This window comes from Sphingobium bisphenolivorans (genome assembly GCF_000412635.1).
GTDB classification, from domain to species: domain Bacteria; phylum Pseudomonadota; class Alphaproteobacteria; order Sphingomonadales; family Sphingomonadaceae; genus Sphingobium; species Sphingobium bisphenolivorans.
In genome coordinates this window covers 56313-109906 of sequence record NZ_ASTG01000010.1, presented here as the reverse complement: position 1 = coordinate 109906, position 53594 = coordinate 56313, and the positions used below count along the sequence as shown (strand labels likewise).

Here is a 53594-nt window from a genome sequence, read left to right as displayed (position 1 = left end):
GTATTTCGACGAACTGTATCACTTCCTGTTCGTCAAGCCTGCCTTCGCCATCGGCCGCTTCTTCTGGAAGTTCGGTGACGTCGGCTTCATCGACCGCTTCGGGCCAAACGGCCTCGCCGCGCTGGTCGTGCAGGGCAACAAAGTCACCCGTCGGCTTCAGTCCGGCTACCTCTATACCTACGCGCTGGTGATGCTGATCGGCCTCGCCGCGGCCGCAACCTGGGCGATGACACGATAATGGACGGCTTCCCCATCCTTTCCCTGATGATGGCAGTGCCGATGGCGGGGGCCATCGCCTGTCTCTACGCAGGTGCTTCGCAGGCGCGCCTGATCGCGCTGGTGGCGACGCTGGTCGATCTCGCGCTCGGCGTCATCCTCTGGATCAATTTCGACCAGTCGGCGGGCGCGGCGCAATGGCAGTTCCAGGAATATGCGCCGATCTTCGGCCGCTTCGCCTGGGCGCTCGGCATCGATGGCATCGCGCTCGTGCTGATCGCGCTCACCGTCTTCCTGATGCCGATCTGCATCGGGGCGAGTTGGCTCGCGATCGAGAAGCGCGTCGGCGAATATATGGCGGCCTTCCTGTTCATGGAGGTGCTGATGATCGGCGTCTTCACGGCGCAGGATCTCTACCTCTTCTACATCATGTTCGAAGCCGGCCTGATCCCGATGTATCTCATCATCGGCATCTGGGGCGGCGCGGATCGCATCTACGCTTCGTACAAATTCTTCCTCTACACGCTGCTCGGCTCGGTGCTGATGCTGATCGCGATGATGTGGATGGTGCATGAAGCGGGCACGACCGACATTCCGACGCTGATGGCCTATCATTTCGATCCCAAGATCCAGACCTGGCTGTTCCTCGCCTTCTTCGCGAGCTTCGCGGTCAAGATGCCGATGTGGCCGGTCCACACCTGGCTGCCCGACGCGCACGTCCAGGCGCCAACGGCGGGGTCGGTCATTCTGGCGGGCGTGCTCCTGAAGATGGGCGGCTACGGCTTCATCCGCTTCTCGCTGCCGATGTTCCCCGAAGCCTCGGCGCAGCTAGCGCCGCTGGTCTGGGGCCTGTCGATGGTGGCGGTGGTCTATACCAGCCTTGTCGCGCTGGTGCAGTCCGACATGAAGAAGCTGATCGCCTATTCCTCGGTCGCGCACATGGCGATCGTCACCGTTGGCCTCTTCGCCTTCAACCAGGCGGGCATCGAGGGCGCGATGATGGTGATGCTGGGTCACGGCCTCGTCTCGGGCGCGCTGTTCCTCTGCGTCGGCGTCATCTATGACCGCCTGCACACCCGCGAGATCGCGCGTTATGGCGGCCTTTCCATCAACATGCCCAAATATGCGGTGCTGTTCCTGCTGTTCACCATGGCCTCGGTCGGCCTGCCGGGCACCAGCAACTTCGTCGGCGAGTTCCTGTCGCTGATGGGCATCTATCAGGCGTCGAGCTGGGTCGCGCTGGTCTGCACGACTGGCATCATTCTGGGCGCGGCCTACATGCTCTACCTCTACCGCCGCATCGCCTATGGCGAGCAGAAGAATGCCGACGCAGCCGCGATGCCCGACCTGTCAGGCCGCGAAATGTGGCTGCTCGCGCCGATCGCCGCAGCGGTGCTGTGGATGGGCGTCTATCCCGAAAGCTTCCTCAGCCCGATGCGGTCCGACATTCGTGCGCTGGAAGCGCGCATCGCCTCGGCCGCTCCGGCCGGAGACTCCAGGATCAAGATGGGCGCGGTCGTTCCGGCTGCCGAGGCGCATCACACCGAAGAAGCAACTGCGCACGGGGAGGCGCACTGATGATCGACTCCGCTTCCCTTCTGGCCGTTCTGCCGGAGCTCATCCTGACCGCAGGCGGCCTCATCCTGATGCTGATCGCGGCTTATGGCGGCGACGCCACCGCGCGCGTCGTCAACTGGCTCTCGGTCCTGACGCTCGCTGTGGCCGGCGTCGCGCTCAGCTGCTCGCTGGCCCACGGCCCGCTCGCCTTTGATGGCCTTGTCCGTGCTGACGCCTTCTCGGTCTTCGCCAAGGCGCTGATCTATGCCGCGGCGGCAGGCGCGATCCTGCTCGCGCCGCGCTACTTCATCGTCGGCGGCGCGCTGCGCCCCGAATATCCCGTCCTGATCCTGTTCAGCAGCATCGGCATGGGCATGATGGTGTCGGCGGGCGACATGCTGACCCTCTATGTCGGCCTCGAGATGCAGAGCCTCGCCGCCTATGTTCTGGCCAGCTTCATGCGTCAGGATGAGCGTTCCTCCGAAGCGGGCCTCAAATATTTCGTCCTCGGTTCCCTCGCCAGCGGCATCCTGCTCTACGGCACGGCGCTGCTCTACGGCTTCACCGGCAGCACCAGCTTCGACGGCATCGCCGTCGCGCTGGGCGATGGCGTCGGCAAGGGCGAGCTGTTCGGGCTGGTCTTCGTGCTCGCGGGCCTTGCTTTCAAGATCAGCGCCGTACCGTTCCACATGTGGACGCCCGACGTCTATGAAGGCGCGCCCACGCCCGTCACCACCTTCTTCGCCAGCGCCCCCAAGGTTGCGGCGATGGGCCTCACCGTCCGCGTCGCGATCGAGGCGCTGGGTCCCGCCGGGCTCGACTGGCAGCAGATCGTGATCTTCGTCGCGCTGGCCTCCATCCTGTTCGGCGCGGTCGCGGCGATCGGCCAGAGCAACATCAAGCGGCTGATGGCCTATTCGTCGATCAACAATGTCGGCTTCGCGCTGATCGGCCTCGCCACCGGCACGCCTGCCGGCGTCGCCGCGACGATGAGCTATATGGCGATCTACGTGGTGATGACGATCGGCGCCTTCGCCTGCATCCTCCAGATGCGCGACGCGCAGGGCCGTCCGGTCGAAACCATCGCCAGCCTTGCGGGCCTGTCGCGCTCGCGCAAGGGGCTGGCGGCGGCGCTTGCCATCTTCATGTTCTCCATGGCCGGCATCCCGCCGCTCTTCGGCTTCTGGGCCAAGTTCCTTGTCTTCGATGCAGCCGTCGCAGCGGGCCTCACCGCGCTCGCCGCCTTCGGCATCGCAGCCTCGGTGATCGGCGCCTTCTATTATCTCAAGATCATCAAGACGATGTATTTCGATGAGCCGGCGGAGGCCTATGAGGCGCGCGGCGGCGCTGTCGAAAATATCATCCTCACGGCCTGCGCCGCAGTGATCGTCTTCGGTTATCTGCTCAATCCTGCGCTCGACAAGGCGAGCGCGGCGGCAGCGGCGTCGCTGTTCTGAGCGAGATCCGCTTCGTCGAGGAAACCGGCTCCACCAACGCCGACATGCAGGCACTGGTGGGGCAGGGTGTTCCGGAGGGAACATGGCTGCGCGCGGGGCGGCAGACCGGCGGACGCGGGCGGATGGGACGCTCCTGGGAGAGCGTGGACGGCAATCTCTATTGCTCCACGCTTGTTCGCCTGAGCGCCGCCGATCCCCCGCCGCATAGCCTGGCGCTGGTCGCGGCCAATGCCGTACACGCCTTAATCGCGCCGCTCTGCACGGGGCAGGCCCAGATCAAATGGCCCAATGACGTGCTGGTCGACGGTGCCAAGATCGCGGGCATCCTGCTGGAGCGCAGCGGCGATGCCGTTGTCGTGGGCATCGGCGTCAATGTGGCCAGCCATCCGCAGGGCCTCGATCGCCCCGTTACCAGCCTTCACGCGCAGAAGGCCAGCGCTGCGGAAGCCGGCGCCTTGCTCGAACGGCTGGCGGAGCTTTTTGCGCACTGGCTTGCCATCTGGCGCGCGCAGGGGCTGGATCCGGTCCGCACCCATTGGCTGCTCAATGCCCACCCCACCGGCACCCCGATGCGCGTGGTGCCGCCCGATGGCGACGTCATCGAAGGCACCTTCGACACGCTCGACCGCCAGGGCATGCTGATCCTGCGCTTGGCGAATGGCGAGAGCCGTGCCATTCATGCCGGTGACATCCTTCTCATCTGAAATCCGGGGGACCGGCCATGCTTCTCGCGATCGACGCGGGCAATACCAATGTGGTTTTTGCGCTTCTGGAGGGGCAGGATATCCGCGCCCGCTGGCGGATCGCGACCGATCCCCGGCGCACGGCGGATGAATATGCCGTCTGGCTCAACCAGCTGCTGATGCTGGAGGGCTATACACTCAAGGATGTTGACGCGGTCATCATCGCCACCGTTGTTCCCCGCGCGCTGCATAATCTTCAGGTGCTCGCCGAGAAATATTTCAGGACGACCGCGCTCATCGCCGGGCATGCGCCGGTCTATTGGGGCATCGAACTGGACGTGGCGGAGCCTGCCTCGGTCGGCGCGGACCGGGTTGTAAACGCGATCGCCGCCCACCATCTGTATCAAAGCGACCTGATCGTCATCGATTTCGGCACGGCGACCACCTTCGACGTGATCGACTATCATGGCGCGTACAAGGGCGGGATCATCGCGCCGGGCATCAACCTGTCGCTCGACGCGCTGGTCGCCGCCGCCGCCAAGCTGCCCAAGATCGCGATCGCTCCGCCGGAAAACCGTTCGGTGATCGGCCGCACCACCGAAGCGCAGATGCATATCGGCGTCTTCTGGGGCTATGTGGCGATGATGGAGGGGCTGGTAGCCCGCATGCGAGCGGAGATCGGCCGTCCCGCCAAGGTGATTTCGACGGGGGGCCTTGCGGTCCTCTTTGACGACAACAGTGATATTTTCGATGCGATTGCGCCCGACCTTACCATCCTGGGCCTGGCGCTGCTGCACGAACGGAGTTCAAAAGCATAATGACACCCGGTGATGAGCTGATTTTCCTGGCCCTTGGCGGGTCGGGTGAAATCGGCATGAATGTCAATCTCTACGGCTGCCAGGGCAAATGGGTGATGGTCGATCTCGGCCTCACCTTCGCCGATCCCGCCTATCCCGGCGTCGAACTGATCCTGCCTGACCTCGCCTTTATCGAGGAGCGGCGCGATGACCTGCTCGGCATCGTGCTGACCCACGGGCATGAGGATCATATCGGGGCCATTCCCTATCTCGCCGCCGATCTTGGCGTGCCGCTCTATGCGACCCCTTTCACCGCCGGCCTCATTCGCCTGAAGCTGGAGGAGGAGGGCCTCACGCGGGAGGTCGAGCTCAACGTTATCGACAATGAGGGCAGCTTCGCGCTCGGCCCCTTTGGCTTCCGCTATGTGCCGCTGGCGCACTCGATCCCGGAGGGCAATGCCGTCCTCATCGACACGCCCTATGGCAAGATTTTCCATACCGGCGACTGGAAGCTGGACGAGACGCCGGTGCTCGGCCAGCCCTCCACCCCGGAGGAACTGACCGCCATCGGCGACGAGGGCGTGCTGGCGCTGGTGTGCGACAGCACCAATGTCTTCAACCCCGAAGCCAGCGGTTCCGAAGGCGACGTGCGCGAAGGGCTGATGTCGACCATCGCCGGCGCCAAGGGGCGGGTGCTGGTGACCACCTTCGCGTCGAACGCGGCGCGGCTTCAGACGCTGGGCGAAGTCGCCAACGCGGTCGGGCGCAAGCTCTGCGTCGCCGGCCGCTCGCTCGACCGCATTATTTCGACAGCCAGGACGGCAGGCTATCTGAAGGACTTTCCGCCCACCGTGGACTGGGAAGACGCGATGGCGCTTCCGCATAATGAGGTGATGATCATCGCGACCGGCGGGCAGGGGGAGGCGCGTGCCGCGCTCTCCCGCATCGCTTTCGACAGCCACCCGATCAAGCTGACCGAAGGCGACCTCGTCGTCTTCTCCTCCAAGCAGATCCCCGGCAACGAGATCGCCATCGGCCGCATCCAGAATGCGCTCGCGGCCAAGGGCGTGCTGATGGTGACGGATCGTCAGGCGGAGGTCCACGTTTCCGGTCACCCCGGCCGACCGGAGCTGGAGGCGATGTATCGCTGGGTCCGCCCGCAAATCCTGCTGCCCGTGCACGGGGAGCGCCGCCACATGGCTGAGCAGGCGCGGCTCGGCCTTTCCACCGGCATCCCGCATGCGGTCGTCCAGTCCAACGGCGACCTGCTGCGCCTCGCGCCCAATGGGCCAGAGATTATCGGCAGCCAGTCCACCGGGCGGCTGGTGCTTGACGGCGACGTCATCCTGCCGGCCGACGGCGCGACCATGAACGAGCGGCGGAAGGTGGCGCTGCACGGGCAGATCAGCGTCGCCGTCGCACTGGACGGAAAGGGCCGCCTGATCGGCCGTCCGGCGCTGCGCACCCAGGGCGTGCCCGTCGAGGAAGACAAGGCCGCTTTCCTCGAGGAAGCGGCTGAGGAAGCCGCCGGGGTCATCGCCAAGGGGTCGCAGGAGGAGGAAGCGCTGCGCGAGCGTGTGCGCCTTGCCGTTCGCCGCACCGCCACCCGCTGGACCGGAAAGAAGCCGGTGGTGGACGTGCTGCTCATTCGCGCTTAAAGCGCTTGCCATGAACTGGTACGCCATCTTCGCCATCTATGTGCTGTTCTGGGTGATCAGCGCGTTCCTGGTCATGCCCTTCGGTATCCGCACGCCCGACGAAACCGGGGAAGTGCTGCTCAAGGGGCAGGCCGACAGCGCGCCCAGCAACTTCCGGCCGGGCGTGGTGGCGTTGCGCGCGACGATCCTGTCGGCGCTGCTGTTCGGCCTATACTATGCCAATTACGTGCAGGGCTGGCTGACGCTCGACAGCTGGAAGCATTTCGTCCCGCGCTAAGGAAAAAGGCCCGGCAGCATCAGCTACCGGGCCGAGCAGCTTCTCACATCGTGAAAGCTTCGGGTCGCCGCGCTGCGATTAGAGCAATGGCGCGCGGCGTCCAGAGCGAGGCGAGGGACTTTCATCCATAATGGATCAATCTGTGCGTCGCGCCTGCGCCGCGAACCAGGGGATCATCCGCGCGATCGCATCCTCCACCCGGTCGGTCGAGACGGCAAAGCTGAAGCGGATATGCCGCCGCCCCTCGACGGGATCGAAGTCGATCCCCGGCGCCGTCGCCACGCCCGTCTCGCGCAGCAGCTTCTGGCAGAAGGCAAGGCTGTCGTCCGTCAGATGCCCCACATCGGCATAGATGTAGAAGGCCCCATCGGGCGGCGCGATCTCCTTCAGCCCCAGCGCAGGCAGCGCCGCCAGCAGCAGCTCGCGGTTCCGCCGATAGGTCGCGACATGCCCCTCCAGCTCCTCAACGCAGTCGAACGCCTTGAGGCCCGCATGCTGCGCGAGGGAAGGGGGCGTCAGGAACAGATTGCCCATCCGCGCCCGCGCCGCGTCGATCAGGTCCTGTGGCACGACCACCCAGCCGAGCCGCCACCCCGCCATCGAGAAATATTTGGAAAAGCTGTTCACCACCACCGCATCGGGCGCGAACTCCAGCATCGATCGCGCCGGCGCGCCGAACGACAGCCCGTGATAAATCTCGTCCGACACGATCCTGATGCCCCGCGCCCCGCAGACCGCTGCGATCCGCGCCAGTTCTGCCGGAGGGATGATCGTGCCGGTCGGGTTGGCCGGACTGGCGATGATCACCCCGTCGGGCGCCGGCTCCAGCGCCTCCAGCGCCGCCGCGCTGATCTGGTAGCGCTCCTCCGGCCCGCAGGCGACTTCCTCCACCTCCAGATACAGCGCCTTCAGCACGTTGCGGTAGGCGACATAGCCCGGCCGCGCCGTCGCCACCCGCGCGCCGGGCGCGAACAGGCAGCCCAGCCCCAGCACCAGCCCAGGCGACGCCCCGCAGGTCAGCAGCACCTGCTCCGCGTCCACCGCCACGCCATAGCGCTCGCGATAATGCCCTGCGATCCGCGCCTTGAGCGCCGCGCTCTCCCAATAGCCCATCGGATCGCTGTCCAGCACCTGATGCGCCGCGGCGATGGCGGCGGCGGGCGCTCCGGTCGAGGGCTGCCCGAATTCCATGTGCAGGATGGAGCGCCCCTCCGCCTCCAGGGCATGGGCTTCGCGGCTGATGGCAATGGCGTGAAAAGGGTCGATCTGCGCAATCATGATGCCGCTTCTTACGCGCGCCGCAACCTTGTCACAATTGCCGCGTTAGCGCCGTGATGAATGAAACCATCCTCGACGCCCTCCAATATTATGGCGCCGGAGCAGCCACGCTCGCCGCCCTGATAGTCTCCCTCAACCTTGGCCGCCGCATCACCGGCTGGGCCTTCGTGCTGTTCGTCACCTCCTCGATCGCCCTGATCGGATGGGGCTTCTTTCAGGAGGACAGCGAAGGCATCGGCTATCAGAATATCGCGCTGCTGTTCATCAACCTGGTCGGCGTCTGGCGCTATCTGATCTCGAAGCACAAGCCGAGAGACTGAGGGTCACTCGGAGATCCAGACCTCCACCGACACCTTGTGCTGGCACAGCGCCAGCCGGATCGGCAGTTCCTCCATCGCCTCGCCCGCCAGCGCGCGATCATAGACGGCTTTCTTCGCGGCGCCCCCGATCTGAAGAAAAATATGCCGGCTCTTCAAGATCGCCGCAGCGCTCAGCGACAGGCGCTGATGCGGCGCGGCGGGCGGCGTCACCGCCAGTGTCAACGCCTGCGTCGATAGTCCCTTCGGCAATTCCGCCGCGCCGGGAAACAGTGAAGCCGTATGCCCATCCTCGCCCATGCCCAGCAACATGATGTCGAGCGGCCAGGGCAGCGCCGCATAGGCCGCCTCGCACGCCGCTTGCCCCCCATAGGCATCCGCCGCATCATTCTTCATCGGCACGAATCGAGCGCCCGCCGCCGCCCCCTGAAGCAACGTCTCCCGCACCAGCCGCTCATTGCTGTCCGCATCGTCGGGCGCAACCCAGCGCTCATCGACCAGTGTCACGATCACCTTGGCCCAATCGAGCGCCGCCCGCGACAGCGTCTGCAGCATCGGCCGCGGCGACCGCCCGCCCGACAGCGCAATCGTCGCCACGCCGCGCGCCGCTATTGCCTCGCCCAGCAGCGCCGCGATTCGCCGCGCCATGTCCGCCGCCGCCAGTTCGCCATCAATGAAAAGATGTTCCGTAGGCATGTCGCTCAATCCTCGTCAGGCAGCGTGCAAATGTCGATCCACCGCGCACCCGTCAGCTCCGCCAGCCGGGCAGGGGTCAGCTCCATCGACGTCGTCCGCGACCCCGCCGCCGGAAACACCGTCTCGAACGCCTGCAAGCTTATATCGCAGTAGACGGGCAGCGGAGAGGCGAGGCCGAACGGGCAGACCCCGCCGACCGGATGCCCGGTCAGGGCCTCCACCTCCTCCAGTCCCAGCATGCGCGGCTTCGCGCCCAGCGCAGCCTTCGCCTTGCCATTGTTGATCCGTGCGTCGCCCCGCGCCACGACCAGAGCGACCTCATCCGCGATCCGCAGCGACAGCGTCTTGGCGATCCGCGCCGGAACGACGCCCAGCGCCACCGCCGCCTCGGCCACGGTGGCGACACTCACCCCCTGATCGATGACCGCGACGTCCGGAGCATGGGCAGAGAAGAAGGCCCTTACGGACTCTTCGCTCATGCCCCGCGAATCTCGGTCAGCTTGCGCTCCCAGGCGAGCGCGTGCGTCACGATCTGATCCAGATCGGCATAGCGCGGCTCCCACGGAAACTCACCCATGATCGCCCGGTTATCGGAAATCAGCGAATCCGGGTCGCCCGCGCGACGCCCTTCCAGCCGCCGCTCGATCTTCATGTTCGTCACCCGATCGACCGCGTCCAGCACCTCCAGCACCGAAAAGCCGCGCCCATAGCCGCAGTTGAGCAGATAATTCTGCTCGGGTTTCGCCATCAGTGCCTCCAGTGCCAGCACATGCGCCGCCGCCAGGTCGGTGACATGGATATAGTCGCGCACGCCCGTGCCATCGGGCGTGTCGAAGTCCGTCCCGAACACCGACACCGCCGACCGCTTGCCCAGCGCCGCCTCGACCGCCACCTTGATGAGGTGCGTCGCGCCCGCCGTTGATTGCCCCGTCCGCCCCTGCGGATCGGCGCCTGCGACGTTGAAATAACGCAGCGCGCAGAAATTCATCGGGTGCGCCGCGCTCACGTCGCGCAGCATATATTCGGTCATCAGCTTCGACATGCCATAGGGATTGATCGGCCGCTGTGGCGTCGTCTCCCTGACCGGGCTTTCCTCCGGAATGCCATAGGTCGCCGCCGTCGAGGAAAAGATGAAATGCGGCACGCCGACGGTCACCGCGCTTTCGATCAGGTCGCGGGTCTTGGCGCTGTTGTTGTGATAATATTTCAGCGGATTCTCGACCGATTCCGGCACGACCACTGACCCTGCGAAATGCATGACCGCCTTGACGTCATGCGTCCGCAGGGCCTTCTGCACCAGTGGCTGATCGGCAATGTCGCCTTCGACGAACGCTACGCCGTCCGGTACTGCCCAGCGAAACCCGGTCACCAGATTGTCGATCACTACCACGCCATAGCCCGCGTCACGCAGCGCCAGCACCGCATGGCTACCGATATAGCCCGCCCCGCCCGTCACCAGAACCGTCGGCTTTTCGCTCATATATTATGGCCTTACCTATCTGAATTGTGCTTCTGCGAAAGCGGGAGCCCAGTCCGAACGGTGGAACTGGACTCCTGCTTTCCCAGGAGCACGTTGTTTGGCTAAGGCCTAACCCACTGATCGTCCGAAGGACACCCCATTCACGCCGCAGCGCGAGACGAAGCGGGGTGATAGAAAGTCGCGCCGCTCGCGGCCATGTCCTGCAGCTGCACCGTGGGCGCGAAGCGATCGCCATGCCGCTCCGCCAGCCGCTCCAGCACGGCGACGACATGGCCGATCCCGACCGTGTCCATGTGGCTGAACGGCCCACCGGTCCAGGGCGCGAAGCCCCAGCCGAAGATCGCGCCAATATCGCCATCCTCCGGCGTTTCCAGCACGCCCTCCTCGAAGCAGCGCGCGCATTCCACCAACTGGCGGTAGAGCAGCCGCTCCTTCACCGCCTCCACATCCGGTTGCACGGCGGCATGGGGGAACATCTCCTGCAGCCCCGGCCACAGATGCTTCTTCCCGCCCTCGGGATAGTCGTACCAGCCCTTGCCATTCTTGCGTCCCAGCCGGCCCAGTTCGACCATCCGCTCGATCACCGCGTCGGACGCCTGCGCGACATAGGCGTCGCCCAGTTCCTTTCTGGCCGCCACCAATATCTTGTATCCCAGTTCGATCGACACCTCGTCGCCGACCGCCAGCGGTCCGACGGGCATGCCCAGCTGCCGCCCGGCATTCTCGATCAGCGCCGGATTGACCCCCTCGGCCACCATCTCGATCCCCTCCTGCACATAGGTGCTGAAGCAGCGCGAGGTGTAGAAGCCACGCGAGTCATTGACGACGATCGGCGTCTTCCTGATCTGCGAGACGAAATCGATTGCCTTGGCGATGGCGGCGGGGCCGGTCTGCTTGCCCAGGATGATCTCCACCAGCGGCATCTTCTCCACCGGGGAGAAGAAGTGGATGCCGATGAAATTGTCCGGCCTGGACCACGCTCCCGCCAGCTTCGTGATCGGCAGGGTGGAGGTGTTGGAGCCGAAGATCACATCCGCGCCCAGCACCTCCTCGACCTTCTTCGTCACCTCGGCCTTGATCCCGACATCCTCGAACACCGCCTCGATCACGAAGTCGGCTCCGGCGAGCGCGCCATAGTCGGTGGTCGGCGTCACCCGTGCCAGCACCTCCGCCACCTTCTCGGGCGTCATGCCCCTGCCGATGCGCTTCTTCAGCTGCTCCTCGACATGGGCCTTGCCCTTATCGGCATAGGCCTGATCGCGGTCGAACAGCACCACCTCCATGCCCGCCTGCGCGGCGACGGTGGCGATACCCGCGCCCATCATGCCCGCGCCCAGCATGGCGAGCTTGCGGGTAGGGGCCTTGGGCTGGCCCTTGGGCCGCCGCGCACCGCGCTCCGCCGCCTGCTTGTTGACGAACAGGCTGCGGATCATGTTCGCCGCCTGCGGATCCGCCGCGACCTTCGCGAAATATTTGCTCTCCACCCTGATCGCGCGATCGAAGGGCAGGGACGTGCCCTCATAGACTGCCGACAGCAGGGCGATCGGCGCGTTCATGTTTTGCTGGGCCTGCTTCAGCGTCATCGGCAGAGCGCCCGCCATGGTCTGCACGAACGCCGGATTGAACCCGCCCGCGCCGCCGGGAAATTTGAAGCCCTTGACGTCCCACGGCTGCACGAAGGCCGACGGATTGGCCTTCACCCATTCCTTCGCCTTTGCGACCGCCGTGCCCTGCGGCACCACCTCGTCCACCACCTTCAGCATCGCCGCTTCGGCCGGGCGGAACAGCTTGCCCTGCAACATATACATCAGCGCCGCCTGCACCCCCATGATGCGCGGCAGCCGCTGCGATCCGCCGCCGCCGGGGAACAGGCCTATCAATATCTCCGGCAGGCCCAGCTGCGTCTTCGGACTGTCCCCAACCACGCGCCGATGGCAGGCCAGCGCCAGCTCGAAGCCGCCGCCGACGCAGGTGCCCTCGATGGCGCAGGCCACCGGCTTGCCGCAGGTTTCGATACGTCGGAACAGCTGGTTCAGCACGAAGACCTTGTCGAATATCTCGGCAAGAGCAGGGCGCCTGCCGCTCTCGCTCGCCAGCATCGAGCCGAAAAATTTCAGGTCCATGCCAGCCATGAACGCGCTGTCCTTGCCCGAAGCGATCACCGCCCCCTTGATCGCCTCTTCCGACGCAATGCGCGTGACCGCCGCGTCCAGATCGGCCAGAAAATCCGGGCCGATGACGTTCATCGACTGATCCGGCACGTCGATGGTCAGGGTGGCGATACCGTCGGCGTCGACGTCGAACTTGATGCTGTTCATGATCTTTCTACCTCTCAACCGCCTGCTGCGCCCAGCCCAAATTCTGCCCTTGGTAAAGCCGTCATCCCGGACTTGATCCGGGATCCCGCTTTTCTTCCGGCAAGGCGAACAAGGAAGCGGGACCCCGGATCAGGCCCGGGGTGACGGAATGAATGAACGTTGCTCCAACACACGGCATGCCTTCCCCGATCTCCGTTCGTACCGAGCCTGTCGAAGCACGCGCGCGCCCATCGACCTGCTCCCCTCAAACCCGCTCGATGATGATCCCGGTGCCCATCCCCGCGCCGACGCAGAGATTGACCAGCGCGGTGCCCTTGCCGGTCCGCTCCAGTTCATCCAACGCCGTGCCCAGCACCATCGCGCCGGTCGCGCCCAACGGATGCCCCATGGCGATCGCGCCGCCGTTCACATTGATCTGCTGATGGTCCAGGTCCATCGCCTGCATGTAGCGCAGCACCACGCTGGCGAAGGCCTCGTTCAGTTCCCACAGGTCGATGTCGGCCTTGCTCATCCGCGCCCGGTTGAGCAGCTTGCCCGCGACATATTCCGGGCCGGTCAGCATGATCAGCGGCTCCGACCCGATCGATGCCATCGCCTTGATCCGGGCGCGCGGCTTCAGGCCATATTTCTCGCCCATCTCCCTGTTGCCGACCAGCACCGCAGCGGCGCCATCGACGATGCCGCTGCTGTTGCCGGCATGGTGGATATGGTTGACCCGCTCCAGTTCCGGATAGCGCAGCAAAGCGACCGTATCGAAGCCCGGCATTTCCTCGCCCATCGCGGCAAAGCTCGGCTTCAGCGCGCCCAGCGACTGCATCGTCGCGTCCGGCCGCATATGCTCGTCATGGTCCAGCACCACTTGCCCGATCACGTCCCGCACCGGCACGATCGACTTTGCGAACCGCCCTTCGTCCCAGGCCGTCTTGGCCCTTCGCTGGCTCTCCACCGCATAGGCGTCCGCATCGTCGCGGCTGATGCCGAACTTGGTCGCGATCACATCGGCCCCGATACCCTGCGGCGCGAAATAGGTCTTGTAGGCGACCGCCGGGTCCATCGCCCAGGCGCCCCCGTCGGACGCCATCGGCACCCGGCTCATCGACTCGACCCCGCCGCCAATCGCGAGGCCCGCTTCGCCCGAATAGATTTTCGCCGCGGCCATGTTCACGGCCTCCAGCCCCGACGCGCAGAAACGGTTGATCTGCACCCCCGGCACGGTTTGCGCATAATCTGCGTTCAGCACCGCGACGCGGGCGATATCCGCGCCCTGTTCGCCGACCGGGCTGACGCAGCCCAGGATCACGTCATCCACGTCGGCGGTGTCGATCTCCGTCCGGTCGCGCACCGCCTCCAGTACCTGAGTCGCCAGTTGGATCGGGGTAATCTCGTGCAGCGACCCGTCGGACTTGCCCCGACCCCGCGGCGTCCTGACAGCCTCGTAGATAAAAGCTTCCATGCCTCGTTCCTCTCGCTGGCCGTCAATGTATTTACGTTAACGTAAAGTGCAAGCCCCATTGCTCTATCCCATATTTTACCTCGCCATCTTATTCATGGAATTGACGCTCCGCCCCAATTCCGCTTGATGGCTCCCGTGTCAGAGGCCGACCCAAACCGCGCTCCGTCGCCTTTCTCCATCCCGATCTTTCGCGCGGTATGGTTCGCCAGCCTTGCTTCGAATTTCGGCGGCCTGATCCAGTCGGTCGGCGCCAGCTGGATGATGACCTCGCTTTCAGGTTCGCCCCAGCTGGTCGCCCTGGTTCCGGCCGCGACCACCTTGCCGATCATGCTCCTTTCCCTCTGGGCTGGAGCGGTGGCCGACAATCTCGACCGCCGCCTCGTGATGCTCTCCTGCCAAGTGGCGATGCTCATCGTCTCAGCGACACTCGCTCTCTTCGCCTGGTGGGGTATGCTCACTCCCTGGACCTTGTTGAGCTTCACCTTCCTGATCGGCTGCGCCACCGCCATCAACGGCCCGGCGTGGCAAGCTGCGGTCGGGGACATGGTGCCGCGTTCGTCCCTGCCGCACGCCGTGTCGCTCAACAGCATGGGCTTCAACCTGGCGCGAAGCCTGGGACCGGGACTGGGCGGCATCATCGTCGCAGCGGCTGGTGCGGCGGCTGCCTTCCTCACCAACGCCGTGACCTATATCGGCCTTGTCGTGGTCCTTCTGCGGTGGAGTCCGGACCGGACACCCAAACTACTGCCCCGCGAAAAGCTGGGGGAAGCGATGCGCGCAGGCCTCCGCTATGTCGCGATGTCGCCCAAGATTCAGTTGGTCCTGCTTCGCGCCGGCGTCTTCGGGTTTGGCGCCAGTGCGGTCTCCGCCATGATGCCGCTGGTCGCACGCGATCTTCTGGGCGGCGGCGCGCTGACCTTCGGCGCCCTTAGCGGCGCTTTCGGCTTCGGCGCAGTGCTGGGCGCGCTTTCCACCAGAAAACTGCGCGAGCGCTATTCGATCGAGACCATCGTGCGCTGTTCTTCGATCGCGGTCGCTGCCGGTGTCGCGTTGATGGGGTTCAGCGGCTTGCTGCTGCTCACCCTTGCCGGCCTGCTGCTGGCAGGGGCGGGCTGGGTCATCGCTCTTTCGACGTTCAACGTCTCCGTCCAAATGTCCGCGCCGCGCTGGGTGGTCGCCCGCGCGGTGGCCCTTTACCAGATGGTGGCGTTCGGAGGCATGGCGGTCGGGGCCTGGGTGTTCGGGCACTTGGCAGAGCGCTACGGTGTCGCGGAAGCATTATATGTCGCGAGCGGGGTGCAAGTGGCGGCAGCGGCTATCGGCTTTGTCCGCCCATTGATGCAAGCGGGCGACGAGAATCTCGATCTCCATTTCTGGCGCGAACCGGAAACCGCGGTGCCCATCGAGCCGCGCAGCGGGCCCGTCGTGGTGACGATCGAATATCGCATCCCGAGCGGCTCCGTGGTCCCCTTCCTCGCAGCCATGAGCGAACGCCGTCGGATCAGGCGCCGGGATGGAGCTCATGGCTGGTCGCTGCTGCGTGACCTCGGCGATCCGGAATTGTGGGTCGAGCGCTACCATGTTTCCACCTGGCTCGACTATGTCCGCCATAATAGCCGGCGCACCGTCGCCGACCAGGCGAATGCCGACGCGCTAATGGGGCTTCATTCGGGAAGCAGGCCGTTGGTGGTTCACCGGATGCTGGAGCGGCAGACGGGTTCTCTGCCGCTCGGCCGCTTCGCCGACCCGCGCGAGATGGGCGATCCGCTGACCGATCCGACCCGCTCCAGCTGAACGATTTACAGCGGCTTGCCGTCCAGCAGATCCTCGGGCGTGTCGATGTCGCGCAGACAGGCGGTCATGGCCTCGATCTGGATGCCGTGGCTCAGCAGCGCGCGCGCGCCCTGATCGCCGCGAAGCGCCAGCAGTTCGGGGAAATGCTTGCGACCGATGAAGGCGGGCGGTGAAGAGGAAAATCCGTCCGTGCTCGCCACCACCGATCGACTGTCCTGAGCAGCCATGCAGATGCGGTTATAATGGGTTTGCGGCACGTCGGGCATGTCCGCCAGGCATATCAATATGCCCCGGCATCTCCGGATCGGCTGGACATGCTGGACAGCCCTGACGATGCTGGCGGACATTCCTTCTTCCGACCGGTCGTTGACGACGATGCTGTATCCTCGCCGCTCCAGCCTGCGATGAAGCTCCGGAGCCTGCGCGAATGGCCGCACCACGGCGACCAGTTCGGCAAAGGCGATCGAGGCGACCGCCTCCAGCGTGTGGACGGCGACGGACTTGCCGCGCCACTGCGCCATCAGCTTGTCTTCCTCCCCGAAGCGGGAGGATGTGCCAGCGGCAAGAAGGACGGCGGCGATATGTTCGGTTCGCATGCGGATGGGAAGCTAGCGCTTATTGTCGGCTGCCGACAGCCATGTCTTCCTTCATCGCATCTGCGGGGATGCGAAAAGGAAAGTCTCGAGCAGACTTAAAGGGGTAGCGCTCCGCAAGTCGGCACGCCATATGGCTGTGACGAAGAAAAAGGAGTGGCAGGCCGTGGAATATGACCCTGATGCCGAAAGCGTGGGCGAATCGCTCAAGATCCCAGTTCCTGAGAATGTCGCGGAGGCGATCCGGACGCTGATCCGCTGGTCGGGTGATCAGCCGGAAAGGGAAGGTTTGCTGGAGACGCCTGAACGCGTCGCGCGCGCCTGGAAGGAATATTGCCGCGGCTATGACGACGATCCCGCCTATCATCTTTCGCGGATATTTCACGAAGTCGGCGGCTATGACGATATCGTCCTGCTGAAGGATATTCCTTTCCAGTCGCACTGCGAACATCATATGGCGCCGATTATCGGGCGCGCTCATGTCGCTTATCTGCCGGACCAGTATGTGGTGGGCATCTCCAAGCTCGCGCGCGTGGTGCATGCCTTCGCCAACCGCCTTCAGGTGCAGGAGCGCCTGACGTCGGAAGTGGCGAACTGCATCTGGGAGCATCTGAAGCCCCAAGGCGTGGCCGTGGTGGTCGAGGCGACCCATGGCTGCATGACTGGCCGTGGCGTTCGGACGCCCAACGTCATCATGAAAACCAGTCGTATGCTCGGTGTCTTCCGCGATGATGTTAAGAGCCGCGAAGAAGTGCTGAAACTGATCGATTCGTGAGCGAAGAGGGCGATCCGGGCTATCGGCCGCTCGGCGGTGCGTTTAGGAAGGCAGATGCGCGCGGGTCTCTTCCCCTCGCGCAGAAGCGGTTGGTTCTCGTTACAGGCGGACATCGCCGGCTGGGCGGCATCATTGCCGGCGCTTTCGCGCGCGCGGGTTATTCAATCGCCATCCACGGCAGCCATGATACCCGGCTAGACTCCGCGCTTGCCCTTACGCTGGAGGAGAATGGCACCGAATGGGACGGCTTCACCGCCGACTTCGCCGATCCGGAAAGCGCGGAGGAACTGATTGCATTGGTGGCCGAGCGGTTCGGCCGACCGCCGGACGTGCTGGTCAACAGCGCCGCGATCTTCGGGCAGGATCGGCTGAACGATGTGAGGGCCGATGATCTGATGCGGCACTATGCAGTGAATTGCGCCGCGCCGACGCTGCTGACGAAGGCCTTCGCGACAGTACCGGCCGGCTCGGGCGACCGCTGCATCATCAATATCCTCGATCAGCGGATCGACCATCCGCACGGGGACCAACTGGCCTACACCCTCTCGAAGATGGCGCTGGCGGGACTGACCCGTTTGTCCGCTTCCAGCATGGCGCCGCAAGTGCGGGTGAACGCCGTCGCGCCTGGGCTGACGATCGCCACGCCCGACTATGACGAAGGCCAGATCGAACGGTTAGCCGAGATGATGCCGCTCGCTCGCCTGCCGCAGGCGGAACAGATCGCCGAGAGTGTGTTGTTTCTGGCAGCCGCGACCGCGGTGACGGGCCAGACCCTTTATGTCGACGGCGGCGCTCATCTGCGCAGCTATGAGCAGGACTTCATGCATCTCGCTCGTTAGGCCAGGTAGCGGTTCCGACTTCCTTTGGACAAAGCGCGCTGAAAATGCTCCTAAAGCCAATCGACGTCACGCGTCCGGCCCGGTATGGGGAACCGATATGAAAAGGAAACGGTCGCAGTCCGCTCATGCAGTATAAGCCGAAGCGCAGCCGGGCGATTGCCATGCCGAATGGCGAATTGCGCGCGCGGGCAACCGAATATCTGGATTTCCTGGCCGCCTGGGTGAAAAAGCCGCGGCAAACTGCGTCCGTCGTCCCCAGCAGCCGCTATCTGGCCCGTTTGATGGTGGCGGATATCGATCCTGCCGATGGCCGCGTGATCGAGCTGGGAGGCGGGACCGGCGTATTTACCCGCGCCATCCTCGATACGGGGCTGCCGCCGGAAAAGCTGGAGGTGGTGGAGATCAATCCTGCCTTCGCCCGTGGCCTGCGGCGGCACTTCCCGCATGTATCTGTGCTGGAAACGCCCGCCCAGATCGTCTCGACGGCCACGGCCGGGGCGCCCGGCGAATATCAGACGGTGATCAGCGGGCTGCCGCTGCTGGCGATGGACCGCCGCATGCATGGCGACATCCTGTCGGAGTCCTTCCGGATGCTGAAAGCGGGGGGCAACTTCATCCAGTTCACCTATTCGATGCGGCCGCCGGTCAGTCGGGACGTGCTCGACGCGCTCGACCTCGACGTAGAGCGATCGGGCCAAACGGTGCGGAATTTCCCCCCGGCCACGGTTTTCCGCTTTTTCCGCAAGGGCGATTAGCGCCGGTTGCGCTCTGCGAGGGGCGCCCTATCTTTGCCGCTCATAGGCAAAGGGGGCAATGCCGCTCATGGCATCAATCATCACGGTTTCCGGTCTTACGAAGAGCTATGCATCGGGGTTTCAGGCGCTCAAGGGCGTAGACCTGGAGATTGAGGAGGGCGAGATTTTCGCGCTGCTGGGTCCTAACGGGGCGGGTAAGACGACGATGATCTCGATCATCTGCGGCAATGTCCGGCCAAGTGGCGGCAGCGTCACCGTGGCCGGCCATGACATCGTCCGCGATTATCGCGGCGCCCGATCTGCGATCGGCCTTGTGCCGCAGGAACTGCATACCGATGCCTTCGAACGGGTGATCGACACCGTCAGCTTCTCCCGCGGGCTTTTCGGCAAGGGCAGGAACGATGCCCATATCGAGAAGATCCTGCGTGACCTGTCGCTCTGGGACAAGCGCCACAACAAGATCCTCGAACTTTCGGGCGGCATGAAGCGCCGCGTGATGATCGCCAAGGCGCTGAGCCACGAGCCGCGCGTCCTGTTCCTTGATGAACCGACCGCTGGCGTCGATGTGGAACTGCGCCGGGACATGTGGAAGCTGATCGCAGAGCTGCGGCAAACCGGCGTCACGATCATCCTCACCACCCATTATATCGAGGAAGCGGAAGAGATGGCCGACCGCGTCGGCGTCATCAATAAGGGCGAATTGATCCTGGTCGAAGAGAAAACCGCGCTCATGCGCAAGCTGGGGAAGAAGACGCTCACGATCGTGCTTTCAGAGCCGCTGTCTTCCGTGCCATTCGAACTTGCGGAGTGGGGCGTCAGCCTCAAGGCCGACGGACATGAGATGGAATATGTCTTCGACACGCAGGCGGAGCGCACCGGGGTGTCATCGCTACTGCGCAAGCTTGGCGATTTGCGGATCGGCTACAAGGACCTCAATACGGAGCAGAGCAGTCTGGAAGATATTTTCGTGAGCCTTGTGCACCAGGAGCGGGCGGCATGAGCGGGTTCAACTATCGGGCTATCCAGTCGATCTACGCCTTCGAGCTTCACCGCTTCCGCCGCACGCTGCTGACGGGTCTACTGGTGCCAGTCATCACGACATCGCTTTATTTCGTCGTGTTCGGCGGGGCGATCGGGTCACGCATGACGGAGATCGACGGCATTCCCTACGGCGCCTTCATCGTGCCGGGCCTCATCATGATGTCGATGTTTACGGAGAGCATCTTCAATGCCAGCTTCGGCATCTACATGCCAAAATTCACCGGCACCATATATGAACTGCTCTCCGCGCCTGTGTCTGCTGCGGAGACTGTCATCGCCTATGTCGGCGCAGCGGCGACGAAATCGCTGATCGTTGGGGCGATCATCTTTGCAACGGCGCATCTTTTCGTCGACCTGCCCGTGGCCCATCCATTTGCGATGGTCGCGTTCATGGTGCTGATCGCCGTCAGCTTCTGTCTCTTCGGCTTCATCCTCGGCATATGGGCGCAAAGCTTCGAGCAATTGCAGGTCATCCCCCTGCTGCTGATCATGCCGATGACGTTCCTCGGCGGCGCATTCTACTCCATCCACATGCTTGCCGAGCCGTGGCGGACGATCACGCTGTTCAATCCGATCGTCTACCTGATCTCGGGCTTTCGCTGGACCTTTTTCGGCCAGGGTGATGTGGGGATCGAATTCAGCCTGCTGTTCGCCGGGGCCATGCTGGCGGTCTGCCTGGGCGTCATCGCGTGGATGTTCCGCACGGGATACCGGCTGAAGAAATAAGTGCGCGAAAACAAAGGGCGGCTGTCACGGCCGCCCATCATCCCCAGCACTCTCATACGCCTCTCAGGCGGCGGCGCTCTGCGGCTCGACGGCGAAGAGACTCACGCCCTTATATTTGCTGTCGGTTTCATCGTAGAGTCCGTGCATCGCTTCGAACTTCTCTTCAAGCAGGCTCACTTCGCTCAAACCCGCGAGCTTGAAGGTGCCGAGCTTCAGTTCGCGCGGCGGACGGCCGTCCCGCTCAGTCGTCACGGCGTCGATGAACATTTCATCATGGCGCGTGTAGAGGATGTGCGGCGCCAGCTTTACGACCATCTTGTTATAGGTGGCCATGAGGCATTTCTGTAAAGCGATGGCTTCAAAGATCATAGCTGGGTCAATCATAGCGCCTAGTTCATTAGCGATTCGTCGGAGCGGTTCAATTGCTTTGTGCGCTGCACCATGGTCGAGCGGTGCAACCGGGCCATTTTTCGCGATGAGCAGTGTTAGCGGGGCAGGGGCAGGAGGCTGAGCCGCTCACGCGCCCACCACCGGCCCACCAGTAACAAGGCAACCACGCCAAGGCCACTCGCCAGGCCCAGCCAGATGCCGACGCCGTTCAACCCCATTGGAAAGGCCAGTAGGACGCCGACGCCGAGGCCGACCACCCAGTAGCCGAAGAGAGCGCATATCATGGGCACCTTCGTGTCCTGCAGTCCCCTCAGCATCCCTGCGCTCACTGCCTGTGCTGCATCGCCCAATTGAAACAGCGCCGCTATGGCAAGAAAGTGCACGGCAAGCGCTGCGCTGCGGGCGTTTGCCGGATCGCCAAGGTCGAGAAAGGCTGACACCAAGGTCCGCGGAATGCTGATCAACAGGCCGGCTGCCGCCAGCGCGAAGCCGGTGCCGACTGCCAGTGCCAGCCAGCCAGCGCGCGCGATCGCATGGCTGTCTCGCCTACCATAGGCGATGCCTACTCGAATGGTCGCTGCCTGACCAATGCCCATCGGGACCATGAAGATCATCGCCGCGATCTGGATGGCGACGGCATGGGCCGCAAGCGAATCGCGGTCGATCAGGCCCATGAGGAAGGCTGAGGCGTTGAAGACCGTCGTCTCGAAGCCCAGCGTGATGGCAATCGGCAGTCCCAATGTCCACACGGCGCGATGCCGCTCACGATCCCGCGTCCAGAAGCGTCCGAGCAGACGATAACGCCGGAAGTTCCGGTTCAGCAGGATCACACTCAACAATCCCAAAAACAGGAAGGTGGAGGAGAGCGTGCTGGCGATCCCCGCGCCGAAAAGACCCCAGGCCGGGAAACCAAAATGTCCGAAGATCAGCGTCCACCCGGCCAGAATGTTGAAGGGAATGGCGCAGATCATGATGACGAGGCCCCAAACCGGGCGCTCCAGCGCGGAAATGAAGTTGCGCAGCGTGGTGAAGCCGAGGAAGGGCAGCAGCGCCCATTGCAGCCCATGCATCAGCGAGCCCGCTTGCCGCGCAAGGTCGGGTTCCTGACCCATCAGCAGCAGGATCGCCTCGCTATTCCAGAGCAGCGCCCAGGCCGGCAGGGTGAACAGCGTTGCCGCTCGCAAAGTTTGATGCACCGTTTTGCGTACATCGCGCACGGAATGACGATGGCGTCCGCGCTCGCTGGCGATGAGCGGCGAAGCGGCCGTCACCAGACCCATGCCGAAGATCAGCAGCGCATTGAACAGGTTGATCGCGAGAGCGCCGGACGCAACCGCGCCAGCGCCGAGACGGCCCAGCAGGAGCAGGTCGGTGGCAGCGATCCCTGCCCATGCGATATTGCCGGCGATCATCGGCAGTGCAAGCGCGATCAACGCGCCTGCCTCCAGGCGCCAGGGCGAGGACATCAATGTTTCTTGAAGAGATGCAGCACCGCGACGACGATCCCGCCGATCACCAACCCTATGATAGCGGCACCGAGCGCGTTGACGAACCACTCGACGACCGGGCCGATGGCAGGAACGGCATGGGCAGCGCTTTCCGCGACATGGTGGATAGTGCCGGGTATCGCGTCCCAGTGGAATTCGTGCAGCCCATGAACGATAAGGCCGCCGCCGACCCACAGCATGGCGGCGGTGCCCACCACGCCCAAAATCTGCATCAATACCGGCATTGCCTTGACCATGCCGCGCCCCAGGCTACGCACGCCTGCTGATGAGCGTTCCGCCAGATGCAGCCCGATATCGTCCATCTTCACGATGAAGCCGACGACGCCATAGACGCCGGCGGTGATCAATATGGCAACGACCACAAGGATCAGCGCCTGCTCCCAAATCGGCTCGGCAGCCACGGTTCCCAACGCGATCGCCATGATCTCGCCCGACAGGATGAAATCGGTGCGGATCGCGCCTGATACTTTCTGGTCCTCAAGCTCCTTGGAACTATGCGTGGTCAATGCCTCATCGGCCACGTCGTGACCGCCTTTCACTGCCTCCAGCAGCTTCTCGGCCGCCTCGAAACAGAGGAAGGTGCCGCCAAGCATCAGCAGCGGCGGCAGGAGCCAGGGCGCGAAGGCGCTCAGCACCAGCGCGGCGGGCAGCAGGAAGAGGAGCTTGTTCCGAAGCGAGCCTTTGGCGATCTTCCAGATGATCGGAAGCTCGCGGTCAGGGGTAAGTCCCATGACGTAACGCGGCGTCACTGCGGTATCGTCGATGACGACCCCTGCGGCTTTTGAGCCCGCTTTACCTGCAGCGGCGGCTACATCGTCCAGCGACGTAGCGGTAAGCTTCACGATGCCCGCTACATCATCGAGCAGCGCGATCAGACCCGAAGGCATTGATACTATTCCCCTGTTGGCTCGGCTGAGTGCCGAACCGTCTCAATAGAGGCGGGTCCGGAGCGGGGCAATGCCGCCGATGATCATGCCGCCAAGGCGGCGGGGCGGCTCAGTGAACGCCGCGATAATTGCCGGGCGGGTCGCTGGCGGGGAAGGATTCATCGACCTGCTCGTCAACAAGATCCCAGCCATCCTCGTCGATATGCTGTTCCGCAGGTCCTGCATCGCGAACGGCCTGCCAGCGGCCCAGCGAAGCCAGATCTTCCTCCTCTTCGCGGCGGGCCTGCCAGTCCTGCCAGCTCTTGTAGGCGACTGCACCGAGCCCGGCAACAAAAGCGAATTTCACCAGTCCCTTCATCACTGCTTCTCCCGCGGCTTGTGAACATGAACCCATTCGGCCGGATTCCCGCTGACCCCGTGGGGCGGGAGCGATATCTCGCCCTCCTCATCAGTACCGCCGGGCGGCTCGCCGGAGGCAGATGCCGGCGCTACTGCCCAGCGCTCGCGCAATGCTGCATCGATCATGGCCTGCCAGATCCGGTCGTCTCCCGCCTCGCGCATGGCGTCGTCCGGCGTCTTCAGGATCGCAAGCAGGCTTGCCGCATCCTCCACACGGTCCTGCCAACTTTCGGGCTCGCTCATCGCCAGATGGCGGGCGAGCCGCTCAATGAGGGAGCGCTGTTCCATGGCAATTGAACGCCAGCCCGGCGGCTCTGTTCCTTCCATTTCGTAACGGATGCGCAGCGTTGTGAACGGCTGGGCCGCTGCGTCGTTGATCGGAAACTCGGGCACAAGACGGAGACGCATCATGCCTCGCGGCGACAAGAGCAGCTACACCGACAAGCAGAAACGAAAAGCCGAGCATATCGAGGAAGGATATGAGAAGCGCGGCGTTTCTCATGACGAAGCGGAGCGCCGAGCCTGGGCAACGGTGAACAAGGAATCCGGCGGCGGCAACAAGTCTGGCTCCGGCCGAGGAAAGCCGGACACGCATGTGTCCTCGCGCGAAGGCGGACGAAAAGGCGGAGCGGCGTCCGCGCGTCGGTCAGCGGTTGATCGGTCCGCAGCTGCCAAGAAGGGCTGGGAAACACGGCGAAAGCGAGCGCACGGCTGATGGCTTAGTGTGCAAGCCGGATCTCGAACAGCTTCGTCCAGTTCTTCCCGGTGACAAAAATCCGATCGCCCTTGGCGTCATAAGCGATGCCATTGGCGACCGCCTCGCTTTCCTTTGTCCCTCGCGCCTTAACGAGAGGAGCAATGTCGACCCAGTCGATCACTTGGCCACTCTGCGGATCAATCCGGGCGATCCGGTCATCATACCAGATGTTGGCCCAGATCTCGCCCTTCACATATTCCAGCTCGTTGAGCCGCTCGACTGGCCTGCCGTTCCAGCGAACGGTGATCCGCCGCCGTTCGGTCAGCGTGTTGGGATCGAGGAAGCGAAGCTGGGCGGTGCCGTCGCTCATGATGATGCTGCGCCCGTCCTGCGTCAGGCCCCAGCCTTCACCTTCATAGCGAAATGTCGCAACGGGGGAGAAGTCATTCAATTTCCAGACGAACCCTTGGCGGTGCCGCCACGTCAGGCTGATCAGGCGATCCTTCCAATTGACGATTCCCTCGCCAAAATAGGGCTCGGCGACGATGCGGCGGCTCAGCACCTTGCCGCTCTTCAACTCGACCTTGCGGATGTCCGATTGCCCTTCCAGCCCCGTGCTCTCGTAAAGCGCGCCATCATGGAAAAACAGCCCCTCCGTAAAGGCGGCGGGGTCATGGGGGTAGGTCCCGACCAGCTTCCACGCCGTCTCCGCCTGGACGGGGACGCTCAGCAGCAGCACGCTCACCAGCGCCAGCAGGGCACGGCTCATTCGGCTGCGGGTTCCGCAACGGCGTTGGCAAGCCAGTCGGGAAGAATGGCGGGATTGAGATCCTCCACCCGCCGCAATTCGATGGAAAGGCCAAGATCAGAAAGAACAGCTTTCTGCCGCTTTTCGTCGGCGTAAGCGAGCGGGACCGCAACCAGACGCCGGTTCACCTTGTTCCGATAATGCATGCGGGCGGTGTTTTCCTGCCCGACATAGCAGCCCTTGTCATAATCTACGCCGTTCAGCTCTTCGGCGTTGGTTTCCAGCCATAGCAACTGGTCCTGACCAAGCTCGCTTACGCCTTCGAATACGCCGAGCGCCAGCCGATGAGCGCGAAAAGCCGGTGCCGCGTCGCCGCTATCGGGCTCAGCGAGCCAACGATGCCCCAGCGCCGACAGCCTCGGGTCGAGCGGCTTGCCCTCCGCATGCGGCGCCCAATGCACGGCCAGCGCGTCTTCTGGGGCGATCGTCACTTTCCGCCGCAAGCGATAAAGAGTCAGCCTTTTCGCCAGCGCACCCGCCTGCGTCGCTTCGCAGTCGACCAGCACGTCGTCACCGTCGGCCCAGAGAATGAAATCGAACAGCGCCTTGCCCTGGGGCGTCAGCATGGCCGTCCAGCGCGGCTCGCCTTCTTTGAGGGTCAGCACATCGCGGGTCAGCAGGCCCTGGAGAAAGGACCTTGTTTCCTCTCCTGAAATTCTGAGGAGCGCGCGGTCTGTAAGGGTGGTGCCAGTCATCGGCTTTAGGTAGGACACTCCCACACCATATCCAAGCCCACCACGAACCAGGGTGCCTGCATCATGTCCGAGAATTTTGACCTTATCCTGAAGAACGGCACCATCCATACGCCGGGCGGCAGCGAGCGAGCGGATGTGGGCGTGCGGAACGGCAAGATCGCGGCCATCGGGACGTCGCTGGGCGACGCGGGGGAGGTGATCGACTGCGCCGGCCTCGATGTGCTGCCGGGTTGCATCGACAGCCAGGTTCATTTCCGTGAGCCGGGGCTGGAGCATAAGGAAGATCTGGAGTCGGGCAGTCGCGCGGCGGTGCTGGGCGGGATCACCGCGGTATTCGAAATGCCCAACACCAATCCGAATACTGACACCGCCGAACGGGTGCGGGACAAGCTGAGGCGCGCGCATCACCGCATGTGGTGCGACCATGCGTTCTATGTGGGCGCGACCGCCGACAATGCCGAGCAACTGCGCGAGTTGGAGCGCATCCCCGGCACCTCCGGGGTCAAAATTTTCATGGGCGCCTCCACCGGCAGCTTGCTCGTGGACGATGACGACGCCCTCTCGCGCGTGCTGGCGAGCGGCACGCGTCGCGTTGCCATCCATGCCGAGGACGAAGCGCGCATGAACGCCCGCAAGGATTTGCGGGTGGAGGGCGACCCGGCGTCGCACCCGGTCTGGCGAGACGATGAAAGCGCGATGATTGCGACGAAGCGGATCATCGACCTCGCGCGCAAGGCGCGTCGGCGCATCCACATCCTGCATGTGACGACGCCGGCGGAACTGGAGTATATCGCCCGCAACAAGGACATCGCGACCTGCGAGGTGACGCCCCAGCATCTGACGCTGGCCGGTGAAGACGCCTATCCGCACCTTGGCACCTACGCTCAGATGAACCCGCCGATCCGGTCGCGGGCGCATCGCGATGGACTATGGCACTGGCTCAACCAGGGCGTGCCCGATGTGCTGGGCAGCGATCATGCGCCTCATACGATCGAGGAGAAGGCAAAACCCTATCCGTCATCGCCGAGCGGTATGCCGGGCGTTCAGACGCTGGTGCCGCTGCTGCTCAACCACGTCGCGGAGGGGCGCCTGTCGTTGCGGCGCTTCATTGAACTGACCTCTTCAGGCCCGCAGCGCGTTTTCGGGCTGGTGGGGAAGGGACGCATAGCGCTGGGTTACGACGCTGACTTTACCGTCGTCGATCTGAAGAAGCGGTGGACGATCGACAGCAACTGGCTTGCTTCGCGCTGCAACTGGTCGCCATTCGAGGGTATGGACCTGACCGGCAAGGCGGTGGGAACGATCGTGCGCGGTCACCGCGTCATGTGGGAAGATGCGCTTGCCAACAAAGCCACGGGCGAACCGGTCCGCTTCGAAGGAACCGAGTTCGCCTGAGCGGTCCTGCGAAAGGGACAGGCGCGAATGCCTGTCCCGCGTCAGATGATGCCGCCACCCATGAAGAGGCGGAGCGCGCCGAAGGCTGCGACGATCAGGCAGAAATTGCGGCCGCCATTCTTCGACGACAACATGCCGATAAACGCGCCGACCAGCGCCATCGGCACCAGCAACCAGTTGAGCGCGCCGAGCAGGGGAAACACGGCCGGGATCATCAGGATAAGTGTGATAAGGCCAATCAGGGCTGACAGAATGTTGAGCATGGAAGACAGATGGCGTTCCGTCGGCCCCGCGGCAAGATGAGCGATGCTGATTGGCGAACAGCAGCGTCGATTTAAGGGGTCGATTCACCATAACCCCTAACGGAAAATTAACCTTTGCTCTTCATTCCTCATTTACGAAGGAGTGAAGTCATGGCGTTTGGTCGATCATTCTGCGCGCTCGCGCTTGTCCTGGCTCTGCCGCTCGCGGGATGCGGCAAGAAGAAGGAGGATGATCTCAATGCGCTCGACGCTCAGCTCACTGACAATGCCGGCGACGCGCTGACCGACCAGATCGTTGTAGACCCAAAACTCGCCGGGCAGCGTGCGGCGCGGCTTCCCTCGCTCCAGGGGCCGGCCGCCAAGGCGCTTGCACAATCCGTTAAGCTTGCGGGCGGCAGATTGCTCGCCACGCCTGCCCCGGCGAACGGAGCCAACGCCGAATCGGCCGACGCGCTCGCGGCCGTTGCTCGCGAACAGCAGAAGCCCGGCGGAAATGCCTTCTGTCGGAAGCAGCTCGTATCGGGCCTGCAATGGGCGAGCCGCCTTCCCGAGCCTTTCACTGTCTATCCCGGCGCTGAACTCAAGGAGGCGGCGGGTGCGGACAAGGATGGCTGCAGCCTGCGCGCGGCGACCTTCCAGACGCCTGTGCCCCGCCAGAGCGTGATGGATTTCTACTATACCCAGGCTCGCCGCGCCGGCTTCGATGCGGAACATAGCGTCGTGGACGGCAATCATGTCCTCGGTGGCACGCGGGAGGATGACGGCAGCGCGTTCCTGCTGCTGTTCAACGACGCCCCGGGCGGCAAGACCAGCGTCGACGTGATCGCGGATAACGGGCGATAAGGCTGGCCGCCCTGCCGGCCGCGCCGTCTGGCATTTCAGAATGATCGCTTCCCAATCATTCTGAAAATGCTCTAGGGCGGGCGGCATGACAAATATCTTTCTCGTCATGGCAGGAGGCGCTGTCGGATCGGCGCTGCGCTATCTGCTCGGGCGGCTCGCCGGCCACATGGTTCCGGCGGCTGCATGGCCTTGGGGAACATTCTCGGCCAACATAATGGGCGGCTTCGCCATGGGCCTGCTTGCCGGGTGGCTGGCGCGCTGCCATCTGGCGTCCGGCGATCCAGTCCGCCTTCTGATCGGCGTCGGGCTGCTGGGCGGCTTCACCACCTTTTCGTCCTTCAGCCTGGAGACGGTGCTGATGATCGAACGGGGCCAGACCGGCATGGCTGTGGCATATGCGCTATGTTCGGTGATCGGCGCCGTGGCTGGACTTTTCGGCGGCCTTGCCCTGATGAGGAGCGTCGCATGAAGGGGAAATCGACCGGACCGACGCGCGGTCCTCGCAAGCCTGGAGCTGCCTCGCAGGGCAGGGCTCGTGGCGCGGTGAAGGCTGCCCGCGCGCGCAAGCCGGAAGCCCCCAAGACACCGGCCAAGGCTGCCCCGAAAGCCGCTCCCGCCAAGCACTCACCGGCCAAGGGCGTATCGCTGGACGTCCGCCAGTTCCGTGTCGGCGCCGATGACGACGGCATTCGCCTCGATCGTTGGTTCCAGCGCCATTTGCCCTATGTCGGCTTTAACAGCGTGTCGCGCTGGGCGCGCACGGGCCAGTTGCGCGTCGATGGCGCGCGCGCCGCGCCGGGCGATCGTGTTGCGGAGGGGCAGACGATCCGCGTCCCGCCCGCTGAGCCGAAGCCGGTGGAAACCGCCAGGCCTCGCCGGGTTCGCCCGGAGTTGAGCGACGATCAGATCGCGTTTGCGCAGGGCCTGGTGATCCACAGGGATGCGCAGGCGATCGTCATCAACAAGCCGCCGGGCCTCGCGACGCAGGGCGGGACGAAGACGGACGACCATGTCGACGGGCTGCTCGATGCATTGGAATTCGAACTGGACCAGCGTCCCAAGCTGGTCCATCGGCTCGACAAGGATACGTCGGGCGCGCTTCTGATCGCGCGCACTGCGCGCTCGGCCGCCTATTTCGCGAAGGCCTTCTCCAGCCGCACGGCGCGCAAGGTGTATTGGGCCATCGTCATGGGCGTGCCGTCTATCGAGGACGGCATGATCGAACTGCCGATCGCCAAGCAACCAGGCACGGGCGGCGAGAAGATGCATGTCGATGAGCAGGAGGGATTGCCCGCCCGGTCGCGCTATCGCGTGATCGAGCGCGCGGGCAATCGTGCCGCCTGGGTGGAACTGCAGCCCCATACCGGCCGTACGCACCAGCTCCGTGTCCACATGGCGGCAATCGGCCATCCGATCGTCGGCGACGGGAAATATGGCGGCAAGGAAGCGTTTCTGAGCGGCACGATCAGCCGCAAGATGCATCTGCACGCCCGGCGGATACGTGTGGATCATCCCGATGGCGGCCGCGTCGATGTGCGGGCAGAACTGCCCGAGCATTTCGCCGCGAGCCTGCTTTCACTGGGCTTCGACCTGTCTGCTGGCGACCTGCCGCTGGACGAGGAGATCGAACGGAAGCCGACCCGCGAAGATGAGAAGAAGGCGGCTCGCGCCCATGCCAAGCAGATCCGTAAGGAGCGGCGCGGCGAACGCCGTTCGCGTGGAGTAGGTGCAAGCTCGGGCGCTCGCAAGAAATGACGAACCGGCTCGCCGTGTTCGATTGCGACGGGACGCTGGTTGATAGCCAGCACAGCATCTGCACGGCCATGACCCACGCATTCGAGGGCGAGAAGCTCGTAGCGCCTGATCGCGTCAGCATACTCTCGGTTGTAGGCCTTTCTCTGCCACTGGCGATCGCACGGCTGTTGCCGGATGCGGAAGCGGACTTCCATCTCCATCTGTCGGAGAGCTACAAACTCGCATTTCAACAGCTGAGGCGGGAAAATGCGGTTTCCGAACCGCTTTATCCCGGTATCGCTGAGTTGATCCGCGATCTGGATGCGGGGGGCTGGCTGCTGGGTGTTGCCACCGGCAAGTCGGACAGGGGGCTTGATCTCTGCTTGCGCCACCATGGTGTTCATGCGCATTTCGTCACCTTGCAGACAGCCGATCGCCATCCTTCCAAACCGCATCCCTCCATGTTGCTCACCGCCATTGCGGAAGCGGGGGCTGCTCCGGAAACGACCGTCATGATCGGCGATACAAGCTTCGATATCCATATGGCCGCAGCCGCCCATGTGCGCGCGCTGGGTGTCGGCTGGGGCTACCATCCACCTGCCGACCTGATCGCGGCGGGCGCGGCCAGCGTCGCGATGGACAGTGCGGAACTGCATGGCCATATACTCGCCAGATGAACGAAACGCCCCATATCCCGCCCGCCGATCCTGAAAAGGTGGCGCGTCAACGCTTCTTCGCGCTCGGCCTGTTCCGTCTGTCAGGCGCCCTGCTGGTGATGTTTGGTTTCCTCGTCCTGATGCAGCGTTTCAGCTGGGTACAGGGCGGCAAGGCCAAGGCGATGGGCGCCATATTCGTCCTGGTGGGGCTTTTCCAGTTCGTGATCGTTCCCCGCCTGCTGCTCGCATTGTTCCGAAAGCCGCCGCAATGAAGCGTTTCTATAAGGATGTCGCCATCGTCGCTGGCGACGCTGGCTATGAAGTCCAACTGGACGGACGTCCCATTCGTACGCCGGCGAGGGCCGCGCTGGTGCTTCCCAACGCCCGGCTTGCGGAGGCGATCGCCGACGAATGGGGGGCTCAGGGAGACGTGGTCGATCCGCGCTCCATGCCATTCACCGGCTTGGCAAACGGCGCTATCGACCAGATCGTACCGAACCGCGAGAGCTTCGCCGCCAGTATAGCCCGTTATGGCGAGAGCGATCTGCTCTGCTACCGGGCGGAAGGGCCGGCGGAATTGATCGAGCGGGAGGAGTCTGCGTGGAACCCGCTGCTCGAATGGGCAATGCGCCGCTACGATGTCACCTTCCATGTCACGCACGGAATTATTCCGGTGGAGCAGCCTGCGCATACATTGGAGCAGTTGGGGGCTGTGGTCGCTGCCCTCGATCCCTTTACCCTCGCCGGCTTATCGACCCTGGTCACCCTGTCCGGCTCACTGATCTGCGGCCTTGCCATCATCGAAGGCGGCCATGATGCGGATGCGATCTGGGCCGCTTCCGAAATAGACGAGGCGTGGGAAGTCGAACAATGGGGCGAGGATGCGGAGGCCGCCGCACGTTCAGCCCGCCGTCGCGCGGAGTTCGCCACCGCCTGCACCTTCTGCGAACTGGTGCGGGACTGAACAGGGCGTTAGGCGCTGCCCCTGATCTTGTCGGCGTAAAGCAGCCGTCCGGGCCCTACCAGGCCCAGGAATTGTGGGAGCATATGGCGGGCGAGGGCGAAGCACCCCTCGCTGCGTCCGATCTTGCCCCAGGTCGCGATATGATCTTCGCTCACATAATCGGCGCCATGCACGACAATGGCGCGCATTTCGGCATTGTTGTTCTGTGGGTCCAGGCCGTTCAACCGCATCGCGCGGCCATGCTGCCCCTCATAAATCTCCCCGGTCTTGAACGCCCCGGAACAGCTGGCGAGCGAATTGGGTTCGTTGGAAAAGCTCTGAAGCCAACCGGAATGCGCAGGGTCTGAGCCGCGGCCATGGGCGACCAGATAGGAACTGGCATGCCCCCCCATCAGGTCGACGACATGGAATCGCAACTCCCGCGAGGGTGCATTGAAATCGGCCAAGGCGACACGGTCGCGCAACTGAAACCGATGCTCATGCGTATCAAGCGCCGCCTTCGCGCGCTCGAGCAACTGCGCGTAGGGCTGTTTGGCTAACGGTCCGGCAGCCACCGGACGGGGCTGAGGCGGAACAGGGGCGGCGGGCTGAGTCTCGCCCAACGGCATGGCCCGACCGACACTATCGGCAAGAAATGAAAAGGCGATCCCGCTCAAAGCGAGCTTCGTGAAACTGCGACGATCCATGGCGGCCAATATAGCAAATGTGCGACGCCGGTCCAAGAGTGCGGCCCCCCAGCCATCGTACCGCGGCTCGCACGGCGCTGTTCGAAGCCGGTGTCCTGCCCAATTTTCAAGGCAGAACGACGGAGTTGCTTACTCCGTCGAATTGGCCGCTTCGCCCGCTTCCAGGCGAGAGGTCATTCCGGTTGCAGCAGCATCGTCCTGGATCTGCTGATCTTCGGAAATGACGGGAGGCGCGGCAGGCTCTGGCGCCGCGACATTGTTGGTTGCCTCCGGAGCCGGAGCATCGGGCTCTTCGACCACGACATTCTCGACCGGCGGCTCGACTAGATTGTTGGTAGCAGGCGCTGCTTCTTCCTCCTTCTTGCCGCAAGCGGCGAGGGCAAGGGCGCCGGCGAGGGCGACGAGAGCAATCTTGCGCATGGATCAATCCTTGGATGCGATGGAAGCCGCGGGCGCGGCAGTCGGGTCGACGCGATGGCTCGCGGCCTCAATTTTCTCGGCGAGCAGCTTGTCCCAGCCGTAGGGATCTGACCGGAAGCTCATCGTGCCGTTGTTGCTGGCAAAAGCGGTCCAGTAGAGCAAATACACGGCCACTTCCTTGGGCAACGACACGCGCTGGGTCTTGCCTGCGTCGATCAGTGACTGGACCTTGCCCGCGAGGTTCGGGTCGTCCGCCAGCATCAGCTCAGCCAAGGGCACCGGCTTTTCCAACCGGATGCAGCCATGGCTGGCGAGGCGGTCGTAGCTCGAGAATTTCGCGCGCGCCGGGGTATCATGCAGGTAGACGGCGAAAGGGTTGTTGAAGTCGAACTTCAACCGGCCCAGCGCGCTGTTCGGCCCCGCGGGCTGGACAATCCGCTCGCCCGTTTCAGGTGTGCCGACGATCTTATATCCTTGCCGGGCCAGCGCAGCGCGACCCTTGGGCCAAAGCTCCTTCTTGGCGATCGAGGCAGGCACGTTCCATGGCGGATTGACGACGATCGAGTGGATGCTGGAGGTGAGCATCGGCGTCGCATTGTCGGGAGCGCCCGTCACCGCCCGCATGGAGGTCACCGGCTGGTCCCCTTCGAACACCGTCAGCACGGCGGCGGCGATGTTCACCTGAACGCGGTTGACCGGTAACTGGCGCGGCATCCAGCGCCAACGCTCCATGTTCGCCATGATCGCAGCGATGCGGTCTTCGACCGGAACGTTCAGTTCCTTGAGCGTGCGGGCGTCCAGCAGCCCGGTGGGTTTAAGGCCATAACGCCGTTGCGCCCGCTGCAGCACGTCCACCAGCTTTTCGCCCGGCGTGACGCTCTTGTCCTCTATGGCGATGCGTGCGCGGACCGAATCGGGGGAGGACTGGGCCGTCAGCGTAGGCCAGCCGCCCGAATCCCTTATCCGCTCGTAATTGGCGAGGCCTTTGCGCAGCCCGTCATAGCCCGAATAAGGCGGAGTGAGGCTCGCCGCCCATTGCGGAAGGCGATCTTCCGCCAACGCCTTCGCCAGACCCGGCCGGGGGTCGAACGCGGCGGGCCGTAGCGCCCAGATGTTGAGGAAGTCTGCGGTATCGACGCGGCCCGTGCTCAACGCCTTGGCGCGGTCGAGCGCGGCGGTAAGAAGCGCGTCACCCTTCAGCAGGCCGGTAGACTTTCTGCGCGCCATCAAGCCCTGTTGCGCGCCGCCCTTCAGCCAGTCGTTCAGCCAGCGCTCCTGCGCGGCGGAAGGCGCGGGCAAGGGCACAGGCGGCGGTGTCACGACGGCTGGCGGTGCAACCACGGGCGGCGCGGCGGGCGGCAGCGTGGGGGCGACAGCGGGAGGCTGCGCCAGCAGCGGGGCCGCGATCATAGCCGCAAGGGAAGAAACGGAAAAACGGATGAGGCGGGAACGGTTCATGCTGGACCAGATAGCGCAAAGCCCGCATCGTTCAAACTCGAAGATAGCGGAAAATGATGATGCTCCATGTCGTTCACCATCCGACCTATGTCTCTCCGGCGGCTGACGGCAGCCGCTTCCGCTTCGATAAATATGGCCTGGTGATGGAGGCACTGCGGGAAAGCGGGGCGCCATTCACCGTGTATAAGCCCGAACCTATGCCGCGCCGCTGGATAGAGGCGGTGCACGACGCCAGCTATGTTGAGCAGGTGGCGACGCTCAGTGTACCCCCGGAAATGACGAGGCGGATCGGCTTTTCGGTAACGGAGCGTGTCATGCGCCGCTCCATGCTGTCGCCGGGCGGAACATGGCTGGCGGCGAAACTTGCGCTGCGCAAGGGCTATGCCGCCAATGCGGCTGGCGGCAGTCATCATGCGATGGCCGACAGTGGCGCGGGCTATTGCGTGTTCAACGACCTGGCGATCGCAGCCAACCGCCTCATCGCGGAGGGTGACGCGCGCCGGATACTCATCCTCGACCTGGACGTGCATCAGGGTGACGGCACCGCCGCCTTGATGGCGGGCCGGGATGAGGTGTTTACGCTCTCGATTCACGCGGACAAGAATTTCCCGACGCGCAAGCAGAGTTCGACGCTGGATGTCGGCCTGGCCGACGGAACCGGAGACGACGCCTATATGACTGTGCTGGCGGAGGTGCTGCCGCCAGCACTGGATGAATTTTCGCCCGACCTCATCCTGTACCAGGCGGGCGTGGACAGCCACGGCGACGACAAGCTGGGGCGCCTGGCGCTGAGCGACGCGGGCCTGGAAGCACGCGACCGCATGGTCATGGCGATGGCCCGCGCACGGCATGTCCCGCTGGCGAGCACGATGGGTGGCGGCTATGGCGAGGACCGAATGGCGGTGGCGCGCAGGCATGCCGCCTGCATGATCCGCCTCGCCGGTGAGACGGGTCCATGGCCTTGAGGGCGACGATCAGTCCGGCTGGCGCGCGGCCTTTTCCGCGATCCCCGATACGCTCTCGCGCCGCTCCAGTTCGGCGAGCACCCTGTCGAGCGGGATATCGAGGTCGGCGAGCAGCACCAGCAGATGGAACAGCAGGTCCGCGCTCTCGCTCACGACGCCGTCCTTGTCCGACGCCATCGCGGCAATCACCGTCTCGACCGCTTCCTCGCCGACCTTCTGGGCGATCTTGGCACGGCCACGGCCGGTGAGCTTCGCCACATAGGACTGGCTGGGATCGGCTTGCCGCCGTTGGCTGATGGTTCGTTCAAGATCGAAAAGGGTCGCACGCATGGCGCCATCAAGCGCCAGCCATGCGACCCGTCAAATGAAAACTTACTTCTGCTTGCGGCGCGCAATCAGAAAGCGCGCGCCGAGCGCTGCCGCGCCCATGCCGAAGAGCGCCATCTGTTCAGGTTCGGGCACCGGCGTCGGGGTGCCGCCCGAACTTCCGGTACCGCCGCTCGACGAACCGCCGCCGCACTTACCCCACCAACAGTTCCGGCCAGCATCGGCAGGCGCAGCGGCACCGATCGCTACGACGAGGCCGAGGACCAGAAACAGTTTGTTTACATTCATCTTTTTACCCCTTCTTACCAATTGGTCAGGTGAGAGAAGAGGTGCAGAGAACATGCCAGAACGGTTGAAATCTGGTGCAGCGCCACCTGCTGTGGTTAACAACTTTGGCGCAAAAAGGTTAATGTAAACGCAACCGACGCTTTTGGCTGAATCGGCCGTTCAGAAGTTGCGGACGGGCACGCCTGCACTTGCCAGCGCCTGATGCGCTTCAGCAATCGTGTGTTGACCGAAGTGAAATATGGAGGCGGCCAGCACCGCGCTAGCATGGCCTTCGAGCACACCCTCCACGAGATGCTGGAGCGTGCCGACGCCGCCGCTGGCGATGACGGGCACCGGAACGGCATCGGCAATCGCGCGAGTGAGCGCCAGATCATAGCCCGCTTTGGTGCCATCCCCGTCCATGGAGGTTACCAGAAGTTCGCCGGCGCCGAGTGTGGCCAGTTTTATGGCGTGTTCCAGCGCGTCGATCCCGGTGGGCTTACGTCCGCCATGGGTAAAGATTTCCCAGCGGCCTTCGCCCACCCGCCGCGCGTCAACTGATCCGACGACGCACTGGCTACCGAAACGATCGGCGATCTCCGCCACGACTTCGGGCCGTGCCACGGCGGCGCTGTTGACGGCGACCTTGTCGGCTCCTGCCAGCAGCAATGCTCTGGCGTCATCGGGACTGCGCACGCCGCCCCCTACGGTCACGGGCATGAAGCAGACCTCCGCCGTGCGGCGAACGACGTCCAAGATGGTCCCGCGTGCCTCGTGCGTGGCCGTGATGTCAAGGAAGCAAAGCTCGTCCGCGCCGGCTGCGTCATAGATCTTCGCCTGCTCGACGGGGTCGCCCGCATCGCGCAGATCGACGAAATTCACGCCCTTGACGACGCGGCCATTGGCAACGTCCAGGCAGGGAATAACGCGGGTCCGTACAGTCATGGCTTCGCCTATCTTAGCGCCGTCAGGCCGCTGCCTGTGCAATGGCCAGCGCGGTCTTGAGGTCGAGCCGCCCATCATAGAGCGCCCGGCCAGTGATGACGCCTTCAATCCCTTCGTCGGCGTGGAGGCTGAGCACCCGGATATCGGCGACCCCTGCCACCCCGCCGCTGGCGATCACGGGAATGTCGGTGGTGCGCGCAAGATCGACTGTGGCCTCGATGTTGCAGCCCTTCAGCAGCCCATCCCGGCCGACATCCGTGAACAACAGGCTTGCGACACCAGCATCCTCGAACCGGCGCGCGAGATCGGCGACCGGCATGTCCGACTTCTCGGCCCACCCGTCGGTCGCGACAAATCCATCCCGCGCATCGACGGCCACGACGATGCCGCCGGGGAAGTCGCGCGCCGCAGCCTTGACGAAAGCCGGGTCCTTAAGCGCAGCGGTCCCGATGACGATGCGCGACACGCCAAGGTCGAACCAGCGCTCGACCGCCTCGCGGTTGCGGATGCCGCCGCCGAGCTGAACATGACCGGGAAAGGCTTTGACGATCGCCTCGACCGCATCGGCATTCACCGCATGGCCCGCGAAGCTGCCGTCCAGATCGACCACATGAAGATGCTGCGCGCCGGCCTCGGCGAACAGCAGAGCCTGCGCGGCGGGATTGTCGCCATAGACGGTCGCGCGGTTCATGTCGCCTTCGGCAAGGCGCACGACCTGGCCGCCTTTAAGGTCGATGGCAGGAAAAACGATCAGGCTCATATCAACATCCGAACGAAGGAGAGGCGGGTTCAGGGGCGCCATTCCAGAAAACGGGAGAGGAAGGAAAGGCCGTAGCTCTGGCTCTTTTCCGGGTGGAACTGGCATCCGATGATGGTGTCGCGGGCAACCGCGGCGACCAGCGTTTCGCCATGCTCGGTTACCGCCGCGACATGCTCTTCCTGCGCCGCCTCGAAATGATAGCTGTGCAGGAAATAGGCTTCGCCCGGCATAAGCAGCGGGGAAGGGCGACGAAGCGTGACATCGTTCCAGCCCATGTGCGGTACCTTGATGGCCGGATCGGCAGGCTCGATCAGCCTGACCGTTCCCGGTATCCAGCCAAGCCCTTCGTGACGCCCGAATTCCTCGCCAGCTTCGGCCAGCAATTGCATCCCTACACAGACACCGAGGAAAGGTGTTCCGCGCGTGTTCACGCTGTCCGTCATGGCCTCGACCATACCGGGAATGGCGACCAGCGCGTCGCGGCACGCCTTGAACGCGCCCACGCCAGGCAGCACGATGCGATCGGCTTTCGCGACGACGTCAGCGTCTGCGGTAATGCTGACGTCGCTCGCTCCCGCCTTGCGCAGGGCATTGTGAACCGAATGAAGGTTGCCCGCGCCGTAATCGATGAGCGCGAGCGCGGTCACAGCATCCCCTTGGTCGATGGGATGGCGTCGGCCTTGCGCGGGTCGATCTCCACCGCCTGCCGAAGCGCGCGGGCGAGGCCCTTGAAGCAGCTTTCCACCACATGGTGATTATTGCTGCCGTAGAGATTTTCGACGTGCAGTGTGATCCCAGCCGCCTGCGCGAAGCTGTGGAACCAATGCTCGATCAGCTCTGTATCCCATTCGCCGAGCCGCTGCACGGTGAAAGGCGCCTTGAACACCAGCCACGGCCGCCCGGAAATATCGAGCGACACGCGCGTCAGCGTCTCGTCCATGGGGGCGTAAGCCGTGCCATAGCGGGATATGCCCCGCTTGTCGCCGAGCGCCTTCGCGACAGCCTCGCCAATGGCGATCGCAGTGTCTTCGGTGGTGTGATGCTGGTCGACATGCAGGTCGCCGACCGTCTTGACAGTCATGTCGATCAGCGAATGGCGGGAAAGCTGCTCGATCATATGATCAAGGAAGCCGATGCCCGTCGAAACGGTGTAGACGCCGCTGCCGTCCAGATTGACGGTCACGTCGATTTGGGTTTCCGCCGTGTTGCGGTGAATGTCGGCCGTGCGCATGCCAGCGCCCTATAGCGAAGTGGACGGGGGTTGCAATGCGTCCCACACTTGACCAGCGCCACCGCGCCGTTAGGACATTGCCCCATGAGTGAAGATTTGCCCGACAGCCTGATTCCCTACGATGAGATCGTGCAGGAGGCACTGCGTGCTGTGGTCGGCCGGGTATTGCGCGAAATAGAGCGGTCCGGGGGCCTTCCCGGCGCGCATCATTTCTATATCACCTTCAAGACGCAGGCGGTGGGCGTGGATATTCCCCGCCATCTGGTCGAGCGGTTTCCCGATGAGATGACGATCGTACTCCAGAATAAATTCTGGGACCTGAAGGTCAGCGAAGACCAGTTCGGCGTCAGCCTCACCTTCAATCAGGTCGCGGCGCATCTCACGATCCCCTTCGCGGCGATCACCGCCTTTGTCGATCCGGCGGTGAATTTCGCCCTTCAGTTTCAGGCGCAGACCGACATCGCGCCCGAACCGCATGAAGAGGCGGAAAATGACGCGCCGCAGGTGACGGCCGAGGACGGCTCGAACGTCGTGACGGTGGATTTCGGCAAGAAGAAATAAGCCTCTGGTATCGGGAGCAGACGGTTCCCAGATAAGCGGCACTCCGCAGGCAAGAGGGAGTGGCTGCCTTGAGCGATACCCGGACGGAAACCGACAGCATCGGCGCCATAGAGGTGCCAGCCAACGCCTATTGGGGCGCGCAGACCCAGCGCAGCATCGAAAATTTCCCGTTCGGCGCCAATGAGCGGATGCCGATCGGCATCGTCCATGCGCTTGCCGTCGTGAAGCAGGCGGCGGCGCGGGTGAACCGCCAGCATGGGCTGGACGGTGGCATCGCCGATGCGATTGAAGTGGCAGCGGCCGAGGTGGTTTCGGGCCGCCATGACGATCAGTTCCCGCTGGTAATCTGGCAGACGGGCAGCGGCACGCAAAGCAACATGAACGTCAATGAGGTGATCGCCGGCATCGCCAACGAAGCGCTGACCGGCAGGCGTGGTGGCAAGAGCCCCGTCCATCCCAACGATCATGTGAATATGGGCCAGTCGTCCAACGACAGCTTCCCGACGGCTCTCCACATTGCGGCGGCGCGAGCGGTGACCGACGCGCTCTTTCCTGCGCTCGATCGCCTGCACGACGCACTCGCCGCGAAGGCGAAGGCATGGAACGCCGTCGTCAAGATCGGCCGCACCCACTTGCAGGACGCCACACCCCTGACCTTGGGGCAGGAATTTTCCGGCTACGTCCACCAGCTTTATCGCGCACGCAAGCGGATCGAGCCCGCGACGCTGCATGGCATGACGGCGCTTGCGCAAGGGGGCACCGCGGTCGGCACGGGGCTCAACGCGCCGAAGGGCTTCGACGTTGCGGTGGCAAAGGAAATCGCCGCGCTTACCGGCCTTCCTTTCCGCTCCGCCGACAACAAGTTCGAGGCGCTGGCGTCGAACGACCCGCTGGTTCACCTGTCCTCCACCCTGGCGACGCTGGCGGTGGCATTGACCAAGATCGCCAACGACATCCGTCTTCTCGGCAGCGGGCCGCGATCCGGCCTCGGGGAGCTTGACCTTCCGGCCAATGAGCCGGGCAGTTCGATCATGCCGGGCAAGGTAAACCCGACCCAGTGCGAGATGCTGACGATGGTGGCGGCGCAGGTGATCGGCAATCATCAGGCGGTGACGATCGGCGGCTTGCAGGGGCATCTGGAACTCAATGTCTTCAAGCCGATGATCGGCGCTGCGGTGCTGCGCTCCGTCCATCTTCTGAGCGTCGGCATGGACAGTTTTGCCGAGCGCTGCGTCGATGGGCTGGAGGCAAATGAGGCGCGGATCGCCGATCTGCTCGAGCGCTCGCTCATGCTGGTGACTGCGCTCGCGCCGGAGATCGGCTATGACAATGCCGCGAAGATCGCCAAGCACGCCCATGCCCAGGGCTTGACCCTGCGGGAGGCGGGGTTGCAGCTTGGGCTGGTGGACGACGCAACCTTCGATCGCTTGGTGCGGCCTCAAGATATGGTCTGATTTGATCAACGTAGCGGAACCTGCCGACATGCGGTACATTAATCCGTCATGAGCAAGAAAATCTCCGGCGAACCGCTGATCACTGTCCGTCCTCCGCGCAAGGCGGGTCTGCTGCGCAAGACCGCGCGCCTGGGCGCGGCTGTCGTCGCTGCCCGCGTGGCGGCCGCTACCGGCAAGAAGGGCGTGATCGGTCTGGTTGCGGGCCTTGGCGCCAAGCGTCTGATCATGCGCCATCCCGCTGGGGCGCTGTTCGTAACCGGTGCCTATATGGCAGGTAAAGTCTATGAGGCGAAGCGGGAGGTGGACCGGAAGCGCGCTACAAAGGCGCTGACGGACGAAAGCCCCGATGCCATTCTGATCGATGAAACGTCCAAGGCTCAGACGAGCTGAGGCACGCCGTTCAGGGCGGCCGTTGCGAGAGCCTCTTGCCAAATTCGATCCATGGGGTCACTAGCGCTCATGGCCGACAGCATCCCCGTCGAGACGCCGGACTTCAAGCGCCGTGGCGTCCTTTTTGTCCTTTCTTCGCCTTCGGGCGCGGGTAAATCCACCATCGCGCGCAAGCTTCTGGCGGCCGAGCCTGATCTTGCCATGTCGGTATCCGCGACGACGCGGCCGATGCGGCCCGGAGAGGTGGAGGGCAAGGATTATCATTTCGTCGATCTGGAAGAGTTCCGGCGGATGACGGCCGATCACGAATTTCTGGAATGGGCGCACGTTTTCGGCCAGCGCTACGGCACGCCGCGCGCGCCCGTCGAGGCGATGCTGAAGTCGGGCCGCGACGTGCTGTTCGATATCGACTGGCAGGGCGCGCAGCAGTTGCACCAGATCGCGGGTGGCGACGTGGTACGCGTTTTCATCCTGCCTCCGTCGATGGAGGAACTGGAGCGGCGCCTGCGCGGCCGGAACACCGATAGCGAAGAAGTGATCGAGGGACGCATGTCCCGCGCGGCCAACGAGATCGCGCATTGGGACGGCTACGACTATGTGCTGTGCAATGTGGATGCGGAGGATTGCTTCCAGAGAGTTCAGACGATCCTGCATGCCGAGCGGATGAAGCGCAGTCGGCAGACTGGCCTTATTGGCTTCATCCGCAAGCTCAGCCGCTACCATCAGGAAGATTGAGCAGCCTGCTGCTCGAAGCCTGCCGGGTCGGCCCAGTCGGGATGAACCCACGCCATCGCCTTGAACAGCGTGCCCATAGCATCGCCAGCGGTCAGCCGTTCGCGAGCCGCCTCGACCTCCACCGCGCGGGCCGGGGTGGTGCGGCTCAGTTGCGCGGCGCGAGCGTCGATGCCGAGTTGGCGCAGATAGTCGCCCTGGCCGATCGGTCCCAGCACCCGCAGGCCCGCCTGCCGCGCCATATTGCCGATCATCGTGAAATCGACATGGGTGGTGAGATCGCTCTCACCCGGCTCCAGAAATGGGTCGGCAAACTGGTGCGCCCTGACGGCCTGTAGCGTGTCGCCGACTGCTGGCCCTTCATAGCCATAGTCGATGATGATGGCGGCGCCGCCCTGCCTGCCTATCCGGTGAGCCAACTCGAGGGCGATGGCGGTGCCGGCGAGGGGGACCTCCAGGATCGCCCCTTCCTCTGGTTCTGCGGTGAGCGTCGGTATTCCTGATTCAACGCGCCGATAGCCCGGCATGGGAGCGAAGCGCGTCGGCTGCTCCGGGTCGGGGCGGACGACTACCCGCTCGCGCCATTCCTGCCCGATGCGCACCATCTGCCTGACGGGAAGCGCATCGAAAAACTCGTTGGCGACGACCAGCAGTGGCCCTTGGTCCGGCAGCGTGGATATGGCATCGTGGTGAAAGACGTGTGGCACTGCCGCCCGCTGTCTCTCGCGCAGGGATGGGCTCGTCTCGACAAAATGGACGCGGGGCGAGAGCGAGGCGCTGCCCATGGCGCGGAGCGCGTCCGACGCCAGAGTGCCGCGGCCGGGACCCAACTCCACATAGCAAGCCTCGGCGCGGCTGCCCGATCGCATCCAGACGTCGGCGAGGCAAAGGCCCACCAACTCTCCGAACATCTGGCTGATTTCCGGGGCGGTCGTGAAATCGCCGGCCGCGCCGAGCGGGTCGCGCGTGCCGTAATAATGCTGGTTCGCCTCGGCCATATAATGGGCAACCGAAATCGGCCCGCCCGATTCTATCTGCCGGCCAAGCCGCTCTGCCACTGTCAGCGGCTCAGCTGACACTCGCGCTGCCTGCTATGGGTTCGACGCGGACGCGGCGGCCCTTGGCCGTGGCGATCAGATAGATGCCGCCAAGGATCATCGGCAGGCAGAGCCACTGGCCCATGTGCAGGCCGGTGCGCGCGGCGAACTCCATCAGCTGCGCGTCGGCCTCGCGGACATATTCGACACCGAAGCGGAAGGCGCCGTAGCCGAGCAGGAACAGGCCGACGAGCATGCCCGGCTGATAGCGCGCGCGCGTCTTCCAGAAGGCGAAGGAGAGGATGGCGAAGAGCAGGATGCCTTCGAGAACCGCCTCATAAAGCTGGCTCGGGTGGCGCGGGAAGGGCCCCCCGGTCGGGAAAACGATCGCCCAGGGCACGTCGGTTTCCTTGCCCCACAACTCTCCGTTCACGAAATTCGCTAACCGCCCGAAGAAAAGGCCAAAGGGCACGCAGCAGGCGACATAGTCATGGATGCGCAGCCAGCTCAGCTTTTCCTTGCGGGCCATGTAGAGGATGCCGAGCGACACGCCCGCAGCGCCGCCATGGAAGGACATGCCGCCATTCCACAGCTTGAAGATGTCCAAGGGGTGCGCGAGGATTTCGGGCTGGTAGAAGAAGACGTAGGCGAGCCGCCCGCCGATGATGATGCCGAGCGTCGCATAGAAGATCATGTCGTCGGCATGACGCCGCGCCATGGGGGAACCGGGCTGCGCGATCAGCTTCAGCAGATACCAGTAGCCGATCAGGATGCCGGCCAGATAGGCGAGGCTGTACCATTTCAGCGTAAAGAAGCCGAGGTCGAGAGCGACCGGACTGAGGCCGAGTTGATCGAAACGAATGGCGCTCGAAGCGGCGGCGGCGAGGTCAAGGATCAAGATGTCGTTCCCCTTGGGACAATCGGCACCGCCATAGAGCAGGTTGGGGCATGTAGGAAAGGGGCAAGGCCGAAATCGAAGTGCGGTAACAAAAATGGCGGAAAAGCGCGGGTTTGACCCCGAAGTTCACAGTGTATGCGCGCGCATGCCCGGGCGCGCGTGTGCGCGCGGGCGTGACATACCCGACGTTTCAAAGAGGAGTTGAGGATAGGCTGGGCCGTGTGAAATAGGACAGGGTGGACTGCGGCTTGTTGGAGAAATAGGACATTTTTTCCAGAAGCCTGTGGCTGCCAAAGCACATTCATGTGCATCGCGTCCGCGCAGGAGCGGCAAAAATGATGACGGACGCTAACGACCACTTCTTGACGCCTCAATGTTCCCAATGATGCCTTAAAATCTGACGCTCTTTAGCTTGCCAACCCTGCTCGCCTTGGGGTCGTCCTAATGCGTCCTAGACTATCCAGCACTCGCAGACGTTTAAGCGGGACTCCCACATATTCCGTAGTCGAGCTTCGCCCGCGACGGTCTGTTAACTTAAGGACAACCCGGCGTTCGAGCGCGGTTGAGTCGAATGTTGCGGACAAATTCTCGAAGTCCGCAGGGTCTGCCCCGTTAGCACGACAAAACTCCGGAAGGGCCTCTGCATAGTGCGCGGCAGCGGCTTGCAAGCTATCTGATGCCTCGCCCCGCAGGATATGTCCGTTGAGGAAGTCAACCTCAATCACACCCATGGGAGTGGAAGCCGCTTCGCCAAAGATATCCATGGGATAAATAGCCGATCACGAACCCTAAACCGCTAGCCATGGAGTCAGCTAGGTTATGCCCTATGGCGCAAAGGCGATCGTGCTTCATGCCCGATTACTGCCAGCTTTTGTGTCCGCTTTCCACTATGCTCGTTCGGGACCTGCCTGACCGCAATCCACCCATCCCGGGCGTTGGCGGCCTCACCAACGAAAAAAGCCGCCCGGTCAGGGGCGGCTTCTCTCTGGTTCCGTCGGGAAACTCAGGCTTCTTCGGCCGGGGCTTCTTCGGCTTCCACGGCGATTTCGCCCGGTTCCGCGTTCGGATCATAGTCTTCGGTGAAGCCCGCCTCGTCCTTTTCGAACAGGTCGGCCATCACGTCGACGCCCTGCGCCTGAAGCTCGGCCTCTTCGGGCGAGCGGGCGACGTTCACGGTGATTGTCACCGCGACTTCGGGGTGCAGCGCAACCTTGACGTCGAACACGCCGAGCGTCTTGATCGGGCGTTCCAGCACGACCATAGCCTTGGTGACGTTGTTGACGCCATCGGCGTGCAGCGCTTCCACGACGTCGCGGACGGCGACCGAACCGTAGAGGTGGCCGGCGTTGGAAGACTGGCGGATCAGGACGATCTGCTTGCCGTTGACGCCTTCGGCAGCCTTTTCAGCGTCGCCACGGCGGGCGGCGTTGTCGGCTTCAATCTTCGCGCGGTTGGCTTCGAAGACCTTCTTGTTGGCGGCGTTCGAGCGCAGGGCCTTCTTGTTGGGAAGAAGGAAGTTGCGCGCATAGCCATCCTTCACGGTGACGACGTCACCGATGGCGCCCAGCTTTTCGATGCGCTCAAGGAGAATGATTTCCATGGGTCTTTCTCCCTTACTTCACGATGTAGGGCAGCAGGCCCAGATGACGGGCGCGCTTGATGGCCTGGGCCAGCTCACGCTGCTTCTTGGCGGAAACCGCGGTGATGCGGCTGGGGACGATCTTGCCGCGCTCGGACACGAAGCCCTGGAGCAGACGGACGTCCTTATAATCGATCTTCGGCGCATCCTTGGCGGCGAAGGGGCAGCTCTTGCGGCGGCGGAAAAACGGGCGTGCCATGTTTCAGATCTCCTTATTCGGCGGCCGGGGCTTCTTCGCGCTCACGGCGCGGGCCACGATCGCCCCCACGATCACCGCGGTCACCACGATCGCCGCGCGGACCACGCTCGGCGCGTTCCTGCTTGCGCATCATGACCGACGGGCCGGTTTCCAGCTCATCGACCTTGATGGTCATGTAGCGGATGATGTCTTCGTTGATCTGGGTCTGGCGCTCCAGTTCCGCAACGACACCGGCGGGGGCGTCGATGTTCAGCATCACATAGTGAGCCTTGCGGTTCTTGGCGATCTTGTACGCGAGGCTGCGCAGGCCCCAGGTTTCCACCTTGGTCACCTTGCCAGCATTTTCCTCAACGATCTTGGTGGCGGTTTCCGCCAGCGCGTCCACCTGCGCCTGTGCCAGGTCTTGGCGCGCAAGGAACACATGCTCGTAAAGAGCCATGGATATTGCCTCATCTGTTGGCCGATCGCTGACGCCCACCCCATGTGGAACGCCCCTCCGGCTGTCGTCTCAAGCATTCATCCGCACGACCGCGAGTCACCTCGGGGCCGGGCGAAGCGGCGCCTATGGCGGAAATGTGGGATGAAGGCAAGGGAGAGGGCAGTCCTTTTGTCTTTCCCCTGAGAGAAGTCGGAGGGCTTGCCTCGGCGCGGAAGGCACTTCACTAGGTTCAGCAGAGGGCTTCGACTTCGCTCAGCCCGGACGGAGGGGTTACCACATGGCGGTCGGGATCGCGGCGCTGTCGCTCATTCTGCTGATGATCGCGGCCTATCGGGGCATGAGCGTCATCCTGATGGCGCCGCTGCTCGCCATGCTGGCGGTGTTCCTGACCGACCCTTCCGCCGTTCCTGCGCTATTCTCAGGCCTCTTCATGGAGAAGGTCGGCACCTTCCTGAATCTCTATTTTCCCGTCTTTCTGCTCGGCGCGCTGTTCGGCAAGCTGATAGAGATTTCCGGCTTTTCGCGAGCCATCGTCACGGCCGTCACGGGGCTGGTCGGCGCGCAGCACGCCATCCCGGCGATCATGCTGGTGACCGCGCTGCTGACCTATGGCGGCGTGTCGGTGTTCGTCGCGGTCTTTGCCGTTTATCCTTTCGCTGCCGAGATGTTCCGGCAGGGCGATGTTCCCAAGCGGCTGGTGCCCGCGACCATCGGTTTGGGCGCGATCACCTTCACGATGGATGCGATGCCGGGCACGCCGCAGATCCAGAATATCATCCCGAGCAGCTTCTTCGGCACGACGACCTGGGCTGCGCCGATGCTGGGGCTGATCGGATCGGCCTGCATCATGGGATTGGGTCTGACCTATCTCGGCTGGCGCAAGCGTTCGCTGATGGCGGGTGGTGAGGGCTATGGCGCGCCTGAGACGCTGGTTAACGAGCCTGCTCCGGTCAGCGAGGCGGCGGGCCGGGTGCGTCCGGTCGTGGCTTTGCTGCCGCTGCTTGTCGTGGGTGTCGGCAATCTGGTTCTGACGATGATGATCCCGCGGTGGGTGAGCGGGGATGAGATCAGCGTCTCCCTCATCGGCTTGTCCGAACCGGTCGTCGTGAAGGTGGCGCAGGTGGCGGCGCTCTGGGCGGTGGAGGGGGCGCTGCTGATGGGGATCGCGACCATCCTGCTGTTCGCTTTCCCGGCAGTGGCACGGGGGTTTGCCGAAGGATCGAAAGCAGCCGTGGGCGGCGCCTTGCTCGCCGGCATGAACACGGCGGTCGAATATGGGTTCGGCGGGGTGATCGCGGCGCTGCCGGGATTTCTGGCCATCAAGGAAGCCTTGCGCGCCGTGCCTGACCCTCTGGTCAACGAGGCGGTGACGATCACGTCGCTGGCGGGGATCACCGGCTCGGCTTCCGGCGGGCTTTCCATCGCTCTCGCCGCCATGGCCGAGCAGTTCGCCGCGGCGGGCGACGCGGCCGGTATCCCGCGCGAGGTTCTGCATCGCGTCGCATCGATGGCGAGCGGCGGCATGGACAGCCTGCCGCACAATGGGGCGATCATCACGCTGCTCGCCGTGACCGGGCTGACGCACCGGCAGGCCTATAAGGATATTTTCGCCCTGACGCTGATCAAGACGCTGACGGTCTTCCTGGTGATTGCGGTCTATTATCTGACGGGACTGGTCTAGTCGCGGTGCATTTCGGCGGTGCCGATGAAATGGGCGCGGGTCGACGCGCCAGCCCGCTCGAGCAGGGCAGCGACCTTTTCCTTGAGCGATTGCGACGGACGGAAGGGATCATCGAAGGCCATCGCCCAATGGCCGAATTCGCGCGCTTCCACTTCGCCCTCGCGCAGCTTGACGATGGCGCAATGCCGGCCGTCGTTCGATATCCGTTCGTAGATGCGCTGGACCGCTTCCCTCGGGCCTTCGAGCACCTGGAGGAAGCGCCTGCTGTTGAAGAGGAGCAGGCCGGTCACATCCTCCGCGCTGTTCCGCTCTGCGGCGGCGCGGGCGATGGCGGCGCACTGGGTCGCGGTCACAGGGCTATGCGCGCTGCTGATATACATGATCTGGTGAAGGGGCATGAGGTTTCCTGTGAACTGACTTGAGCCGCTCTGGTACCTCTATGCTCCCGTGAGCCTTTATTTTTCATGATTAACCTCGATCATGAAACGCCCCGGGAAGAGCATCCCGGGGCGGCTGAGCTTTAGCGGATCGCGCCGGCCATGACGGTGGCGATGATGCCGCTGGCGATTGCGACCAGCACCGCGTCATTGCCCGAGCGGACCCAATGATAGCCACGCGGCGGGGAGTTCAGGCGGTAGCCGCGATAATTGTCGATCACGCGGTAGTTGCTCGCATAGCGGCGGTCGAAACGCTGACCCTTGGCCCAGCGGCGATGATTGTCGCGCCGGTCATCCTTCCGGATCACGGTCGTGCGGGTCACGGTGCGGCCGTGCGGGCCCTGCTTCACCGTCTGGTGAACCTCGCGGTGCGCGGCGGCCTGCGCCTGAGCGGCGACCATCGGGCTGGCGACCAGGCTGGCGGTGGTCAGGGCCATCAGGAATTTCTTGAACATCTTCATACTCCTTCTTCAAATCATCTGCCGCTGTCCGGCGTTGAAGACAGAGATAGGGCGCAATTGTCGCAGGCTTGTGCCAAGGGCGATGGAGCAATGTCGGAAATTGTAACGGAGGCCGATTCAGGCTGAACCGCTGTTCAGAAATTTGCCGATTTGAGTGGCTTGGGCGAGACAAGGAAAAGCCCGGGGGTTTCCGGGGCTGCTGGTGCGATCTGGCGGACGATCAGCGGGGAAGGGCGGTCGCTGTGACGACCATCCGCTTGAGCAAGATCGGGTGGTCCTTCCCTTCAAGGATCGGTGCCTGAGTCAAGGTGAAGGGCGTGAGAATGATGCCGAGGAGCAGCAAGCTGCCGGTGAGGCTAAGGGCGATGGCTTTCATGAGATGCTACCTCCGGCGCCGGGCTGGCGCGATGGGAGGGGATTAGGGAGCATCTGTCGCAGCTTTGTGCCGCGTTCCTATGGCAAATGTCGGAAAATGTAACGCCTCACTCGTGGCGCAGCGCGTCGATGGGGTTGAGCGCGGCGGCGCGGCGTGCGGGGAAATAGCCGAAGACGACGCCGATCGCGGCCGAGAAGAGGAAGGCGATCGCGTTGACCTTCACGTCGAAGATGAAGGGGACCTGCATCAGCGGCGCGATGGCGATGGACGCGATCAGCGCCAGCAGCAGGCCGATCAGGCCCCCGAGGCAGGACAAGACGATCGCCTCCACCAGAAACTGCATCAGCACCTCGCGCGCGACCGCGCCGATAGCGAGGCGGATGCCGATCTCGCGGGTCCGCTCCGTCACCGACACCAACATGATGTTCATGATGCCGATGCCCCCGACGAGCAGCGAGATCGCCGCCACCGCCGCGACGATCTGCGTGAGGATGGTGGTGGTGCCGGTCAAGGTGTCGCTGATCTGCTTGGTGTCGAAGACGTTGAAATTATCCTCGGCGCCCGGCTTTACCTTGCGGCGTTCGCGCATCAGTTCCTCAAGGCTCGCCTGGACGGTGCTGGTATCATAGGCGTCGTCCACCGCGACCATGATCTGGCTGATGTCGCGGTCGCCGGTGAAGCGGCGCTGGACGAACTTGATCGGCATGACGACGACATCGTCCTGGTCGCCGAAACCGCCCTGGCCGCGCGTGGCGAGCGCGCCGATCACCTGGCAGGAGACGCCCTTGATGCGCATCCGCTTGCCGACGGGGTCGTTGCCCTGAAAGAGGTTGGTGCGCACGGTGTTGCCGATGATGCAGACCGGCTTCCCCGCTTCCTCCTCCTCCGGCATGAAGAGGCGGCCGGTGTCGGCCTTCCAGCTCTGCACCTCGAAATAGGCGGCGGTGGTGCCGTAGACGGTGGTGGACCAGTTGCTGCCCTCATAAATGGCGGTTCCGCTGGACTGGACCATCGGCGCGACCGCGCGCACGCCGGTCAGCTGGTTTTCGATGACGGCAAGGTCGGCCTGCTTGAAGTCTGGCGGGCGCGGGCCGCCGCCGCCACGACCGAAACCCTGGCCGGGGCGCAATTGCAGGACGTTGGCGCCCAGCGAACTGATCTGCTCCCGCACCGCCGCGGTGGCGCCGTTGCCCAGCGTCACCATGGTGACGACCGCCGCGACGCCGATGATGATGCCGAGCGTCGTCAGGAAGCTGCGCAGCTTGTGCCGGTTGATCGCGCGGAAGGCGAGGATGACGGTGGTGCCTAGCATGCAATGGCTCTCCCTCTCCCCTTGTGGGAGAGGGTTGCGAAGGCTTGGCGGCTTTGCCGCCTAGTCGGAGCTGGGTGAGGTGTGGACGCACAGCCTCTCACCCTCATCCAACTTCGCCTAACTCGCTGCGCGAGCAAGGCTTCGTATCCTTCTCCCATCAAGGGAGAAGGGTGGGAGGACGCAGTCTTCACGCGCTCACCCCTTCCTCGATGCGTTCGACATGGCCGTCCTTGAAATGCACGATGGTGCGCGCATAGGCGGCCATATCGGGTTCGTGCGTGACCATCAGCACGGTGATGCCGCTGTTGCGGTTAAGGTCGGTCAGCAACTCCATGATCTCGATCGAGCGTTCCGAATCGAGATTGCCGGTCGGTTCGTCGGCGAGCAGCACGTCGGGCTGTGTCACGATGGCGCGGGCGATGGCGACGCGCTGCTGCTGGCCGCCGGAAAGTTCGGCGGGCGTGTGGTCCCACCAATCTTTCAGGCCGACCTTGTCGAGAGCGGCCATGCCGGAATCGTAGCGGGCCTTCTTGTCCTCGCCCCGGTAGAGGAGGGGGAGCTCCACATTCTCGAGCGCCGTGGTGCGGGAGAGAAGGTTAAAGCCCTGGAAGACGAAACCGAGATAGCGGCGGCGCAGCAGCGCGCGCTGGTCGCGGTCGAGCGTTTCGACATGACGGCCCTTGAAGAGGAACTCTCCGCCGGAAGGGACATCAAGGCAGCCCAATATGTTCATCGTCGTGGACTTGCCGGACCCGGACGGCCCCATGACCGCCACGAAGTCGCCCTGCGCAATGTCGAGGTCGATGCCTTTCAGCGCCTGGAACGCGGTCGGGCCGGAACCGTATATTTTGGTCACGCCGCGCAGGGAGATGATCGGGTCGCTTGGCACGGCGTCAGGTTCCACTCTGCCGGGCGGTGCCGCGCGATTCGGTGTTCCGGCCCTGCGACGGGGGCGCGCCGCCGGGGGAACGGCTGCGGTCGCGGGAAGGGGCGCCATCGCCATTCTGGTCTTCGGCCGGGGCCTGCTGCCCGGCGGCGAGCTGGCCGGTGATGACGCGCATGCCGGCCTTTAGGTCGCCGCCCGTTATCGCCGTGCGGGCGCCGTCGCTGGCGCCGACAATGACCTGCACCGCCTTCGGGTTGCCGTCCGGCCCGATGATATAGACGGTCTGGCTGCTGCCGATGCCGAAGCTCACCTGGCGTTGGTTGCCGCGGCGGAAGCGGCGCGGGCCGGGAACGATCTGGCTGGTGATGCCGCCATCCTTGTTGCCGGCGCTGGGCTTGAAACGCAGGGCGCTGTTGGGGACCAGCAGGGCGTTGCGAAGCTCCTGCGTCACGATGTCGGCGGTCGCCGTCATGCCCGGGCGCAGGATTTCGTCCTTGTTGTCGACCGACAGCACCGCCGTATAGGCGACGACCGTGCCGCTGGTGCTGCTCGCCGTGCTGCTGCCCGATGAGGAGGAAGAGGAGCTGCTGCTGGCGCTGTTCGATCCGACATTCACCCGCGTCACGCGAGCCGGGAAGGTGCGGCCAGGGAAGGCATCGACCGAGAAATTGGCGGTCTGCCCTTCCTTAACCTGCCCGACATCGGCCTCGTCGACCGAGACTTCGACTTCCATCTGCGTCAGATCTTCAGCGATGGTGAAGAGGACCGGCGCGTTGAGCGAGGCGGCGACTGTCTGTCCCGGCTCGATGTCGCGGGAGAGGACGACGCCCGTCACCGGCGAGACGATCTGCGCGATGGAAAGATTGGTCTGGGCCGTGGACAATTGCGCCTGGGAAACGCGGACCTGCGCCTGGGCCGAGCGGAGATTGGCAAGCGCCGAGCTGTAATCGGCGCGGGCCGTGTCCAGCTCGGTCTTCGCGGGAACGCGGCCGCCCGAGAGTCGATAGACATTGAGCTGCCGGTCGAGCGTGGCCTTGGCGAGCGCCGCCTGCGCCTGCGCCTGCGCCACGCCGGCCTGAGAAGAGGCAACCTGCGCCCGGTTCTGACTGATGGTATCGATGAGACGCCTTGTGTCGAGTTCGGCGAGCTTCTGCCCCTTGGTCACCCGATCGTTCACATCGACATAGACGGCCGTGATCTTGCCCGACTGTTCAGAGCCGACATCGACCTGGTTGACGGGCTTGAGGTTGCCGGTGGCCGAAACGGAGACGGTAAGATCGCCGGTCCGCGCTTCCCGCGTGGCATAATTAGGTGTGTCATCGCCGCCGAAACAGCGCGCTATCAGAAGGATGAGGATGAGCAGCGCTACGCCGACGGCACCTCGGACGATCCATTTGCGCCAAGGCTTGCGGGGCTTCTCGCCCAGAAAGTCGTTCAGGTCCTGATCCGTCGTCACATCATTGCTCATTGCGGGCGGTTTTCCATATTCTGCCAGCCGCCGCCCAGAGCATTGTAAAGCTGGGCGATGGCGAGGACCTCATCAGACCGCGCGGCGGCAAGGCTGTTGCGCGCGTTCAGAAGGGTGTTTTCGGTCTGCGAGAGGGTCTGGAAATCGATCAGCCCCGCCTGATATTGGGTGCGGGCGAGGATCGCCGCATTGTTGGACGCGTCGTAGGCGGTGGTGAATTCCGCCTTGCGGGCACGGGCGTTGGTCAGCGAGGCCATCGCATTTTCGACATCTTCAAGGCCGGTCAGCACGGTCTGCTTGTAGGCGGCGAAGGCGGCGTCGGTGGCAGCCCGTTGCGAGCGGACCTGAGAGGCGAGGCGGCCGCCGTCGAAGATCACCTGCGCGATATTGGCGAAGACGCCGCCGGTGATGAGGCTGAACAGATCCTTGAAGCTGTTGGAGGTGGTGCCGATGTTTCCGCTGATGCCGAGCGATGGGTAGAGTTGCGCCTGCGCCACGCCGATCCGCGCGGTGGCGGCCGCGAGCGCGCGCTCGGCCGAGCGAACGTCCGGGCGCTGGCGTAGCGTGTCGGCCGGGATGCCCGTGGCGATCTGCGTTGAGGCCGTCGGGAGGGGCG

General features: G+C 64.0%; 64 protein-coding genes (2 of these 64 cut by a window edge). 28 read left to right on the top strand and 36 right to left on the bottom strand.

What is annotated here, in order from left to right; all coding sequences use genetic code 11:
• The 7 genes in view from nuoL to L858_RS0109345 are tightly spaced (at most 17 nt apart) and all read left to right on the top strand, a layout consistent with a single transcriptional unit that may run on beyond the window.
• Positions 1–238 carry the 3' portion of an NADH-quinone oxidoreductase subunit L gene (nuoL, locus tag L858_RS0109375; RefSeq protein ID WP_022682893.1) on the top strand. Its footprint begins 1877 nt before the window's first position, so the window shows 238 of its 2115 coding nt (coding positions 1878–2115); its start codon lies off the left edge, out of view; its stop codon occupies positions 236–238.
• Positions 238–1794, top strand: a complete 1557-nt coding sequence (locus tag L858_RS0109370) for an NADH-quinone oxidoreductase subunit M (RefSeq protein WP_022682892.1) — start codon at positions 238–240, stop codon at positions 1792–1794. The genes nuoL and L858_RS0109370 overlap by 1 nt, the downstream gene beginning before the upstream one ends.
• Complete coding sequence (nuoN, locus tag L858_RS0109365; protein WP_022682891.1) at positions 1794–3230, top strand: NADH-quinone oxidoreductase subunit NuoN; 1437 nt, start codon at positions 1794–1796, stop codon at positions 3228–3230. The genes L858_RS0109370 and nuoN overlap by 1 nt, the downstream gene beginning before the upstream one ends.
• A 5-nt stretch (positions 3231–3235) precedes the next feature.
• On the top strand, positions 3236–3934 hold the full coding sequence (locus L858_RS0109360; protein WP_274518602.1) for a biotin--[acetyl-CoA-carboxylase] ligase: 699 nt from the start codon (positions 3236–3238) through the stop codon (positions 3932–3934).
• 17 nt (positions 3935–3951) lie between these two features.
• On the top strand, positions 3952–4731 hold the full coding sequence (locus L858_RS0109355) for a type III pantothenate kinase (RefSeq protein ID WP_022682889.1): 780 nt from the start codon (positions 3952–3954) through the stop codon (positions 4729–4731).
• Positions 4731–6368, top strand: coding sequence for a ribonuclease J (locus L858_RS0109350; protein WP_022682888.1), 1638 nt, complete (start codon positions 4731–4733; stop codon positions 6366–6368). The genes L858_RS0109355 and L858_RS0109350 overlap by 1 nt, the downstream gene beginning before the upstream one ends.
• 10 nt (positions 6369–6378) lie before the next feature.
• Entirely contained in the window at positions 6379–6645 is a 267-nt protein-coding gene (locus tag L858_RS0109345) for a DUF1467 family protein (protein ID WP_022682887.1), read from the top strand.
• Between the two features lie 135 nt (positions 6646–6780).
• Here L858_RS0109345 and L858_RS0109340 read toward each other — a convergent pair whose 3' ends face one another.
• Positions 6781–7923: an aminotransferase class I/II-fold pyridoxal phosphate-dependent enzyme gene (locus L858_RS0109340; RefSeq protein ID WP_022682886.1), complete on the bottom strand. Its 1143-nt coding sequence runs from the start codon at positions 7921–7923 to the stop codon at positions 6781–6783.
• Between the two features lie 56 nt (positions 7924–7979).
• On the opposite strand from L858_RS0109340, the gene L858_RS0109335 reads away from it, so the two are divergent.
• On the top strand, positions 7980–8243 hold the full coding sequence (locus L858_RS0109335; RefSeq protein WP_022682885.1) for a hypothetical protein: 264 nt from the start codon (positions 7980–7982) through the stop codon (positions 8241–8243).
• Positions 8244–8246: 3 nt separating this feature from the next.
• Here L858_RS0109335 and pgl read toward each other — a convergent pair whose 3' ends face one another.
• The 5 genes from pgl to L858_RS0109310 form a co-directional block, all read right to left on the bottom strand.
• The gene (gene pgl / locus L858_RS0109330) at positions 8247–8936 is read right to left on the bottom strand and encodes a 6-phosphogluconolactonase (RefSeq protein ID WP_022682884.1); all 690 of its coding nucleotides are present in this window, start codon (positions 8934–8936) and stop codon (positions 8247–8249) included.
• A 5-nt stretch (positions 8937–8941) separates the two neighbouring features.
• Positions 8942–9415: a YbaK/EbsC family protein gene (locus L858_RS0109325; RefSeq protein ID WP_022682883.1), complete on the bottom strand. Its 474-nt coding sequence runs from the start codon at positions 9413–9415 to the stop codon at positions 8942–8944.
• Positions 9412–10416, bottom strand: coding sequence for a UDP-glucose 4-epimerase GalE (gene galE / locus L858_RS0109320; protein ID WP_022682882.1), 1005 nt, complete (start codon positions 10414–10416; stop codon positions 9412–9414). Before galE ends, L858_RS0109325 begins: the two co-directional genes overlap by 4 nt.
• A 140-nt stretch (positions 10417–10556) precedes the next feature.
• Positions 10557–12734: a 3-hydroxyacyl-CoA dehydrogenase NAD-binding domain-containing protein gene (locus L858_RS0109315; protein ID WP_022682881.1), complete on the bottom strand. Its 2178-nt coding sequence runs from the start codon at positions 12732–12734 to the stop codon at positions 10557–10559.
• A gap of 244 nt (positions 12735–12978) precedes the next feature.
• Entirely contained in the window at positions 12979–14187 is a 1209-nt protein-coding gene (locus L858_RS0109310) for an acetyl-CoA C-acetyltransferase (protein ID WP_022682880.1), read from the bottom strand.
• Positions 14188–14313: 126 nt separating this feature from the next.
• Here L858_RS0109310 and L858_RS0109305 point away from each other — a divergent pair, with 126 nt between their 5' ends.
• A complete protein-coding gene (locus L858_RS0109305; RefSeq protein ID WP_022682879.1) occupies positions 14314–15981 on the top strand; it encodes an MFS transporter in 1668 nt (555 codons plus the stop codon).
• 5 nt (positions 15982–15986) lie between these two features.
• On the opposite strand, the gene L858_RS0109300 is transcribed toward L858_RS0109305, so the two are convergent.
• Positions 15987–16577 (bottom strand): nucleotidyltransferase family protein, encoded by a 591-nt coding sequence (locus tag L858_RS0109300; RefSeq protein WP_022682878.1) that lies wholly within the window; start codon positions 16575–16577, stop codon positions 15987–15989.
• Positions 16578–16740: 163 nt separating this feature from the next.
• Between L858_RS0109300 and folE the strand changes: the two genes are divergently transcribed.
• The 5 genes from folE (at position 16741) to L858_RS0109275 (ending at position 20710) form a co-directional block, all read left to right on the top strand.
• Positions 16741–17349: a GTP cyclohydrolase I FolE gene (folE, locus tag L858_RS0109295; protein WP_028055979.1), complete on the top strand. Its 609-nt coding sequence runs from the start codon at positions 16741–16743 to the stop codon at positions 17347–17349.
• Positions 17346–18188, top strand: a complete 843-nt coding sequence (locus tag L858_RS0109290) for an SDR family oxidoreductase (protein ID WP_022682876.1) — start codon at positions 17346–17348, stop codon at positions 18186–18188. The genes folE and L858_RS0109290 overlap by 4 nt, the downstream gene beginning before the upstream one ends.
• Positions 18189–18313: 125 nt before the next feature.
• Positions 18314–18943, top strand: a complete 630-nt coding sequence (locus tag L858_RS0109285; RefSeq protein ID WP_022682875.1) for a class I SAM-dependent methyltransferase — start codon at positions 18314–18316, stop codon at positions 18941–18943.
• Positions 18944–19010: 67 nt separating this feature from the next.
• The gene (locus L858_RS0109280; RefSeq protein ID WP_028055978.1) at positions 19011–19943 is read left to right on the top strand and encodes an ABC transporter ATP-binding protein; all 933 of its coding nucleotides are present in this window, start codon (positions 19011–19013) and stop codon (positions 19941–19943) included.
• Entirely contained in the window at positions 19940–20710 is a 771-nt protein-coding gene (locus L858_RS0109275) for an ABC transporter permease (RefSeq protein ID WP_022682873.1), read from the top strand. The genes L858_RS0109280 and L858_RS0109275 overlap by 4 nt, the downstream gene beginning before the upstream one ends.
• Positions 20711–20773: 63 nt before the next feature.
• On the opposite strand, the gene L858_RS0109270 is transcribed toward L858_RS0109275, so the two are convergent.
• From L858_RS0109270 to L858_RS0109250, 5 genes are all read right to left on the bottom strand, one after another.
• On the bottom strand, positions 20774–21094 hold the full coding sequence (locus tag L858_RS0109270) for a hypothetical protein (protein WP_022682872.1): 321 nt from the start codon (positions 21092–21094) through the stop codon (positions 20774–20776).
• 101 nt (positions 21095–21195) lie between these two features.
• The gene (locus L858_RS0109265; protein ID WP_022682871.1) at positions 21196–22566 is read right to left on the bottom strand and encodes an MATE family efflux transporter; all 1371 of its coding nucleotides are present in this window, start codon (positions 22564–22566) and stop codon (positions 21196–21198) included.
• Positions 22566–23495: a DUF808 domain-containing protein gene (locus tag L858_RS0109260; RefSeq protein WP_022682870.1), complete on the bottom strand. Its 930-nt coding sequence runs from the start codon at positions 23493–23495 to the stop codon at positions 22566–22568. The genes L858_RS0109265 and L858_RS0109260 overlap by 1 nt, the downstream gene beginning before the upstream one ends.
• Positions 23496–23604: 109 nt before the next feature.
• Positions 23605–23853: a tellurite resistance TerB family protein gene (locus L858_RS0109255; protein ID WP_022682869.1), complete on the bottom strand. Its 249-nt coding sequence runs from the start codon at positions 23851–23853 to the stop codon at positions 23605–23607.
• Positions 23853–24182 carry a hypothetical protein gene (locus L858_RS0109250; RefSeq protein WP_028055977.1) on the bottom strand — a complete coding sequence of 110 codons (330 nt, stop codon included), beginning with the start codon at positions 24180–24182 and terminating at the stop codon, positions 23853–23855. Before L858_RS0109250 ends, L858_RS0109255 begins: the two co-directional genes overlap by 1 nt.
• Before the next feature lie 121 nt (positions 24183–24303).
• Between L858_RS0109250 and L858_RS0109245 the strand changes: the two genes are divergently transcribed.
• Positions 24304–24609 (top strand): hypothetical protein, encoded by a 306-nt coding sequence (locus L858_RS0109245; protein WP_022682867.1) that lies wholly within the window; start codon positions 24304–24306, stop codon positions 24607–24609.
• 4 nt (positions 24610–24613) lie between these two features.
• Here the strand turns inward: L858_RS0109245 and L858_RS0109240 are convergent, their stop codons facing one another.
• Complete coding sequence (locus L858_RS0109240; protein ID WP_022682866.1) at positions 24614–25360, bottom strand: glutaminyl-peptide cyclotransferase; 747 nt, start codon at positions 25358–25360, stop codon at positions 24614–24616.
• A complete protein-coding gene (ygfZ, locus tag L858_RS0109235; protein WP_022682865.1) occupies positions 25357–26094 on the bottom strand; it encodes a CAF17-like 4Fe-4S cluster assembly/insertion protein YgfZ in 738 nt (245 codons plus the stop codon). Before ygfZ ends, L858_RS0109240 begins: the two co-directional genes overlap by 4 nt.
• Before the next feature lie 63 nt (positions 26095–26157).
• Between ygfZ and L858_RS0109230 the strand changes: the two genes are divergently transcribed.
• The gene (locus tag L858_RS0109230; RefSeq protein ID WP_022682864.1) at positions 26158–27489 is read left to right on the top strand and encodes a dihydroorotase; all 1332 of its coding nucleotides are present in this window, start codon (positions 26158–26160) and stop codon (positions 27487–27489) included.
• 41 nt (positions 27490–27530) lie between these two features.
• On the opposite strand, the gene L858_RS0109225 is transcribed toward L858_RS0109230, so the two are convergent.
• Positions 27531–27752, bottom strand: coding sequence for a hypothetical protein (locus L858_RS0109225; RefSeq protein WP_022682863.1), 222 nt, complete (start codon positions 27750–27752; stop codon positions 27531–27533).
• Positions 27753–27902: 150 nt separating this feature from the next.
• On the opposite strand from L858_RS0109225, the gene L858_RS0109220 reads away from it, so the two are divergent.
• The 6 genes from L858_RS0109220 (at position 27903) to L858_RS0109195 (ending at position 31949) form a co-directional block, all read left to right on the top strand.
• Entirely contained in the window at positions 27903–28595 is a 693-nt protein-coding gene (locus L858_RS0109220; protein ID WP_022682862.1) for a hypothetical protein, read from the top strand.
• A gap of 85 nt (positions 28596–28680) precedes the next feature.
• Positions 28681–29064 carry a fluoride efflux transporter CrcB gene (gene crcB, locus L858_RS0109215; RefSeq protein WP_022682861.1) on the top strand — a complete coding sequence of 128 codons (384 nt, stop codon included), beginning with the start codon at positions 28681–28683 and terminating at the stop codon, positions 29062–29064.
• Positions 29061–30350 (top strand): RluA family pseudouridine synthase, encoded by a 1290-nt coding sequence (locus tag L858_RS0109210; protein WP_022682860.1) that lies wholly within the window; start codon positions 29061–29063, stop codon positions 30348–30350. Before crcB ends, L858_RS0109210 begins: the two co-directional genes overlap by 4 nt.
• Positions 30347–31006, top strand: a complete 660-nt coding sequence (locus tag L858_RS0109205; RefSeq protein WP_022682859.1) for an HAD-IA family hydrolase — start codon at positions 30347–30349, stop codon at positions 31004–31006. The genes L858_RS0109210 and L858_RS0109205 overlap by 4 nt, the downstream gene beginning before the upstream one ends.
• Positions 31003–31257 (top strand): hypothetical protein, encoded by a 255-nt coding sequence (locus L858_RS0109200; RefSeq protein ID WP_022682858.1) that lies wholly within the window; start codon positions 31003–31005, stop codon positions 31255–31257. Before L858_RS0109205 ends, L858_RS0109200 begins: the two co-directional genes overlap by 4 nt.
• Positions 31254–31949 carry an ATP12 family chaperone protein gene (locus L858_RS0109195; RefSeq protein ID WP_022682857.1) on the top strand — a complete coding sequence of 232 codons (696 nt, stop codon included), beginning with the start codon at positions 31254–31256 and terminating at the stop codon, positions 31947–31949. Before L858_RS0109200 ends, L858_RS0109195 begins: the two co-directional genes overlap by 4 nt.
• A gap of 8 nt (positions 31950–31957) precedes the next feature.
• Here the strand turns inward: L858_RS0109195 and L858_RS0109190 are convergent, their stop codons facing one another.
• From L858_RS0109190 to L858_RS0109180, 3 genes are all read right to left on the bottom strand, one after another.
• Positions 31958–32635 (bottom strand): murein L,D-transpeptidase catalytic domain family protein, encoded by a 678-nt coding sequence (locus L858_RS0109190; protein WP_022682856.1) that lies wholly within the window; start codon positions 32633–32635, stop codon positions 31958–31960.
• Positions 32636–32764: 129 nt separating this feature from the next.
• A complete protein-coding gene (locus L858_RS0109185; protein WP_022682855.1) occupies positions 32765–33055 on the bottom strand; it encodes a hypothetical protein in 291 nt (96 codons plus the stop codon).
• A gap of 3 nt (positions 33056–33058) precedes the next feature.
• Positions 33059–34513, bottom strand: coding sequence for a L,D-transpeptidase family protein (locus L858_RS0109180; RefSeq protein WP_022682854.1), 1455 nt, complete (start codon positions 34511–34513; stop codon positions 33059–33061).
• A 59-nt stretch (positions 34514–34572) separates the two neighbouring features.
• Between L858_RS0109180 and L858_RS0109175 the strand changes: the two genes are divergently transcribed.
• Positions 34573–35478 (top strand): histone deacetylase family protein, encoded by a 906-nt coding sequence (locus L858_RS0109175; protein WP_028055976.1) that lies wholly within the window; start codon positions 34573–34575, stop codon positions 35476–35478.
• 9 nt (positions 35479–35487) lie between these two features.
• Here L858_RS0109175 and L858_RS0109170 read toward each other — a convergent pair whose 3' ends face one another.
• From L858_RS0109170 to hisB, 6 genes are all read right to left on the bottom strand, one after another.
• Positions 35488–35808: a phosphoribosyl-ATP diphosphatase gene (locus L858_RS0109170; RefSeq protein WP_022682852.1), complete on the bottom strand. Its 321-nt coding sequence runs from the start codon at positions 35806–35808 to the stop codon at positions 35488–35490.
• A gap of 42 nt (positions 35809–35850) precedes the next feature.
• Positions 35851–36093 carry a PEP-CTERM sorting domain-containing protein gene (locus tag L858_RS0109165; RefSeq protein ID WP_022682851.1) on the bottom strand — a complete coding sequence of 81 codons (243 nt, stop codon included), beginning with the start codon at positions 36091–36093 and terminating at the stop codon, positions 35851–35853.
• 159 nt (positions 36094–36252) lie between these two features.
• Entirely contained in the window at positions 36253–37017 is a 765-nt protein-coding gene (gene hisF, locus L858_RS0109160; RefSeq protein ID WP_028055975.1) for an imidazole glycerol phosphate synthase subunit HisF, read from the bottom strand.
• A 22-nt stretch (positions 37018–37039) separates the two neighbouring features.
• Complete coding sequence (gene hisA, locus L858_RS0109155) at positions 37040–37777, bottom strand: 1-(5-phosphoribosyl)-5-[(5-phosphoribosylamino)methylideneamino]imidazole-4-carboxamide isomerase (RefSeq protein ID WP_028055974.1); 738 nt, start codon at positions 37775–37777, stop codon at positions 37040–37042.
• Positions 37778–37806: 29 nt separating this feature from the next.
• Positions 37807–38424, bottom strand: a complete 618-nt coding sequence (hisH, locus tag L858_RS0109150) for an imidazole glycerol phosphate synthase subunit HisH (RefSeq protein WP_022682848.1) — start codon at positions 38422–38424, stop codon at positions 37807–37809.
• Positions 38421–39008: an imidazoleglycerol-phosphate dehydratase HisB gene (hisB, locus tag L858_RS0109145; RefSeq protein WP_022682847.1), complete on the bottom strand. Its 588-nt coding sequence runs from the start codon at positions 39006–39008 to the stop codon at positions 38421–38423. Before hisB ends, hisH begins: the two co-directional genes overlap by 4 nt.
• An 84-nt stretch (positions 39009–39092) precedes the next feature.
• On the opposite strand from hisB, the gene L858_RS0109140 reads away from it, so the two are divergent.
• From L858_RS0109140 to gmk, 4 genes are all read left to right on the top strand, one after another.
• The gene (locus tag L858_RS0109140) at positions 39093–39569 is read left to right on the top strand and encodes an SspB family protein (protein ID WP_022682846.1); all 477 of its coding nucleotides are present in this window, start codon (positions 39093–39095) and stop codon (positions 39567–39569) included.
• A 68-nt stretch (positions 39570–39637) separates the two neighbouring features.
• On the top strand, positions 39638–41023 hold the full coding sequence (fumC, locus tag L858_RS0109135; protein ID WP_022682845.1) for a class II fumarate hydratase: 1386 nt from the start codon (positions 39638–39640) through the stop codon (positions 41021–41023).
• A gap of 48 nt (positions 41024–41071) precedes the next feature.
• Positions 41072–41413: a hypothetical protein gene (locus tag L858_RS0109130; protein ID WP_022682844.1), complete on the top strand. Its 342-nt coding sequence runs from the start codon at positions 41072–41074 to the stop codon at positions 41411–41413.
• Between the two features lie 69 nt (positions 41414–41482).
• The gene (gmk, locus tag L858_RS0109125; protein ID WP_028055973.1) at positions 41483–42148 is read left to right on the top strand and encodes a guanylate kinase; all 666 of its coding nucleotides are present in this window, start codon (positions 41483–41485) and stop codon (positions 42146–42148) included.
• On the opposite strand, the gene L858_RS0109120 is transcribed toward gmk, so the two are convergent.
• The 5 genes from L858_RS0109120 to rpsF form a co-directional block, all read right to left on the bottom strand.
• Entirely contained in the window at positions 42136–43224 is a 1089-nt protein-coding gene (locus tag L858_RS0109120; protein WP_022682842.1) for a class I SAM-dependent methyltransferase, read from the bottom strand. The genes gmk and L858_RS0109120 overlap by 13 nt on opposite strands.
• Positions 43214–44080 (bottom strand): prolipoprotein diacylglyceryl transferase, encoded by an 867-nt coding sequence (gene lgt, locus L858_RS0109115; protein WP_022682841.1) that lies wholly within the window; start codon positions 44078–44080, stop codon positions 43214–43216. Before lgt ends, L858_RS0109120 begins: the two co-directional genes overlap by 11 nt.
• 1003 nt (positions 44081–45083) lie before the next feature.
• A complete protein-coding gene (rplI, locus tag L858_RS0109110; RefSeq protein ID WP_022682840.1) occupies positions 45084–45680 on the bottom strand; it encodes a 50S ribosomal protein L9 in 597 nt (198 codons plus the stop codon).
• 13 nt (positions 45681–45693) lie between these two features.
• Complete coding sequence (gene rpsR / locus L858_RS0109105; RefSeq protein WP_004212076.1) at positions 45694–45918, bottom strand: 30S ribosomal protein S18; 225 nt, start codon at positions 45916–45918, stop codon at positions 45694–45696.
• Between the two features lie 13 nt (positions 45919–45931).
• Positions 45932–46357, bottom strand: coding sequence for a 30S ribosomal protein S6 (rpsF, locus tag L858_RS0109100; protein WP_022682839.1), 426 nt, complete (start codon positions 46355–46357; stop codon positions 45932–45934).
• Between the two features lie 277 nt (positions 46358–46634).
• Here rpsF and L858_RS0109095 point away from each other — a divergent pair, with 277 nt between their 5' ends.
• The gene (locus tag L858_RS0109095; protein WP_022682838.1) at positions 46635–48038 is read left to right on the top strand and encodes a GntP family permease; all 1404 of its coding nucleotides are present in this window, start codon (positions 46635–46637) and stop codon (positions 48036–48038) included.
• Here the strand turns inward: L858_RS0109095 and L858_RS0109090 are convergent.
• The 7 genes from L858_RS0109090 to L858_RS0109060 all read right to left on the bottom strand — a co-directional run.
• Positions 48035–48436: a BLUF domain-containing protein gene (locus tag L858_RS0109090; RefSeq protein ID WP_022682837.1), complete on the bottom strand. Its 402-nt coding sequence runs from the start codon at positions 48434–48436 to the stop codon at positions 48035–48037. The genes L858_RS0109095 and L858_RS0109090 overlap by 4 nt on opposite strands.
• A 122-nt stretch (positions 48437–48558) precedes the next feature.
• Positions 48559–48930: an RcnB family protein gene (locus L858_RS0109085; protein WP_028055971.1), complete on the bottom strand. Its 372-nt coding sequence runs from the start codon at positions 48928–48930 to the stop codon at positions 48559–48561.
• Between the two features lie 226 nt (positions 48931–49156).
• Positions 49157–49312, bottom strand: a complete 156-nt coding sequence (locus L858_RS21955) for a hypothetical protein (RefSeq protein WP_022682835.1) — start codon at positions 49310–49312, stop codon at positions 49157–49159.
• Between the two features lie 106 nt (positions 49313–49418).
• Positions 49419–50624, bottom strand: coding sequence for an ABC transporter permease (locus L858_RS0109075; protein WP_022682834.1), 1206 nt, complete (start codon positions 50622–50624; stop codon positions 49419–49421).
• Positions 50625–50811: 187 nt separating this feature from the next.
• A complete protein-coding gene (locus tag L858_RS0109070) occupies positions 50812–51513 on the bottom strand; it encodes an ABC transporter ATP-binding protein (protein ID WP_028055970.1) in 702 nt (233 codons plus the stop codon).
• Positions 51514–51517: 4 nt separating this feature from the next.
• Positions 51518–52978 carry an efflux RND transporter periplasmic adaptor subunit gene (locus L858_RS19905; RefSeq protein ID WP_022682832.1) on the bottom strand — a complete coding sequence of 487 codons (1461 nt, stop codon included), beginning with the start codon at positions 52976–52978 and terminating at the stop codon, positions 51518–51520.
• Positions 52975–53594: the 3' portion of an efflux transporter outer membrane subunit gene (locus tag L858_RS0109060; protein ID WP_022682831.1), read on the bottom strand. 823 nt of this gene lie beyond the right edge of the window; the window shows 620 of its 1443 coding nt (coding positions 824–1443); its start codon lies off the right edge, out of view; its stop codon occupies positions 52975–52977. The genes L858_RS19905 and L858_RS0109060 overlap by 4 nt, the downstream gene beginning before the upstream one ends.

What these genes read in the sequence shown, in the direction of transcription:
- L858_RS0109280 (WP_028055978.1), top strand. Translation starts at nt 19,011, where the DNA reads ATGGCATCAATCATCACGGTTTCCGGTCTTACGAAGAGCTATGCATCG.
- L858_RS0109190 (WP_022682856.1), bottom strand. Translation starts at nt 32,635, where the DNA reads ATGGATCGTCGCAGTTTCACGAAGCTCGCTTTGAGCGGGATCGCCTTT.
- L858_RS0109210 (WP_022682860.1), top strand. Translation starts at nt 29,061, where the DNA reads ATGAAGGGGAAATCGACCGGACCGACGCGCGGTCCTCGCAAGCCTGGA.
- L858_RS0109245 (WP_022682867.1), top strand. Translation starts at nt 24,304, where the DNA reads ATGCCTCGCGGCGACAAGAGCAGCTACACCGACAAGCAGAAACGAAAA.
- L858_RS0109305 (WP_022682879.1), top strand. Translation starts at nt 14,314, where the DNA reads ATGGCTCCCGTGTCAGAGGCCGACCCAAACCGCGCTCCGTCGCCTTTC.
- hisA (WP_028055974.1), bottom strand. Translation starts at nt 37,777, where the DNA reads ATGAGCCTGATCGTTTTTCCTGCCATCGACCTTAAAGGCGGCCAGGTC.
- rpsR (WP_004212076.1), bottom strand. Translation starts at nt 45,918, where the DNA reads ATGGCACGCCCGTTTTTCCGCCGCCGCAAGAGCTGCCCCTTCGCCGCC.
- nuoN (WP_022682891.1), top strand. Translation starts at nt 1,794, where the DNA reads ATGATCGACTCCGCTTCCCTTCTGGCCGTTCTGCCGGAGCTCATCCTG.
- crcB (WP_022682861.1), top strand. Translation starts at nt 28,681, where the DNA reads ATGACAAATATCTTTCTCGTCATGGCAGGAGGCGCTGTCGGATCGGCG.
- L858_RS0109270 (WP_022682872.1), bottom strand. Translation starts at nt 21,094, where the DNA reads ATGATTGACCCAGCTATGATCTTTGAAGCCATCGCTTTACAGAAATGC.
- L858_RS0109325 (WP_022682883.1), bottom strand. Translation starts at nt 9,415, where the DNA reads ATGAGCGAAGAGTCCGTAAGGGCCTTCTTCTCTGCCCATGCTCCGGAC.
- L858_RS0109300 (WP_022682878.1), bottom strand. Translation starts at nt 16,577, where the DNA reads ATGCGAACCGAACATATCGCCGCCGTCCTTCTTGCCGCTGGCACATCC.
- galE (WP_022682882.1), bottom strand. Translation starts at nt 10,416, where the DNA reads ATGAGCGAAAAGCCGACGGTTCTGGTGACGGGCGGGGCGGGCTATATC.
- L858_RS0109225 (WP_022682863.1), bottom strand. Translation starts at nt 27,752, where the DNA reads ATGCTCAACATTCTGTCAGCCCTGATTGGCCTTATCACACTTATCCTG.
- rplI (WP_022682840.1), bottom strand. Translation starts at nt 45,680, where the DNA reads ATGGAAATCATTCTCCTTGAGCGCATCGAAAAGCTGGGCGCCATCGGT.
- L858_RS0109275 (WP_022682873.1), top strand. Translation starts at nt 19,940, where the DNA reads ATGAGCGGGTTCAACTATCGGGCTATCCAGTCGATCTACGCCTTCGAG.
- L858_RS0109250 (WP_028055977.1), bottom strand. Translation starts at nt 24,182, where the DNA reads ATGGAACAGCGCTCCCTCATTGAGCGGCTCGCCCGCCATCTGGCGATG.
- L858_RS0109340 (WP_022682886.1), bottom strand. Translation starts at nt 7,923, where the DNA reads ATGATTGCGCAGATCGACCCTTTTCACGCCATTGCCATCAGCCGCGAA.
- L858_RS19905 (WP_022682832.1), bottom strand. Translation starts at nt 52,978, where the DNA reads ATGAGCAATGATGTGACGACGGATCAGGACCTGAACGACTTTCTGGGC.
- L858_RS0109335 (WP_022682885.1), top strand. Translation starts at nt 7,980, where the DNA reads ATGAATGAAACCATCCTCGACGCCCTCCAATATTATGGCGCCGGAGCA.
- L858_RS21955 (WP_022682835.1), bottom strand. Translation starts at nt 49,312, where the DNA reads ATGAAAGCCATCGCCCTTAGCCTCACCGGCAGCTTGCTGCTCCTCGGC.
- L858_RS0109220 (WP_022682862.1), top strand. Translation starts at nt 27,903, where the DNA reads ATGGCGTTTGGTCGATCATTCTGCGCGCTCGCGCTTGTCCTGGCTCTG.
- L858_RS0109255 (WP_022682869.1), bottom strand. Translation starts at nt 23,853, where the DNA reads ATGAAGGGACTGGTGAAATTCGCTTTTGTTGCCGGGCTCGGTGCAGTC.
- L858_RS0109370 (WP_022682892.1), top strand. Translation starts at nt 238, where the DNA reads ATGGACGGCTTCCCCATCCTTTCCCTGATGATGGCAGTGCCGATGGCG.
- L858_RS0109350 (WP_022682888.1), top strand. Translation starts at nt 4,731, where the DNA reads ATGACACCCGGTGATGAGCTGATTTTCCTGGCCCTTGGCGGGTCGGGT.
- L858_RS0109315 (WP_022682881.1), bottom strand. Translation starts at nt 12,734, where the DNA reads ATGAACAGCATCAAGTTCGACGTCGACGCCGACGGTATCGCCACCCTG.
- L858_RS0109195 (WP_022682857.1), top strand. Translation starts at nt 31,254, where the DNA reads ATGAAGCGTTTCTATAAGGATGTCGCCATCGTCGCTGGCGACGCTGGC.
- L858_RS0109185 (WP_022682855.1), bottom strand. Translation starts at nt 33,055, where the DNA reads ATGCGCAAGATTGCTCTCGTCGCCCTCGCCGGCGCCCTTGCCCTCGCC.
- L858_RS0109140 (WP_022682846.1), top strand. Translation starts at nt 39,093, where the DNA reads ATGAGTGAAGATTTGCCCGACAGCCTGATTCCCTACGATGAGATCGTG.
- L858_RS0109345 (WP_022682887.1), top strand. Translation starts at nt 6,379, where the DNA reads ATGAACTGGTACGCCATCTTCGCCATCTATGTGCTGTTCTGGGTGATC.
- rpsF (WP_022682839.1), bottom strand. Translation starts at nt 46,357, where the DNA reads ATGGCTCTTTACGAGCATGTGTTCCTTGCGCGCCAAGACCTGGCACAG.
- L858_RS0109170 (WP_022682852.1), bottom strand. Translation starts at nt 35,808, where the DNA reads ATGCGTGCGACCCTTTTCGATCTTGAACGAACCATCAGCCAACGGCGG.
- L858_RS0109085 (WP_028055971.1), bottom strand. Translation starts at nt 48,930, where the DNA reads ATGTTCAAGAAATTCCTGATGGCCCTGACCACCGCCAGCCTGGTCGCC.
- L858_RS0109090 (WP_022682837.1), bottom strand. Translation starts at nt 48,436, where the DNA reads ATGCCCCTTCACCAGATCATGTATATCAGCAGCGCGCATAGCCCTGTG.
- L858_RS0109355 (WP_022682889.1), top strand. Translation starts at nt 3,952, where the DNA reads ATGCTTCTCGCGATCGACGCGGGCAATACCAATGTGGTTTTTGCGCTT.
- L858_RS0109240 (WP_022682866.1), bottom strand. Translation starts at nt 25,360, where the DNA reads ATGAGCCGTGCCCTGCTGGCGCTGGTGAGCGTGCTGCTGCTGAGCGTC.
- hisF (WP_028055975.1), bottom strand. Translation starts at nt 37,017, where the DNA reads ATGACTGTACGGACCCGCGTTATTCCCTGCCTGGACGTTGCCAATGGC.
- L858_RS0109230 (WP_022682864.1), top strand. Translation starts at nt 26,158, where the DNA reads ATGTCCGAGAATTTTGACCTTATCCTGAAGAACGGCACCATCCATACG.
- L858_RS0109200 (WP_022682858.1), top strand. Translation starts at nt 31,003, where the DNA reads ATGAACGAAACGCCCCATATCCCGCCCGCCGATCCTGAAAAGGTGGCG.
- ygfZ (WP_022682865.1), bottom strand. Translation starts at nt 26,094, where the DNA reads ATGACTGGCACCACCCTTACAGACCGCGCGCTCCTCAGAATTTCAGGA.
- hisB (WP_022682847.1), bottom strand. Translation starts at nt 39,008, where the DNA reads ATGCGCACGGCCGACATTCACCGCAACACGGCGGAAACCCAAATCGAC.
- L858_RS0109310 (WP_022682880.1), bottom strand. Translation starts at nt 14,187, where the DNA reads ATGGAAGCTTTTATCTACGAGGCTGTCAGGACGCCGCGGGGTCGGGGC.
- L858_RS0109205 (WP_022682859.1), top strand. Translation starts at nt 30,347, where the DNA reads ATGACGAACCGGCTCGCCGTGTTCGATTGCGACGGGACGCTGGTTGAT.
- L858_RS0109175 (WP_028055976.1), top strand. Translation starts at nt 34,573, where the DNA reads ATGCTCCATGTCGTTCACCATCCGACCTATGTCTCTCCGGCGGCTGAC.
- L858_RS0109260 (WP_022682870.1), bottom strand. Translation starts at nt 23,495, where the DNA reads ATGCCTTCGGGTCTGATCGCGCTGCTCGATGATGTAGCGGGCATCGTG.
- L858_RS0109095 (WP_022682838.1), top strand. Translation starts at nt 46,635, where the DNA reads ATGGCGGTCGGGATCGCGGCGCTGTCGCTCATTCTGCTGATGATCGCG.
- L858_RS0109075 (WP_022682834.1), bottom strand. Translation starts at nt 50,624, where the DNA reads ATGCTAGGCACCACCGTCATCCTCGCCTTCCGCGCGATCAACCGGCAC.
- L858_RS0109265 (WP_022682871.1), bottom strand. Translation starts at nt 22,566, where the DNA reads ATGTCCTCGCCCTGGCGCCTGGAGGCAGGCGCGTTGATCGCGCTTGCA.
- L858_RS0109130 (WP_022682844.1), top strand. Translation starts at nt 41,072, where the DNA reads ATGAGCAAGAAAATCTCCGGCGAACCGCTGATCACTGTCCGTCCTCCG.
- L858_RS0109165 (WP_022682851.1), bottom strand. Translation starts at nt 36,093, where the DNA reads ATGAATGTAAACAAACTGTTTCTGGTCCTCGGCCTCGTCGTAGCGATC.
- pgl (WP_022682884.1), bottom strand. Translation starts at nt 8,936, where the DNA reads ATGCCTACGGAACATCTTTTCATTGATGGCGAACTGGCGGCGGCGGAC.
- gmk (WP_028055973.1), top strand. Translation starts at nt 41,483, where the DNA reads ATGGCCGACAGCATCCCCGTCGAGACGCCGGACTTCAAGCGCCGTGGC.
- L858_RS0109285 (WP_022682875.1), top strand. Translation starts at nt 18,314, where the DNA reads ATGCAGTATAAGCCGAAGCGCAGCCGGGCGATTGCCATGCCGAATGGC.
- L858_RS0109180 (WP_022682854.1), bottom strand. Translation starts at nt 34,513, where the DNA reads ATGAACCGTTCCCGCCTCATCCGTTTTTCCGTTTCTTCCCTTGCGGCT.